General features: G+C 49.1%; 51 protein-coding genes, 1 pseudogene and 1 other annotated feature (1 of these 53 running past the window's edge). Of the genes and pseudogenes, 34 read left to right on the plus strand and 18 right to left on the minus strand.

Annotation, left to right across the window (positions count from 1 at the left end; translation table 11 throughout):
- Positions 1-275 precede the first annotated feature (275 nt).
- Both BZG25_RS16245 and BZG25_RS09135 read right to left on the minus strand, forming a co-directional pair.
- Positions 276-503: a tyrosine-type recombinase/integrase gene (locus BZG25_RS16245; RefSeq protein WP_046073465.1), complete on the minus strand. Its 228-nt coding sequence runs from the start codon at positions 501-503 to the stop codon at positions 276-278.
- A complete protein-coding gene (locus tag BZG25_RS09135; RefSeq protein ID WP_371326854.1) occupies positions 488-1,081 on the minus strand; it encodes a phage integrase N-terminal SAM-like domain-containing protein in 594 nt (197 codons plus the stop codon). The genes BZG25_RS16245 and BZG25_RS09135 overlap by 16 nt, the downstream gene beginning before the upstream one ends.
- A 345-nt stretch (positions 1,082-1,426) precedes the next feature.
- On the opposite strand from BZG25_RS09135, the gene BZG25_RS09140 reads away from it, so the two are divergent.
- From BZG25_RS09140 to BZG25_RS09205, 14 genes and pseudogenes are all read left to right on the plus strand, one after another.
- Positions 1,427-2,059 (plus strand): hypothetical protein, encoded by a 633-nt coding sequence (locus BZG25_RS09140; protein WP_077638927.1) that lies wholly within the window; start codon positions 1,427-1,429, stop codon positions 2,057-2,059.
- Positions 2,060-2,167: 108 nt separating this feature from the next.
- Positions 2,168-3,085: a hypothetical protein gene (locus tag BZG25_RS09145; RefSeq protein WP_077638928.1), complete on the plus strand. Its 918-nt coding sequence runs from the start codon at positions 2,168-2,170 to the stop codon at positions 3,083-3,085.
- Between the two features lie 157 nt (positions 3,086-3,242).
- Complete coding sequence (locus BZG25_RS09150) at positions 3,243-7,772, plus strand: NACHT domain-containing NTPase (protein ID WP_077638929.1); 4,530 nt, start codon at positions 3,243-3,245, stop codon at positions 7,770-7,772.
- A gap of 123 nt (positions 7,773-7,895) precedes the next feature.
- Positions 7,896-8,660 (plus strand): hypothetical protein, encoded by a 765-nt coding sequence (locus tag BZG25_RS09155; RefSeq protein WP_077638930.1) that lies wholly within the window; start codon positions 7,896-7,898, stop codon positions 8,658-8,660.
- Positions 8,661-8,779: 119 nt separating this feature from the next.
- Positions 8,780-9,121: pseudogene (locus tag BZG25_RS09160) on the plus strand (transposase); the annotation flags it as partial.
- Positions 9,122-9,156: 35 nt separating this feature from the next.
- Positions 9,157-9,789 (plus strand): type B chloramphenicol O-acetyltransferase, encoded by a 633-nt coding sequence (catB, locus tag BZG25_RS09165; RefSeq protein ID WP_077638932.1) that lies wholly within the window; start codon positions 9,157-9,159, stop codon positions 9,787-9,789.
- Between the two features lie 93 nt (positions 9,790-9,882).
- Complete coding sequence (locus BZG25_RS09170; protein WP_077638933.1) at positions 9,883-10,230, plus strand: hypothetical protein; 348 nt, start codon at positions 9,883-9,885, stop codon at positions 10,228-10,230.
- A gap of 369 nt (positions 10,231-10,599) precedes the next feature.
- The gene (locus tag BZG25_RS09175) at positions 10,600-11,085 is read left to right on the plus strand and encodes a hypothetical protein (protein ID WP_077638934.1); all 486 of its coding nucleotides are present in this window, start codon (positions 10,600-10,602) and stop codon (positions 11,083-11,085) included.
- 115 nt (positions 11,086-11,200) lie between these two features.
- Positions 11,201-11,539, plus strand: a complete 339-nt coding sequence (locus BZG25_RS09180) for a hypothetical protein (protein ID WP_077638935.1) — start codon at positions 11,201-11,203, stop codon at positions 11,537-11,539.
- A 12-nt stretch (positions 11,540-11,551) separates the two neighbouring features.
- Complete coding sequence (locus BZG25_RS09185) at positions 11,552-12,049, plus strand: ASCH domain-containing protein (RefSeq protein ID WP_077638936.1); 498 nt, start codon at positions 11,552-11,554, stop codon at positions 12,047-12,049.
- On the plus strand, positions 12,046-12,441 hold the full coding sequence (locus BZG25_RS09190; RefSeq protein ID WP_077605974.1) for a GFA family protein: 396 nt from the start codon (positions 12,046-12,048) through the stop codon (positions 12,439-12,441). Before BZG25_RS09185 ends, BZG25_RS09190 begins: the two co-directional genes overlap by 4 nt.
- 79 nt (positions 12,442-12,520) lie before the next feature.
- Positions 12,521-13,003 (plus strand): hypothetical protein, encoded by a 483-nt coding sequence (locus tag BZG25_RS09195; protein WP_077605975.1) that lies wholly within the window; start codon positions 12,521-12,523, stop codon positions 13,001-13,003.
- A 149-nt stretch (positions 13,004-13,152) separates the two neighbouring features.
- A complete protein-coding gene (locus BZG25_RS09200; RefSeq protein WP_069590095.1) occupies positions 13,153-13,413 on the plus strand; it encodes a type II toxin-antitoxin system Phd/YefM family antitoxin in 261 nt (86 codons plus the stop codon).
- On the plus strand, positions 13,400-13,669 hold the full coding sequence (locus BZG25_RS09205) for a Txe/YoeB family addiction module toxin (protein ID WP_198535217.1): 270 nt from the start codon (positions 13,400-13,402) through the stop codon (positions 13,667-13,669). The genes BZG25_RS09200 and BZG25_RS09205 overlap by 14 nt, the downstream gene beginning before the upstream one ends.
- A gap of 79 nt (positions 13,670-13,748) precedes the next feature.
- On the opposite strand, the gene BZG25_RS09210 is transcribed toward BZG25_RS09205, so the two are convergent.
- Positions 13,749-14,513, minus strand: coding sequence for a hypothetical protein (locus BZG25_RS09210; protein ID WP_046073445.1), 765 nt, complete (start codon positions 14,511-14,513; stop codon positions 13,749-13,751).
- Positions 14,514-14,632: 119 nt separating this feature from the next.
- On the minus strand, positions 14,633-16,108 hold the full coding sequence (locus BZG25_RS09215; RefSeq protein WP_077638937.1) for a sensor domain-containing diguanylate cyclase: 1,476 nt from the start codon (positions 16,106-16,108) through the stop codon (positions 14,633-14,635).
- A gap of 217 nt (positions 16,109-16,325) precedes the next feature.
- On the opposite strand from BZG25_RS09215, the gene BZG25_RS09220 reads away from it, so the two are divergent.
- Entirely contained in the window at positions 16,326-16,721 is a 396-nt protein-coding gene (locus tag BZG25_RS09220) for a DUF6232 family protein (RefSeq protein WP_077638938.1), read from the plus strand.
- A gap of 162 nt (positions 16,722-16,883) precedes the next feature.
- Complete coding sequence (locus BZG25_RS09225; protein WP_158010255.1) at positions 16,884-18,191, plus strand: SPFH domain-containing protein; 1,308 nt, start codon at positions 16,884-16,886, stop codon at positions 18,189-18,191.
- Between the two features lie 70 nt (positions 18,192-18,261).
- Here the strand turns inward: BZG25_RS09225 and yciA are convergent, their stop codons facing one another.
- The 3 genes from yciA to BZG25_RS09240 all read right to left on the minus strand — a co-directional run bounded on the left by yciA (position 18,262) and on the right by BZG25_RS09240 (position 20,786).
- Positions 18,262-18,660, minus strand: coding sequence for an acyl-CoA thioester hydrolase YciA (yciA, locus tag BZG25_RS09230; RefSeq protein WP_025674456.1), 399 nt, complete (start codon positions 18,658-18,660; stop codon positions 18,262-18,264).
- Between the two features lie 96 nt (positions 18,661-18,756).
- On the minus strand, positions 18,757-19,299 hold the full coding sequence (locus tag BZG25_RS09235) for a septation protein A (RefSeq protein WP_077605981.1): 543 nt from the start codon (positions 19,297-19,299) through the stop codon (positions 18,757-18,759).
- Positions 19,300-19,442: 143 nt separating this feature from the next.
- Positions 19,443-20,786 (minus strand): sodium-dependent transporter, encoded by a 1,344-nt coding sequence (locus tag BZG25_RS09240; protein WP_077638940.1) that lies wholly within the window; start codon positions 20,784-20,786, stop codon positions 19,443-19,445.
- 517 nt (positions 20,787-21,303) lie between these two features.
- Between BZG25_RS09240 and cls the strand changes: the two genes are divergently transcribed.
- The 4 genes from cls (at position 21,304) to BZG25_RS09260 (ending at position 25,387) form a co-directional block, all read left to right on the plus strand.
- Positions 21,304-22,764: a cardiolipin synthase gene (gene cls / locus BZG25_RS09245; protein WP_077605982.1), complete on the plus strand. Its 1,461-nt coding sequence runs from the start codon at positions 21,304-21,306 to the stop codon at positions 22,762-22,764.
- A 194-nt stretch (positions 22,765-22,958) separates the two neighbouring features.
- The gene (locus BZG25_RS09250) at positions 22,959-23,264 is read left to right on the plus strand and encodes a hypothetical protein (protein ID WP_046073439.1); all 306 of its coding nucleotides are present in this window, start codon (positions 22,959-22,961) and stop codon (positions 23,262-23,264) included.
- Between the two features lie 322 nt (positions 23,265-23,586).
- Entirely contained in the window at positions 23,587-24,120 is a 534-nt protein-coding gene (locus BZG25_RS09255) for a molybdopterin-dependent oxidoreductase (RefSeq protein WP_052707999.1), read from the plus strand.
- Between the two features lie 10 nt (positions 24,121-24,130).
- On the plus strand, positions 24,131-25,387 hold the full coding sequence (locus BZG25_RS09260; protein ID WP_077638941.1) for a GGDEF domain-containing protein: 1,257 nt from the start codon (positions 24,131-24,133) through the stop codon (positions 25,385-25,387).
- Positions 25,388-25,463: 76 nt separating this feature from the next.
- Here the strand turns inward: BZG25_RS09260 and trpA are convergent, their stop codons facing one another.
- The 7 genes from trpA to aroF all read right to left on the minus strand — a co-directional run bounded on the left by trpA (position 25,464) and on the right by aroF (position 33,294).
- Positions 25,464-26,279 carry a tryptophan synthase subunit alpha gene (gene trpA, locus BZG25_RS09265; protein WP_369795685.1) on the minus strand — a complete coding sequence of 272 codons (816 nt, stop codon included), beginning with the start codon at positions 26,277-26,279 and terminating at the stop codon, positions 25,464-25,466.
- Entirely contained in the window at positions 26,279-27,472 is a 1,194-nt protein-coding gene (gene trpB / locus BZG25_RS09270; RefSeq protein WP_077577960.1) for a tryptophan synthase subunit beta, read from the minus strand. Before trpB ends, trpA begins: the two co-directional genes overlap by 1 nt.
- A 126-nt stretch (positions 27,473-27,598) precedes the next feature.
- Positions 27,599-28,987, minus strand: a complete 1,389-nt coding sequence (gene trpCF, locus BZG25_RS09275; protein WP_077638942.1) for a bifunctional indole-3-glycerol-phosphate synthase TrpC/phosphoribosylanthranilate isomerase TrpF — start codon at positions 28,985-28,987, stop codon at positions 27,599-27,601.
- Positions 28,984-29,988, minus strand: coding sequence for an anthranilate phosphoribosyltransferase (trpD, locus tag BZG25_RS09280; protein WP_046073434.1), 1,005 nt, complete (start codon positions 29,986-29,988; stop codon positions 28,984-28,986). Before trpD ends, trpCF begins: the two co-directional genes overlap by 4 nt.
- An 80-nt stretch (positions 29,989-30,068) precedes the next feature.
- Positions 30,069-30,683, minus strand: a complete 615-nt coding sequence (locus tag BZG25_RS09285) for an aminodeoxychorismate/anthranilate synthase component II (RefSeq protein WP_046073433.1) — start codon at positions 30,681-30,683, stop codon at positions 30,069-30,071.
- Positions 30,680-32,284: an anthranilate synthase component 1 gene (locus tag BZG25_RS09290; protein ID WP_077638943.1), complete on the minus strand. Its 1,605-nt coding sequence runs from the start codon at positions 32,282-32,284 to the stop codon at positions 30,680-30,682. The genes BZG25_RS09285 and BZG25_RS09290 overlap by 4 nt, the downstream gene beginning before the upstream one ends.
- Positions 32,281-33,294 carry a 3-deoxy-7-phosphoheptulonate synthase gene (gene aroF / locus BZG25_RS09295; protein WP_077606020.1) on the minus strand — a complete coding sequence of 338 codons (1,014 nt, stop codon included), beginning with the start codon at positions 33,292-33,294 and terminating at the stop codon, positions 32,281-32,283. The genes BZG25_RS09290 and aroF overlap by 4 nt, the downstream gene beginning before the upstream one ends.
- An 83-nt stretch (positions 33,295-33,377) precedes the next feature.
- Positions 33,378-33,472, minus strand: a sequence feature (Trp leader region).
- Between the two features lie 412 nt (positions 33,473-33,884).
- On the opposite strand from aroF, the gene rnm reads away from it, so the two are divergent.
- The 5 genes from rnm to BZG25_RS09320 all read left to right on the plus strand — a co-directional run bounded on the left by rnm (position 33,885) and on the right by BZG25_RS09320 (position 40,103).
- A complete protein-coding gene (gene rnm / locus BZG25_RS09300; RefSeq protein WP_077638944.1) occupies positions 33,885-34,787 on the plus strand; it encodes an RNase RNM in 903 nt (300 codons plus the stop codon).
- 106 nt (positions 34,788-34,893) lie between these two features.
- Complete coding sequence (locus tag BZG25_RS09305) at positions 34,894-35,514, plus strand: L-threonylcarbamoyladenylate synthase (protein WP_046073430.1); 621 nt, start codon at positions 34,894-34,896, stop codon at positions 35,512-35,514.
- Between the two features lie 307 nt (positions 35,515-35,821).
- A complete protein-coding gene (rluB, locus tag BZG25_RS09310) occupies positions 35,822-36,799 on the plus strand; it encodes a 23S rRNA pseudouridine(2605) synthase RluB (protein WP_077638945.1) in 978 nt (325 codons plus the stop codon).
- A 200-nt stretch (positions 36,800-36,999) separates the two neighbouring features.
- Positions 37,000-37,899 (plus strand): AraC family transcriptional regulator, encoded by a 900-nt coding sequence (locus BZG25_RS09315; RefSeq protein WP_077638946.1) that lies wholly within the window; start codon positions 37,000-37,002, stop codon positions 37,897-37,899.
- A gap of 77 nt (positions 37,900-37,976) precedes the next feature.
- A complete protein-coding gene (locus BZG25_RS09320; protein ID WP_241828686.1) occupies positions 37,977-40,103 on the plus strand; it encodes a TonB-dependent siderophore receptor in 2,127 nt (708 codons plus the stop codon).
- Between the two features lie 45 nt (positions 40,104-40,148).
- Here the strand turns inward: BZG25_RS09320 and BZG25_RS09325 are convergent, their stop codons facing one another.
- The gene (locus BZG25_RS09325) at positions 40,149-40,892 is read right to left on the minus strand and encodes a YciK family oxidoreductase (protein ID WP_077638947.1); all 744 of its coding nucleotides are present in this window, start codon (positions 40,890-40,892) and stop codon (positions 40,149-40,151) included.
- 125 nt (positions 40,893-41,017) lie between these two features.
- On the opposite strand from BZG25_RS09325, the gene sohB reads away from it, so the two are divergent.
- The 3 genes from sohB to BZG25_RS09340 all read left to right on the plus strand — a co-directional run bounded on the left by sohB (position 41,018) and on the right by BZG25_RS09340 (position 46,156).
- Positions 41,018-42,070 carry a protease SohB gene (sohB, locus tag BZG25_RS09330; RefSeq protein ID WP_046073426.1) on the plus strand — a complete coding sequence of 351 codons (1,053 nt, stop codon included), beginning with the start codon at positions 41,018-41,020 and terminating at the stop codon, positions 42,068-42,070.
- A 387-nt stretch (positions 42,071-42,457) separates the two neighbouring features.
- The gene (gene topA, locus BZG25_RS09335; RefSeq protein ID WP_077638948.1) at positions 42,458-45,088 is read left to right on the plus strand and encodes a type I DNA topoisomerase; all 2,631 of its coding nucleotides are present in this window, start codon (positions 42,458-42,460) and stop codon (positions 45,086-45,088) included.
- A gap of 144 nt (positions 45,089-45,232) precedes the next feature.
- Positions 45,233-46,156, plus strand: a complete 924-nt coding sequence (locus BZG25_RS09340; protein WP_077638949.1) for a TIGR01212 family radical SAM protein — start codon at positions 45,233-45,235, stop codon at positions 46,154-46,156.
- Here the strand turns inward: BZG25_RS09340 and BZG25_RS09345 are convergent.
- Positions 46,143-49,271, minus strand: a complete 3,129-nt coding sequence (locus BZG25_RS09345; protein WP_077638950.1) for an efflux RND transporter permease subunit — start codon at positions 49,269-49,271, stop codon at positions 46,143-46,145. The two genes, BZG25_RS09340 and BZG25_RS09345, sit on opposite strands and share 14 nt — an antisense overlap.
- Entirely contained in the window at positions 49,264-50,409 is a 1,146-nt protein-coding gene (locus tag BZG25_RS09350; RefSeq protein WP_077638951.1) for an efflux RND transporter periplasmic adaptor subunit, read from the minus strand. Before BZG25_RS09350 ends, BZG25_RS09345 begins: the two co-directional genes overlap by 8 nt.
- 801 nt (positions 50,410-51,210) lie before the next feature.
- Between BZG25_RS09350 and BZG25_RS09355 the strand changes: the two genes are divergently transcribed.
- Positions 51,211-52,224 (plus strand): porin, encoded by a 1,014-nt coding sequence (locus BZG25_RS09355; RefSeq protein ID WP_077577948.1) that lies wholly within the window; start codon positions 51,211-51,213, stop codon positions 52,222-52,224.
- Between the two features lie 76 nt (positions 52,225-52,300).
- A complete protein-coding gene (locus BZG25_RS09360; RefSeq protein ID WP_077638952.1) occupies positions 52,301-53,119 on the plus strand; it encodes a DUF2057 family protein in 819 nt (272 codons plus the stop codon).
- On the opposite strand, the gene BZG25_RS09365 is transcribed toward BZG25_RS09360, so the two are convergent.
- The gene (locus tag BZG25_RS09365) at positions 53,116-54,540 is read right to left on the minus strand and encodes a PLP-dependent aminotransferase family protein (RefSeq protein ID WP_077638953.1); all 1,425 of its coding nucleotides are present in this window, start codon (positions 54,538-54,540) and stop codon (positions 53,116-53,118) included. The genes BZG25_RS09360 and BZG25_RS09365 overlap by 4 nt on opposite strands.
- Positions 54,541-54,690: 150 nt before the next feature.
- Between BZG25_RS09365 and BZG25_RS09370 the strand changes: the two genes are divergently transcribed.
- From BZG25_RS09370 to BZG25_RS09385, 4 genes are all read left to right on the plus strand, one after another.
- A complete protein-coding gene (locus BZG25_RS09370; RefSeq protein ID WP_077638954.1) occupies positions 54,691-56,055 on the plus strand; it encodes a cytochrome ubiquinol oxidase subunit I in 1,365 nt (454 codons plus the stop codon).
- Between the two features lie 9 nt (positions 56,056-56,064).
- Entirely contained in the window at positions 56,065-57,066 is a 1,002-nt protein-coding gene (gene cydB, locus BZG25_RS09375; protein ID WP_077638955.1) for a cytochrome d ubiquinol oxidase subunit II, read from the plus strand.
- Positions 57,067-57,074: 8 nt separating this feature from the next.
- Positions 57,075-57,200 (plus strand): DUF2474 domain-containing protein, encoded by a 126-nt coding sequence (locus BZG25_RS09380; protein WP_198535218.1) that lies wholly within the window; start codon positions 57,075-57,077, stop codon positions 57,198-57,200.
- A gap of 154 nt (positions 57,201-57,354) precedes the next feature.
- On the plus strand, positions 57,355-57,671 hold the 5' portion of the coding sequence (locus BZG25_RS09385) for a DUF805 domain-containing protein (protein ID WP_077638957.1). The gene runs 37 nt beyond the window's last position; the window shows 317 of its 354 coding nt (coding positions 1-317); its start codon is at positions 57,355-57,357; its stop codon lies beyond the right edge, outside the window.

A 57,671-nucleotide genomic window follows, 5' to 3' on the forward strand; every position in this document is an offset into this window, starting at 1 on the left:
TGAGTGGTTGAAAGCACCGGTCTTGAAAACCGGCAAGGGTTAATAGCCCTTCTAGGGTTCAAATCCCTATCTCTCCGCCACATACCGAAAAGCCGCTGCTCAGTCAGCGGCTTTTTTGCGTTTATACTTCCGCAAATTTCTAAACTCTGACCCCGCCAACATTTTAGGCGATTCTGTCTAAACAGCTATTCTGCACTCTGGTACGCTAACCCTCAATATTTCTGCCTCTTACATGGCCTTTTGGACGCCGCTAACCAACAGCGGTAGCGTGGGCGCTAAAGCAAATCCATTGGGCTTGTCGTGCCCGCAAATTGTTGCCCGATCACATGGGTATAGATCTGCGTGGTAGAGAGATCGGTATGGCCCAATAAGGTTTGAATGGTGCGAATATCGTAACCCGCCAAAAGCATCTGTGTGGCAAAGCTATGGCGAAACGTATGACAGGTAACGTGCTTATGGGTGATGCCGGCCTTTTGCACCGCACGGTTTAAGGCTTTACGCACATTGGAATCATGCAGATGATGTCGGCAGCTCTTTCACATAATGTATGTAACTCACCGGTCAATTGATTAGGCAGCAAGGTGGTGCGTGATTTTCCACCTTTGCCATTATGAACAGTGATCGCGTTATGATTAAAATCCCAATCCTTGATGCGTAACCTCAAGCACTCATTGATGCGTAGGCCACTGCCGTACATAAGCCCACAAATCAGCTTATCCCTTGCGCCAAGGTAGGCAAAAATTCTGGCAACTTCTTCTTTACTGAGCACAATTGGAATTCGCGGCGATTTTTTGGACGGACTAAATGCAATCTTACCTAGCGGCTGGTCTAAAAACTGGTTGTATAGAAAGGCCAGTGCATTGAGTGCAACCTTTTGCGTATTCGGTGAAATTTGTTGCGCATTGGCCAAATAAGACAGAAACGTTTTTACGTCCTCATCACTGAGGTCTGTCGGATGTTGCTTATGATGGAAAAGGATAAATCGGCGCACCCAGTATAGGTAACTCTTCTCAGTTTTGATCGCATAGCCTCGCCGCCTGATCTCGTGCTGAAGGCTTGCCATAAACGGGCTTTTGGTCATGATCCTTTCCCTCCATCTAAGACTGTTTATTCATACAGCTTATTGGTAGAGAAAGCCAAATAGTGTGCACGCTTTTTCGAGGCACATTCACATTATCGCCGAAAGAGAAAACTTTAGTTCAATATAATCAGACGGTTATAACTTCGCCTTTGAGGATAGTGTGAATGCATTGTCCGGGATAGGCGGCATGCACACTTTCGCAGACAAGGTGATTGCTTCAAGCTTTAAAAATGTTTTTAATCATAAGTAGTTAGATGAAAAAAGACGTGTGTAACGGTTTTGACAAATCGAGCGCGCGCACTAATACAATGTTAAATTTCAAAGTACGAAAGGAGAGAGTGCCAGATGATAGAAGCGATACTTGGAGGTGTCGTAGCGATTATCTTAAGTATTATTGCTAATGTGCTAACCCCATTCTTCCAAGACTTGTTCAAAACAAAACCTGTTACAGTTCCGGACATTCCAGAGCAACAGATACCGGACCCCGACCCATCCAATGTCGAAGAGTGGAGAGCCCAGAATCGTGCCAAGCTAGAAGCTGTTGTCGGCAAGGTATATTTTTATGGTTTCTCCTACTTTGCCATGTACATGGCATTCTTTATCCCTCTATCATTAAATGGCGGGCTTGTGAATCCTACGGTGAACCTCATTGATTCTAAGTTGGCGATAAACTACGTCATCAATCAAGACAATCTGTCTGCAATTTGCGCCATATTTGGTGTTCTGGCCTACGGCCCTTTCTGGAAGTTGTCGCAGCTCATTGCTAATCTCGTAAGCGCAGCTGTTGTTCGATTTACGTTTGTAAATGAAGTTAAATATCTGGCGTTCACAGTGTTGGCAATGGTCTTTTGGGCATTCTTTATTGCTGGAAATGTTTCTTGGGTTGTAAACGCTGATGTGGGTTGGTTTGATTCAATCAAGTTTTCGTTATTTCTATGGTTTTTGCTGTTCTTTTCCGCATTGCCAAACAAAAGATAAATTTAACAAAGCGCTACTGTCGGACAATTTTTCCGCTGCGCTCCAAAATTGCCGCAGAGCGCGGCGTTATGCATTCAAATGCTTCCGAAATTTTTAGAGGAAAACAAAATGCCCTTATTGCATGAAATTCAGGAGTCCGTCGTTCAAGAAGGAGCCGATTTGGGCTCAATCCTTCTAAAGCTTAGATTCCTGGCTTCTAGATTAGGGAGCAATGTGCTCGAAGAGTGGGTGAGGCATGAATCCGAGGGCTATCCCAATTATGTTGAAGTACCTTCCTATCGGATAGTCGGGGTTAGTTACAAGGGTACATTTTCGGGGCCTTTTGGATCTGGGATACAGAACGCTCCAATTCCTTCGCACCTTATCAAGCAATTCGCCGGAGACCGCTGGGTGAGTTTTGAGGTGAGGGAAAGTATCGCGGGCGTCGATGAGCTGGTAAGAGGTAGTGCGGAAAGTGGATCCCTAGGTATAGATGCTTCTAACCTGATCCTATTACTTCAAGGGAAGGTTTATGAGAATTACGCCTGTAATTCTGTAAGCGGAACAATCTCAAGAACTTCATTAACCGAAATCCAACAAGCGGTGCGAGGGCGTATTCTCGAGCTGACTTTGGAGCTAGAGAAGTCGATTCCTGCGGCTGCAGATGTATCTTTTGGGGCTTCGAAGGCCACTGATACCAACGCGGAGAAGGTCCAACAAATATCACAGCAGATCATTTACGGGAACGTAAATACAGCCGTGGCAGGAGGTCCCGGCTCAACTGTCTCGGTCAACGTCAACGAACGTGACTCAGCCTCGTTTGTAAACCAGCTCGTAGAATCCGGGATCTCAGAAGATGATGCGAAGTCACTCGCTGCAATTCTCGAAGCCGAAGAGCCGGAGGATGAGCTTGAGCCGTTTGGAAATAGAGCAAAAAGCTGGATTGCGTCCAACCTAAAAAAAGCAGCGGACGGCACATGGAAAGCAGGCGTTTCAGTAGCCACAGCTGTCATCACGGAAGCGGCGAAGAAATACTATGGGCTATAGAAAGGCATAACAATCGCATGCAGCGGATCAATTTGCCGCTGACGCAACAAATTTCCCGCTGATGCGGGCGTTATGCGTTGCAAGTCTACTGGGTAATTGAATAAGACCTGGGGTTATAACCAGTCAAAAAATATTTAGTAAATTTAAGAATTTATATATGGAAATTAACTTCTCTCACATTAGAACACATGATGGTAGTAAAAACTCAGGCTTTGAAGAGTTGATTTGCCAAATTGCCCACCTTCAAAAACCAGATGATGGAAAGCGGTTTGTTAAGAAGGATGGCGCTGGAGGTGATGCCGGTGTTGAATGTTACTGGATTCTTGGAGATGACTCGGAGATATGTTGGCAAGCTAAATATTTTTTAGATGGAATGAATTCCTCCCGTTGGCAACAAATAGATGAATCTTTTACTACAGCCTTAGAAAAGCATCCCAAGTTAACACATTATATTGTCTGTTTACCTTTAGATAAAGCTGATAGCAGAAAGAAAGGAAAAGGTGGGAAACAAGTAGTTTCTGTTGAAGATGAGTGGCTAGATCATGTCAAAAAATGGAAAAACCAAGCACAAGTACTAGGTCGAGAAATAGATTTTTCATACTGGGGTAAGCATGAGATTACTAATTTTCTTACGATAGATGACCCCCTTTACTCTGGTAGATCGCTGTACTGGTTTAACGAACCATTTCTCGGGTTAGATGTATTCAAAAACATCGCAAAAAGGTCACAGGTTAGCTTGGGAGACAGGTACACACCACAGTTTCACGTTGATCTTCCCATTGCAAGTAGTTTCGATGGTCTATGTTTAAACTCCTCATGGTGGGAGCTTCTAAGAGAAAGGAGGGCAGAGTTAAAAGATGCTAGTTTAGATGTAATTTCTTTCTTGAATGAAGAAAGCACCACTGAAGGCACATTATTAAATGGCGAAATAGTAAAAAGCTTGGATGAACAGCTTAATGATTTTTTGAATGAACTTGGTAAAGGAGTTGCGCACAAAGATTTCCACAATCGAATCTCAAGTATAAGCTCTTTACTAGAAGGGCTCTCTAAGCTATATGCCGATGTCTATAAAGATGCAATCGACAAAATTGATTGGTCTGAAAAAAAAGAAAACTCTAGAAGTAACCTATATAGATTAGATGGTGCAATAGATGATCTAGCATCTTTCATCAAACAAAAAAAAGCCATTTCATCCCATACGAAAGCTGCGCTTCTTTACGGGGAAGCTGGAATAGGTAAATCACACCTCCTATGTGACTTAAGTTTGCATAGAATTGACATGAATTTACCTACATTATTTTTGTTGGGTGCTCAATATCAAGGTGGGGACCCAAGTAGTTTTATAAAAGAATCATTGGACTTACAAAACTATAGAAATTCCCAAATCCTAGGAGCTATAGACGCAGCAGGGGAAGCATTTGGAGAGAGAGCACTCATTGTCATTGATGCTATCAATGAAGGAAATAACAGAGATGACTGGCATAACCAAATAACAGGATTTTTATCGGATTTATCACGATTTCCAAATATTGCCGTTCTGTTTAGTTGCCGTAGCACTTATCTAAGTTACATTCTTCCCGATAGTGCAGGCGAAAGCTTGTTGCCTCGCATAGGGCATTATGGGTTTAGAGGGCATGAGCATAGGGCTGCGGAGAAATTTCTTTCCCAGCAAGGCATATCAAAACCAAGCGCACCAATATTAGCGCCTGAATTTACAAATCCACTTTTCTTGAAAACATGCTGCCAAGCGCTTAAACAAAATAAGCTAACCTCATTTCCAAAAGGTCTGAACTCTGTTACCTCATTATTTGATTTTTATGTTGATAGCATTGAAAGGATTGTGGCGAGAAAGAAAAGATTCAATCCGCAAGAGAATATCGTTAAATCCATACTTATTGATATAGCTTCAAAATTATTGCCAGATAATCTTGAAGGCCTTCCGAAGCAAGATGTTAGAAAACTGATTAATAATTACGATCCAAACCCAAATCATGGGGATAGCCTTTTCGACATATTGATCGATGAGGGCATTCTTTCTGAGGATGTGTCTTATAAAGCTGAACAGCGTGGAAATCTTATTGTCAGATTTACATATGAACGATTTAGTGATTATTTTATTGCTCAGGAATTAGTAAATCGGGTAAATAATATTGAAGCAGCATTTTTAGATGGGGGTTCTATAGGGCAATTACTCAAAGATAATGGTTACTACCGCTTTTCTGGGATATTCGAAGCTTTAGCCGTCATTATTGCAGAGCGTTTCAATATGGAATTAGAGGATTTGCTGCCTGATGATATTGAAGTTGGGAAGTGGCAGCTTGATGAGACTTTTAAGAATACTGTTTTATGGAGGAGTCCAAGCTCTTTTTCTGAAAGAACTCTGGAGCTTTTAAATAACTTAGAAGGTCATTCCTACAGTCACCCAGCATTGGATATTTTGTTGAAATTGTCAACGGAACCCAATCACCCGTGGAATGCTGAGTTGCTTCATCGAAATCTTATGAATAAAGAGATTGCCGAAAGAGACCACTTTTGGTCTATACGCATAGCGTACGGTGATAGCTCTGAAGAAGATGATGAATATGAATCCATCATTAGAACAATTATTGAGTGGGCACATTCTGGTGAAATTGAGTCTGTCGAAGAAGAAAGAATTAGGCTCTGTGCTATTACCCTTATTTGGTTTTTGACTAGCCCGAATAGAAGAATAAGAGATCGATCTACAAAATCCCTGGTCAGAATTATTTCTTCTTACCCCCATCTCGTTGAAGACTTATTAAACGAGTTCTCGAATCTAGAGGATACGTACTTAAGCGAGAGGCTTTATGCCGTTGCATATGGTGTCATTTGCAATACCGACAAAGAAGATATTATTAAGGGTATAGCGATCACCACATTTGAATTGATATTTAAGGATGGTGAGCCAACCCCGCATATTCTGCTTAGAGATTATGCTCGCGGGATTTTAGAGTATGCCTTGCATATTGGAGTACTTTCTGTAGAAATTCCTCCCGAACAATTCAGACCACCTTATAAGAGTAGCCAAAAACTGGATAATCCATCCAAAAAAGAGATAGAAGGCATAGCTGGAGATGAATTTTCATCAAGAATCAAAAGTTCTTTAATGGGTTTTCCGGGTGACTTTGGAAACTACACCATGGGCTGTGTTCATAATTGGTCTTCAACACCTATAGCCTTACCAAAAATAGAGAATGGTTATGAGATCAAGGAGCGATTTGCTCGCGAACTATTAACTGACGATGTGAAAAAAGAATATTTGGAAAAACTGGAACCAATACCAGTAAGTGACACTTCAGCTTCACCAGAAGAGTTATTAAAGGCTATTAGAAGAATTGAGTATGATTCTGAAGAGTATAAACGCAGCTTTGAAGATAGAAGGAAAGAACAAGAAGAGTTTGATAGCAGAGTAAATGCACAGCTCAATGAAGAGCAACAAGAGTATTATCGCTGGGTTTCTGGAGTAAGTAACGATAGGCCTGCTGCCTTTAGTAGGAAATGGGCTCAAAGATGGGTTTGTAAACGAGCCCATGAGTTTGGATGGACTGAAGAGCTATTTGCTGATTTTGAAAGAATGTGCTCACACGGAAGGGGTGGTGGTCCCAGTGGTGGAGCAATGGAGCGTGTTGGGAAAAAATACCAATGGATGGCCTTCCATGAGTTTTTGGCCAGACTTTCTGATAACTACCATTGGACTAATCGAGGTTATAGCGATGTTCCCGATGATGATATTTATGAAGGGCCTTGGCAAATATACAAACGCGATATTGATCCTACTATCTGGGCAAGACAATCCGGAGAATTCAAAACCTATCACAACAAGCAGTGTACTTGGTGGCAACCTTATAACTTCCCATTCCCAAATGAAAATGATCTGGCAGCCAAGACTAACTTTTTGTGGGATGAAGATGTTTTGCCTGAATTCTCTGAGTTACTGCAAAGGACGATGCCTGCCGACAATTCTAATTGGCTGGTTTTACGCGGTTTTTGGTCTGAAAATAGGAAATATTCAGATGATAATATCGAAAGTCCCTATCTTGATGGGTGGTTCAGAATTAATTCTATCTTAATCCGTAAAGGAGCTTTTGATTCTTTAGCTAAAGGAGTTGAGAGAAAAACACTTTGTGATCCCGATATAGTCAGCGCACCATCAACGCAACACGAGGGCTTTTTAGGCGAATATCCTTGGCATCCAATATATCGCCACCTTTCTGGATGGAGGGAACCAGAAGAGGTCTTTAGGGAACAGATTGCAGTCGAACACCTTATTCCATTTGCTAAATACGAATGGGAGGATGGCGGTAACGATTATTCTCTCAATAGTTCACTTTACTTCCATATGCCAGCAAAGGAGTTGATTGAGGAAATGGACTTGGCTAGACCTCCCGGTCAATGGGGGCGATGGGAGCACAAGGAGCAGTCTGTATTTTTTGATCCAAGCCTAGAAGAATACGGCCCTTCATATGCGTTAATGCGTACTGAGAAATTACAGAAATGGCTTGATGAAAATGATATGGAGATCGTCTGGTTAATAGGCGGAGAGAAGCAGATGTTTTCTTCTGGAGCAAGTCAATTTTTTGGTCGTTTGGTTTATAGCGGCTTGTTTAAGTATAAAGATGGCAAGCCTGTAGGCAGTATATGGTGCAACAGAGAAGAGCCAACAAATTGAGCAATCAAAGTGTCTTTCGGTAGTCGTCTAAATAATCGCGTAACAAGGCGCTGCACTCGGAAAAATTTACGCTTCGCTCCAATTTTCCGGTGAGCGCGGCGTTAGGGCACAAATGGAGAATTCATGAGTGAATCAGTAGAAAATGTATTGCTAGCACCAGTTCAGATAGAGTTTACTGAAAACGTGAAAAAGATACGTCAGAACTTGATGATTACAAGTTTCGTCGCTTTGTTTATTACTTTGGGTGGCGTTAGCATTGATCCTAGTTCAACGATATTCGGTTTAAAGTTTAACGGACTTAATGATGCGTTGTTATATAAAGGTCTGTTGATCCTTATTCTCTATTTTCTTGCTCATTTTGTTTGGTGCGCGTATGAATCACTTCAAGAGTGGGAAGTTAGAGTTACTGGGGCTAAAGAAGCATTTATACGTGCCGACGATATGGACATTGATGAGATGGTAAAACCACCATTTCCGTCAGACCCAAGAAACTCTACGTTTTATTTTTGGTGGTCAACACAAGCAAAAAGAATTGGAAGTCTCAAGGAACGACTAACCGCTATCAATCAACGGATTGAAAGTATGGAGACAGTCATTCACGAGATGCGAGAGAAAGGTGCAAGTTTAAGCCACTCAGATGTCAATATCAGTTCTCAAGTTCAACCTTTAAAAATAGAAATCGATAGTGCTGTTAGCTCAATTACTCGAATGGAAAAAGTTTTAGTGGGGAATCAGTTGATCGTTTCAATGAAAACATTTGACCGACGCTATAAATATTTTCTGAATAGTCAAAATATTCGATGGTTTGTTATTGATTTTTTTGGTCCAATAATGTTGTCTTCCGCTTCATTATTGTGCCTCTCGAATGGCGGAATAATTGTGCCCTGACAAAGCATTTAAGAGTGATTCTGGACTTGATCCGTTTTACTGGACACGCATCGACGATCTGAGGAGGTCAGTATGCCAGCCTATAATACGGGTAAAAAGATAGCGCATATTCACTAGACTTCAAACTGAAAGCGGTTGAATGGAGCTATGAGACGCATCGAACAGTGAAGTCGGTTGCAGAGGCGCTTGATATCCATCCATTCATGCTATCGAAATGGCGTAAAGCGTATCGAGATGGAGAGTTTGGTATGGTCAAGTCCCAAAAGAATAAAGTGAAGCCAGACAAGGCGAAGGATGAGTTATCGGCACTCAAGCGACGGATCGCAGAGCTTGAAGAGAAAAATGGTGCTTGGCGAGATCAGCGCCACAAAAGAATTGAGCCGACATGGTTACCTCCGTTATTAAAAGCCGCACCTCAGTGTGGCAGATTTTCAAGAGGGGAAATCTATGTCATTCGTTAGGCAATGATGTCATTCTGGATTGGATGTGTAATTAAATGAAAAATTATTTTGAGAGCCCGTTCGAGGGAAAACCTCTGATAGAACAAGTTAAGAACCCCAATATTAAGGTAGGCCGCTATAGCTATTATTCAGGGTATTATCATGGACACTCATTTGATGATTGCGCTCGCTTCCTCCTGCCTGATCGTGATGATGTTGATAAATTGATAATTGGAAGCTTTTGCTCTATCGGATCGGGAGCCTCCTTTATCATGGCTGGCAATCAAGGCCACCGATATGATTGGGTGACGTCATTCCCTTTTTTCTATATGAATGAGGAGCCGGCATTTTCGGAATCAGTTGATGCTTTCCAAAAGGCAGGTGATACCGTCATAGGGAGTGACGTGTGGATTGGGTCCGAGGCAATGATTATGCCTGGTGTAAAGGTTGGCCATGGAGCGGTAATTGGTAGTCGGGCTTTGGTTACCAAAGATGTAGAACCATACACAATTGTTGGTGGCAACCCCGCAAAAGCGATAAGGAAGCGCTTTTCAGAACAGGAAATTACAATGCTACTAGATATGAAGTGGTGGGATTGGCCGTTGGAGAAAATTAAAGAAGCAATGCCTCTTTTGTGCTCGTCCGATATTGAAGGCTTGTACCATTTTTCGCAACGCTCAGGTGCCTAACAAACGACTGTTGCCATCCCTTCGGGGCTGGGACAGCCTTTCCACCGCTTCGCTGCCACAAATCAGCCCCAAATCCTGGAGTTATAAGTCTCTATGAAAATCGCGATATTTGTCTTAATCATTCTGCTGGTCGGAACCAATGCGTTTTGGTTTTACCAAGCGCTAGATTCTGGTATCACGGCAGCTTATCGGGATGACTCAATCGATAAGCTCCAGGAAACACAGGCGCACCTTATGGCTGCCATACCCAAGCTGGCAGCTTCTCAGGAAAAGGCGGAAATTGTTGCTGCATTCGAGTCTGTCACAGACCAAGAGACTTATGAAAAAGAAGGCTGTACTTGGGTGGGCTGGGTAGGTCTGAAGTTTGGCGACGACGATAGACTATTGGCGGTTTCGCCATCTTGGTCATATCAGCAGGGAGTCCCTTGCTTTGATAACTAAACTGAGCCGTCTCTGTACTCAGCGTTAATTCCCCAGAGAAAGCAATTAATCCGCAGGGAATTTTTGTTTCTGGTGGAGCACACTCATCACTCGGTGATCAGGTGACTTAACAGGAATAAACCGGCTGTTTGGACGCTGAACAGCGTCACAAATGGCAGCGGCATCGTGTGTATCACTACAGGCTTCAATACCTATGCATATTGTAGGCATACTGGCTAACGCAGCCAATAATGTAGCGTATGAAAAAGAGTTATGGAGAATGACGTTTCCGTGGTCATCCACCGCGTGAAGAGAAAACAGTGTTTGGTGAGATGAACGCCAAATAAAAATTAAGCAGACTCAAAAAATATCATGACTCAAGGAGGAAACATGATAACACCAATCATTATTTTAGTGCTTTTATCTAGCCCGTTGGCCATTGCCTTCATTTATTCAAAATTGAATGGCACGTTTTTGAACGTGAACAAGTATGCATGTTGGGGGCTGGGAGTCGCTTTTATATTCTTTTTTATTGGACACCTTGTTAAAGCTGAGGGCATGGTAGAAATGCTGCCTACATGGGTGCCACTTCGTTTGGAGTTAGTTTATTTCACGGGGTTGATTGAGCTATTAATTGGCATCGCGCTTTTTGTTCCACGGTATCAGCCTCTCGCAGCAAAACTTGCTATTGTTGTGTTTATCGCTTTCTTTCCAGCGAATGTTTATGCCGCAGTCAATGGGATAGGCCTTGGTGGGCATCAATGGGGGCCGAGCTATCTTTTAATACGCGGCCCTCTACAGGTGATACTCGTTGCTTGGGCCTATTTCTTGTGTATAAAAGGTCACCATAAGCCTATTAGACACAGTCAGGCGTAAGGGTCACTCGGTTAACGCGGAGATGATTGTGCCATTAAAAGAAGAAGGCCGCTGAGATAATAGCGTCATCAAAAGTTTTGTTTATCTATACAAGTTGATATTGGAGTTAATCATCATGAATGACCGTTCACGCGCCTTACTTGCCATCTTTGCCTTGATGTTTTCTTGGTCATCGATAGCGCAGTCGCTGCCAGAAGGAGCGATCCAAGAAGGATCGCTGGCTAATCAAAAATTGATCCAAGATGCCATGGCAGGGGTGCTGGTTACGGTGGCATCTCAAGGCTGTGAGAAGCCAGAGGAATTTGTGCCTTATGTGCGAGAAATGCCGTCAGGCGAGGTAGGCACAAGGGTTTGGCGGGAGTTATGGATTGTCGAAGGCTGTGATGACACCTACTCGATAAAACTTCGCTTTCAGGAGGCGGGAGCTGGCGCTGCGAATTGGACGATTGAATAAACAAGGACGCTTATGAATACGGAACAGCAGGACTACTTAAACGCCTACCTTGCCACCTTAAGTGACGCCGAGCGTCAGGCGGTGCCTGAAACGATTGCCGAGTACTTTTGCGCGGATGAATACAATGCCAACGAATGCGCCCGTTTGATTGATCAAGGTATAAAACGCGCATCGTGCAGCTTAAAAGCATGCTACGAGATAGAAAACGAACCTTACCCGCAAGTGGGGCGTTTAACCGTGGTGCTTAACTGGGCGCAGCAGCCGGTTTGTATTATTAAAGTGACTGAGGTGAGCGAGTGCCCGTTTGATCAAGTAACCGCTGAGTTCGCCGCAGCGGAAGGAGAAGGCGATAAGAGTTATGCGTGGTGGCGGCAGGCGCACCTTGCGTTTTTTGAGCAAGAGGGGCAGGCACTCGGCGTACCGTTTACAACTCAATCCCCTTTGGTGTTAGAGCGCTTTGAGAAAGTCTATCCGCTTGATCACCATGAAACTGAGCAGGTAAGCGCATGATAAAACAAGTCGGTCAAACGCCCATCCAACCCGAACACTTAGCTCGCTGTCATTGCGGGGCGGTTGTGTTAGCCCTCGCGTTACCCAATGGGATTGAAAACCCCAGACGCTGCGATTGCTCAATGTGTCGACGCCGAGGCGCCATTGTTGGCTCAGTCAAGCTTGCACAATTGCGTGTCGTTGCTGGCAGAGAGCAACTCAGTGTGTATTCCTTTAATACTCACACTGCTAAGCACTATTTCTGCTCACGCTGTGGCATTTACACCCATCACCAACGTCGCTCCAATCCGAGTGAGTTTGGGTTCAATATTGCCTGCTTAGATGGCGTCAATCCGTTTGAGTTGGAGAATATTCCAGTGATGGATGGAGTTCATCATCCAGCGGATCGCTAGGATGTCGCGGATATCGTTTTGAGGAGTGGCCTCTCTTTAGTTTAGGTCATCAATATAGGATTAAGAGAATTACGTTAATATGAAAACGATAAATACGTGTGTTGTACTTTTTTTCTCTTCGTTGGTGTTATCTTCCGAGGCAGCATCTGAGCTGCCGATCAATAAGAGTAACGTAACGGGGCAGTGGATATGCTCGTTTACTATGCAGGGAGATAAAGTTTATAAGGAAAAGTGGGCATTAAAAGATAACAAGGAATTCGTATTAAACGGGCGTGTTGAATATTTTCTTGGTGAGGAAAGTGCGCGCTTTTCATACAATGCTACGGGTGAGTGGGAGTTAAGCAACGACACGATTAAGCTGGCTTACAATCCTTTTGAATTTCAGAGCAATGATAGCTTTAGCCAAGCCTATCTCTCAGAGATTGAAACCGTATACATTACGCCAGCATGGAATGGCACTCGGCGATTTCAGTACGACGTTGAGGCGTTATCCAAGTCGCGTATGCAAATCGGCGATGACTACGATAGTTGGCAATGTAAAAGAAACAAACGCGTGGGTTAAGCCAGTATTGTCCATCCAACCCGAACACTTGGCCCGCTGTCACTGCGGGACAGTTGTGCTCAGCGAATAGCTACTAGACATGTTCTTTAAGTTGTACATGTCTAGTTTGTTGCTCTATACTTCGGTGGTGTAAGAATAGGAGTGATCCGATGAAAATCATTTCGTTTACTGAAGCGAGAAATGGCCTCAAAACGGTATTAGATGGGGTGGTTGACGACGCTGATACCGCTATCATCACCCGACGTGATGCAGAGGATGCGGTGGTGATGTCGCTTGATTACTACAACAGCCTTATGGAAACCGTCCATCTGTTGCGCTCGCCCGCAAATGCTGAGCACCTAAATCGCTCCATTACTCAGTACAAGATGGGGAAAGCGATGGAGCACGCGTTAGTCGATGACGATGAGTAGTCGCTTACTTTGCTGGACGGATGATGCGTGGCGTGACTACGTATACTGGCAAAGTCAGGATAGAAAAACACTCAAGCGAATCAACAAGCTCATCATCGATGTAAAACGGACGCCATCCGAGGGGATAGGTAAGCCTGAGTCACTAAAAGAAAATCTGACAGGCTTCTGGTCGCGGCGTATTGATGACACCAATCGGCTGGTTTACGCCGTGGATGATACGTCTATTACGATCCTATCTTGCCGATATCACTATTAGTCACCTAGCGCCTGCGGTGCACAATGGCACAATGAAGGCGCGAGGCGTCATGCTCACCACCCTCAATAAAAATCACTCCTTATAACGCCTCTGGATAGTGCGTTTTCAGTAATTCTTCGACCACCGCCAGGTTCTGTCCAAGTTTTCTCAGTGCCAGCAAGCGTGTTTTGCTAAATTTAGCGTCTTTGGGCACCAAGCGCATGATGTAGGCAGCGCGTTTGCCTTGGTAGACATCCTCTGATTTATGGAAAAAAGCGTTACAGAACAGCAGCGCATCACCTGCATCCAACGCAGGCGTCACCTTACCTTTCTCCATGTAGTCATACTCTTGCTGAGTGATTTGAAACGGCGGGTGCTCGGGCACCGACGGGTCGGCAATGCGCACCAGTGAGTGCAATTGATTGGCTTCGCGGATCAGCGATAGGCGCACCGCCCCCTCTTCCATCACGATAGATAACTGCCCTGAGCCGGGTTCTTTCACTGGCGTCAGCGGGATCCATACCGTGAGCATATCTTCCGGCCGCTCCATAAAGCCAATCGAGTCAAAATCGGTATGGAAAGGAAAGCCTTGATCCTCGGGCGTTTTCTCCAAATATAAATCGGCCAAAATGCGATAGTCTGGTAGCAGTGCCTCAATGGTGTCGGCGATGTTGAGATCTGGGTCGCGGAATACCATGGGCCCATAGATCGCTTTTTTGTATATGTCGGCATACCAAGTTTGCCCATTTGGCATGGCGTCGAGTTTGGCAGCGAGAGCCGTTTGTGTCTCTAGGCTCAGTACGCCAGGGACGACTTTGCCGTGATGAGGAGAGAGGTTGTCGAGAAAATCCGGGCGAGCTGGCATAGAAGCTCCTTGAGGGGGATATAAAACCGAGTGTGTTAGCTGTAGTTTAGCAAATCACCGTCTTCACTGAATAACGGCGGTGGCGAGATAAATGTACTGACCGAGAATGCCCTACAAGTTTAAGCGTAACTGACGACCCGGTTGCGTCCAGAGAGTTTGGCGTTGTATAAAGCGTCATCGGCATGCTGGTAGAGGTGCTTAGCATCGAGCTGGGCCGCGTCGAGCTCTGCACAGCCAATTGACACGGACACACGGATAGCGGGGGAGTAGTCGAGGATCGAATGTTGGTCGTAAACGGCCTCGCAGAGCTGAGCGGCATAGTGCTGCGCCGCTTTTTGGTCGGTATTCGCCAACAGACAAGCGAACTCTTCCCCTCCAATGCGATAAATGTTGCTGTGCAGAGGAAGATGCGTTTCGAGTAATGACGCGAAGGCTTCGAGGACGTGATCGCCAACGATATGGCCGTAGTTATCGTTGATGCGTTTAAAATGGTCGATATCAATAATAAGCAGGGATAGAGGCTGATGTCGGTACCGGGCTTGTTCGCCAAAGCGGGCAAGGTCACTGGCAAATTGACGGCGGTTGTATAGTTGTGTCAGCGGGTCAGTCGCAGCCTGGCGCATTAATGCTTGTTCTTCCGCCTTACGCTGACTGATATCCCACATCACCCCAGCGACCACACCTTGAGGCTTATTTTTGGGATCATTATTGGTGGTGATTTCTACCCACGTATATTCACCATTATCACGTTTAACCTGTAGGTCCATTTTTAGCTCGTTGCCAACGGGCGATAAAAAATGGCGCACCCGCGAGAAAAACGCTCGACGATACTGAGGATGAATGCGGCGTAGCCAGTGTCGGCTGGTGTAGGTACGGGAGTCACGAATACTGCTGGCAGCACTGTCACCGATGATCTCTGACGAGCACCAACAGATACCGCGTTGAACATCCACTTGCCAGGTGCTGCAGTGGGTATTGTCTTTAATGATTTCGATTTGCCGTTGTTTAGAAAACAGCTCGTTTTTTAGCACTGTACTGGCGATGAGATGTCCCGTGGCGCGCAGCAAGGTCACATCACTTTCTGACCAGCGTTGTTCACGCTCGCAATCATCAAACCCTAGTGTTCCCCACCATTTATTATCGACAATGATGGGGATGGTTAACATCGATAAAATGCGCTGTTGTGTTAAATAGCGCTTGAGCCAGGATGAGGGTAATTGATCAGTAATGACAGATTGATACTCGCCACGTTGTCGGCTTTCTATCAGCTCGCGGTACTCGGGGTGAGCGAGGCTAGAGCTAAAATGATTGAAGTGGGGGAGACGAATTTGCGCATACTTCTTCTCGTTGGCCCATTCAAAAACATAATCTTGCAAAATATTGGTGGGGCTGATCGCTAATACTTGAAACACCCACACGCGACTCACTTGCGTGACAGCTCCAATTTCAGCGAGCAAGTGATTAATGTTGGCAAGCCTGTCGTCACCACTGACCAGCATGTCTGCGCCGCGTAGCACAGCCGACAGCAGGTCGACATTCAGCTCAGAGAGCTGGTGTCTATCAAGTTCAGGTTGGATCCCGGTTAGGATGGTCATGCCGATAGTCCGTTATCTACAAAGTCACCACTTTGTTGAGCGTAGCAGGCGCGTGTATCAATAGTTAACACAGAACACATTAAATATTCAGTGTTGTGGGTCACGTTTGCATTTAGTCGCACTCGCTCTGTTAGTAAAAATAGACATAATCATCGCCGCAGTGGAATGAGTGCTGCGATCGAGTGAGTGGCACACACACCTTGATATGGAAATAAGTATGAGAAAGTCAGTGGTAATAAAGCAAACCTCAACCCGTTTATGTGTGAATGATGACTGTTACACGATGCACAATATTGTTGATGCCAGCGTTGAAGAACTCACGTGGAAAGATCACCTGCTGAGGATGTTGGGGTTAGGAATACTAAGCGCGAGCTTTTTGTTTTTTATGTTGGTCGGTGAGCTGCCTTACGCGGAGTATTTGCCTGCAGTGGGCTTTGCTGCAGGCGCGTTGTTAGCTTTGCTGACAAGCGCAAAATACGTGCTACGCATTGAATATAACCACCAGGATGACACGGGCGTGCAGTGGCTGACCATCGCCAAAAGCGGAAAGAAAACAGATAAAATGCTTTTTGATGAATGCGTTAAAAAATTAAACTATCGGTTATTACACTAAGTCAGTGAATAAGGCTCAATTGACTGAGGCGCCAAGCGACAGAATAAAACTGTTAACTCGCTCCACAAACAGGACTTTTTTGCCTAAAAAACTGTATTAATGATGATTGGTAGTGAATTTCATATTACTATTCTGCGATTTTTTATGTTTCAAGGTGTAATAATGAAAACAACACATATCATTGGTATGTCCGTAGGCGCGAGTGTGTTGCTCGTGTTGGCGTCAGGATTGAGTGCTTATCACAACCTAGACAATGGTGAGCGCGCTGTCGTTCGCGCGTTCAGTGGTGAAACTCACGTGGAGTTTGAGCCAGGTCCTTTCTTTAATTTGTTCGGCACGGTGACGACCTATCCAGATTTCATGGGGTTAGATTTTACCACCATGCCAGAACATCAAGCTCGCCGGGGCGAAGGTAACCAAAGTCAAATGATCACCATTGGCGCAGAGCCGCTTCCTCTCGATACGGATGTACTAGATTACACTTACGCACCGACCGTGAAATATAACGAAGGCGGTATCGGCTGGGTAAAAGGAAACGTTCAGTTTGCGTTGCCCGGTGATGAAGAGCTAATGATAGCGCTTCATAAAAAATACAAATCGCCACAAAACCTACAAACTTCATTGATGTTGAGAACAACAGAAGAAGCCCTGCAGTTCACTGCTGGCTTGATGAGTTCACAAGAAGCCTATATGACGCACCGAACTCAATTTAGAACTTATGCCAAAGACCAAATTGATAACGGTATTTATGCGACGCACCTCGTAGAAAAAGAGACCATGGGAGCAGATGGTAAGAAAACCATTGAAGAGCTTCCAGAAATTGTGATGGCTGACAACAAGCCAGTGCGCGCGGACTCCTCACCTATTGATGACTATGGCATTAAACTGACGCAGTTTAATATCAAAGACTGGGACTTTGAGCAAAAGACAAAGGATCAAATTGCACTCAAGCGAGATGCGGAAAACGCCGTTATCACCTCGAAGGCACGTACTGCGGAGGCCGAGCAAGCGAGGTTAGAGGCCATCGCGTTGGCGGCTCGTGATAAAGCGCGTGCTAAAGGTAAAGCGGAAGTGGTTAAAGCACGTGAAGTAGTGAATGCGGAGCGTAGGAAGCAACTGGCGATTATCAATGCCCAACAGAATGTTGAAGTGGCTAAACAAATTGAAAAACAGCGAGAGGCTGAATTACGCGCGGCAACGCTGGAAGCGAAAGCGTTGGAAGTGAGCTCTAAAGCTGAAGCAGAGGCTGCAGATCGTAAGATTAAAGCAGGGGGTCAGCTAAGTGCAGAACAGCAAACCCGTATTCAAATTGCTGAGCGATTGGCAAAGGGATTTGCTGATGCACAACGACCTTCTACTGTCGTGTTAAGTGGCTCCTCATCAGGCGATGCAAGCGCGCTGACAGGCTCGAGCATGGATTCATTTTTAGATGCCATGACAGCGGCTAATGCCAAAGCCATGGGGAATTAAAAGTAGATAGGTGCTTATCTCATTCGTAAAAAATAAGGGGGTAGATTACTACCCCTTACCCGCTTGGGGGCTATTTCTTGATTGCGCGAGGGCGGCCGTTTTCATCAATCGCAACATAATTAAAGGTTGCATGACTAACCTTGTTGCGATCGCCAATCTCATCATGACTGACGGGCTTAACCCAGACCTCAAGCTCAATGGTAATCGAGGTATTGCCGATACGTTGGCACGTGCCGTAGCAGCAAACCACATCGCCGACACTGACGGGCGATTTAAATGTAATGTCGTTGACAGAGACAGTGACAACGCGTCCACCAGAAATCTCTTTGGCGAGAATTGCGCCGGCTAAATCGAGCTGGGACATGATCCAACCACCAAAAATGTCCCCATTGGCGTTGGTATCGGCGGGCATTGCTAATGTACGAAGCAGCAGTTGGCCACGTGGGCAGTTGTTTTTATTGTCAGGCATGGTTCTCTTCACATCTTATCGCAAAGGGGCATGCACCCCCCTTTTTTATAGAACAGATAAGAATTGTGACCGCTAACACAGCATTTGGGCAAGTTTTTATTGGTCTGAGTTGCTCTCTTTGGGCATATGGCGATAGATATACACCCCAGTTGCAATCATAAACAGAAAGGTCAGGATTAAAGTGCCGAAGACCTTAAAGTTCACCCAGGTATCAAGCGGCATACTATAAGCAACATAAATGTTCACGCCGGCTAATAGGGAAAAGAACCCAATCCAGGCCCAGTTAATGGTGCGCCACACGCGTTCTGGCAGTGTAATCTCTTTGCTGAGCATATTCTTAATCAAAGGCTTACCCATCGCCTCGGACACCGCCAAGCCAATGGCGAATAAGACATACACAATGGTGACTTTCCACTTGATGAAGTTGTCATCGTGAAAAAATAGCGTCATGCCGCCAAATATGGCGACCAGAACGGCGGTGATGATTTGCATCTTTTCAACGCGTTTATACAACGCCCAAACCAGCACAACTTGCACTAGGGTGGCGATGATCAGTGCACCGGTTGCCATATAAATATCGTAAAATTTGTATAAGGCAAAAAAGATAATTAAAGGGATAAAATCAATCAGTTGTTTCATAACGCCGCCGCGTAACTAGGTGTATTTAAGCTAAGTATGTACGCAGTGTACCCAAATGCGCAGAGAGGGGAAACGACAAGGCGGAGAGAGAAAAGATAACAAGGTAGGCGCCTTGGCAGGGGGTTGCCAAGGCGCGTTGAAGATTAAATCCAATCCCAGCCGAACACCAGTAGCATCAGTATCGGGCAGATAACACGAACATAGCCTGGCCAGATTTTCCAAAACCAGGCTTCACCGAGCTCAGGGCTGCCTTGCACCAGTTCTTTCAAGATTTCATTGCGGTGCCATAGCCAGCCTGCAACCAACGCAAACAGCAGGCCAAGGATAGGCTGTGCGTACTCGGTGGTGACGGTAACCACCAAGCCAAACAGATCGCCAAAGTTGTAAACAATCACCGCCGAGGCAATGGTGATAAGGCCGCCAATCCACCATACCGCTTTCTCTCGTGATTGACGGAATTCCTCAGTAGCACAGGCTACAGGTACTTCAAGCAATGAGATGGCTGAGGTGAGGGCGGCAATGACCATCAGCAAGAAGAAGGCAAAACCGACAAAGATGCCCGCTGTTCCCATGGTGTCGAACATGGCAGGGAGGACACTGAATACCAGTGTGTCACTGCTGAGAAGCGCGCCTGCATCGCTGTAGATAGCCACGCCATTGTGTTGGGCAACAAACATGGCAGGCATGATCAATAGCCCCGCAATAAAGGCGATGCCCGTATCCAGCAGTGCTACTTGTGCAGCGGTTTTAGGAATGTTGGCGGTTTTGGACAAATACGAGCCGTATACCATCATCACGCACACACCCAGAGAGAGTGAGAAAAACGCTTGCCCCATGGCACTCACGACCAGCCCCGGCGAGAGGTGCGACATATCTGGGATCAGGTACATCTTCAGCCCTTCCATCGCGCCAGGCTGAAATAAAATGTAAACCACCATGATCACGAACAGTAAAAAGAGGACGGGCATTAAACGTGAGGACCAGCGTTCGATCCCGTTGGCAATACCATTACGGACCACCAAAATCGTCGGCACCATAAAGCACAGCATTAATGCGAGGTTACGGGTCTCGCTAAATGACTCTAACCATGCTGCCGCATCGGTAAAGCCTATTAATGCAAGTAAGGGGGAGACCATATAGCCCACCAACCAACCGGCCACGATGGTGTAAAAGCTTAAAATGCCAGTCGCGCCGAGTAAGCCGACTAATCCAAGTAACCGACCAATCCATTTTTGTCCACCGGATACGGCTGACAGTGAGCGAACGGGGTTGGCATTGCCATAGCGTCCAATAGTGAGTTCTGCTATCAAAAGGGGATACGCTAGGACAAAGACCATCAGCAAATAAATAAACAGAAAAACGGCGCCGCCGTTTGAGGCTGTTTGCGTGGGGAAACCCCAAATGTTGCCGAGCCCAATCGCAGAGCCGGCTGCCGCCAAGATAAACCCTAATCGGGATGAAAATTGTGCGCGTTGTGTGTTTGCCATACCTACTCGATATCGTATTCGATAATTAATTGATTTTTATGGGCGCATACTCAGTTGCTCCCGTCAGGTGCTCGCTCATGGTGTAAACTAATAATTACACTATGAGACGAGTGGTTCCCTCTACAAAGACTCGTAAGTAAACCAGTTTATGCGTAGAATTTGAAGATCACGCCGTACGTAATGCCATCATATCGCCACATTTTCCCATATTCTCTCTCCGTGTGATTACTTAGTGTGCATCGATAAGGTGAATCCGCTGCCTATAGTGAGTATCACAGTGGCTTTCTCTATCGCAATTATTGATTTAACACATTGTTAACATTGCTGCTTTGGGTCACGTTAAAATGCACCTTAAGGTACGCTTAACATTACACTGGTGTGGTATTTATCACGATTTTTACGCCGCTTGTCTTTTTCTAAAGACAAATCATGGCTTGCACCGAGTGGCAAGCTAGGCAGAATAGAGAAAGCGAGAGAACACGCTTTCGTCAGTTATTATTAAGGTGTGCAATTAGGCATGGAAAAAGTCTACGAGATCGTAACCTTACTGTTGCTGCTGGTCTATTGGTTAACCATTGCTGGGGTGACAATCCGAGTGGTATTCAAGCGCCGCGCGCTGGGTGTATCGATCGCTTGGTTAATGATCATTTATATCCTCCCGATCGTGGGGGTGATTGCCTACCTGCTATTTGGCGAGCTTAACCTTGGTAAGACGCGTGCAATGCGAGCAAAAGCGATGTTTGAGCCATATCGCCAATGGCTGCTCAGTTTGCAGGCGTGCCCTGCACATCGTCCTCAGCATATCAATGAACAATCTCACCATGTCAATCGACTCTGCCATGCCCGAATTGGTGTGCCGGAGCTCACCGGCAACCAGCTGGCGTTGCAAACAGAACCGGCCGATATTCTTAAGTCGATCGCGCTTGATATTCGCCAAGCGCAAAAAAGCGTCGATATGGTGTTTTATATTTGGCATCCCGGCGGCCATGCCGATGAAGTTGCGCAGGCGGCCTGCGATACGGCCAAACGTGGGATCCCCGTGCGTATTATGCTGGACTCTGCCGGCAGTAAAGTTTTTTTCCGCAGCAAATGGCCACATGCAATGCGTGAAGCCGGCGTTGAGCTGATTGAAGCTCTTGCCGTGAATCCATTTCGGATGTTCTTCCGTCGCCTTGATATTCGCCAGCACCGCAAGGTGGCGATCATTGATAACCATATTGCCTATACTGGCTCGATGAACATGGTGGATCCTCGCTTTTTCAAGCAGGACGCGGGGGTCGGGCAATGGGTGGATGTAATGGTGCGGGTCTCGGGCCCTACGGTACCCGTTCTAAGTAGCGTGTTTGCGTGGGATTGGGAGGTGGAAACTGGGCTACGCGACTTGCCGTCATCGCCAGAGTGTTTGCTGATTGAAGATCACCAACATGCCAATCACGCGGTGCAAGCTATCCCGTCTGGACCTGGCTTGCCAGAAGGGATGATTCAACAAGTGCTGACTCTGGCTATCCATCAAGCAGAGAAGAGCATTGTGATCACCACCCCGTACTTGGTGCCAAGTGAAGGTCTGATGGTGAGCTTACAAACGGCCGCGCAGCGTGGGGTGTCAGTCACTCTGATTATTCCCGAGAAAAATGACTCCTTGATGGTGGAGTGGGCGAGCCGCTCGTTTTTTGAGGATTTAATGTCAGCAGGGATAGAAATCTACCGCTTCGGTGGTGGGTTATTACATACCAAATCCGTGTTGGTCGATGAGCAGTACTGCCTCGTGGGTACGGTTAACCTTGATATGCGCAGTTTATGGCTGAATTTTGAGCTCACGCTGACCGTCGACGATCCCGAGTTTTGTGCGAGTATTCATGCGCTACATCGACACTATTTGGCACAATCGACCCGCATTAGTGCGGACGCTTGGCAACAAAGACCGGTCTATCATAAGCCGATTGAGCAGTTCTTTTACATGTTTAGCCCGTTGTTGTAAGGGGTGCTGAGTTGCCGGGCGAATTCATTTACCGTATGCAGTATTATTGAATAAGTATTTGTTTTTGCATGGGGTGATGCAACAAGAATGTAACCATCTATGATCTTAAGCAATACAAAGCTGGATAGTCCTCCATCCCTTATGGCTAAGCACTATAATAGGGAGTGCCCCAAGTCGAGTGATAGGAGGCTAACATGTCTATCCATTCACGTAGTTATACCTTAAACACCACCCCCGCGCGTCAAGCGCATGTGCGGGTGATCCCCAATGGCAATGTGACGGTGCACATCGCCGACGAGGAAAGCCCTCATCTCGCTGAATTTGATGAAGTGACGTTTCAGCGCAAAGGAAAGATCACCCAGTTATTGGCTGAGCATATTGAGCCTGGCAAACACGATAATTGGGCGTTACCTTTGAACCATCGCGATGCCAACGAGCTCGCGACATTGATCGATCAAGCTCAAGAAGAGTTTGAGATATTAATGCGCGACCTGAGCTAACACCCTGACCCACCAGTGCGTTTACTGGTGGGTCTTTTTTATCTTCATGACGTGTGGTCTGACCGTATTGACTCCCCGCTGTCTCAATTATGCGAATTATCAATAAACCCGCTTGTTAGCACTGTTCAATATGCATCCTTTTGAAGCACACTAGTCGCAAGTCCGCCACACACGTGGCGAGATGCTAACAGGTGGCTCATTCTGGGCACGCAATACGCTTGGTCAGGGTGTGTCTGGTACGCAACCTAAACCTGTTTTTGTTGAGTGGTAACGGTTGAGCGACAGCTGGTAAACACAACCGTAGAGACGTAAATGGTGAGCGATGAACATACAATCATGCCCAACCTATATAACGGTATTTTGCGCGTCGACGCGCGTACTCATTCCCTTCGTGGTGGTATTTGTCTCTGTGCTCGCATTAGACAGCGCACAAGCTTCACTTCGTCTTCCTGTGTCTCTGACCCTCACGGTGGGCGATGCGGAGCGTATCACGTTTGATCGCCAACAATTAGATAGATTGCCCCACATCGATATCAGTACACACACGCCTTTTACCGCCGGGTTGCAAACCTTTCGAGGAGTCAAACTATCAACATTGCTTGAAGCCGCCAATGTCTCGCACTATCAAGCATTGACGCTTCATGCAATGAACCGCTATCAGGCACGTTTACCACGGGATGTGGTAACACGCTATCAGCCCATTATTGCGTTTGAGCGCAATGGTAAACCGATGACCATTCGAACATTAGGGCCACTTTGGTTGATTTACCCTTTGGATGATTACCCGCAACTGCAATCCGATCGCTACTACGAGACGATGGTTTGGCAGTTAACAGACATTGAGGTTGAGCCTTGAGGAGGCATGAATGATGAGAAGTAAGCAATTGAAGATCATGCCTGCTAAGCGCGTGATCTTGGTTGGCTGTATCGCCTTAATGGCAGTCGGCGTGGTGTTGACGACGCACAAGATAACCAGTTTATCGGATCGGTTAACCAGCAGCCAAAGCAAACTTGTATGGTACATGCTTAGCTTGTCCAAAGAGTACGATGCACTGATGACGTTGCTGGCACGCTATCAAGGCGGAAAGAGCAGTTTTGATAATGTGGCGGTGCAGCATGAGATCTTGTGGAGCCGCTTTCCTGTCGCGATCAATATGGCTCGCGAACACACCGCATCACAGCCCAATCCTAGGATGTTGCTTAACGCGATATATCGCGATCTTCAGGCGAGCGAAGCTAGCTTCTATGCCTTACGCTTTTCTACACACAATATTGGTGACGTGATGGCGCGCTATCGCCAACAGCGGCAACAGCTGGAAGACTACTTTGCTCAGACACTGTTATTGCCAGGCAATGGTTATCGAGAACACACACGGCTTCTTAATCAACTTGGGCAGCTGACCACTATGATGACATTGGGGATGATGGCGGTTGGTGCGACGGTTCTGCTGCTTATCGCGCATGACGCGAAACGTTACTACAAACTCGCCCGAGAGGATCAACTGACTGGCCTGAATAATCGACATTGGCTGTTTGATGCCTTGAACCACCGCTTTGCGACCTCGACAGAAGGGGTGGCGATTTTAGTGATCGATTTGGATGGTTTTAAGGCGATAAACGATACGCATGGGCATGATGTGGGTGATGTGTTTTTGCGCACACTGGCAAAGCGCTTTGCTGATGAACTCCCTAGTCATGCCGTTATCGCGCGATTAGGTGGCGATGAATTTGCGGCGATAATTCCCTATCAAGAGGCAAATATGCCTGGTGAGATAGCGACGACACTGGTCAATATTGCGCAACGACAATCGGTATTGCTTGGCCACCGGTGCAAAGTGTCAGCCAGTATTGGCCTGGCATTCGGGCAAAATAACATCAGTGGTGAAAGGCTACTGAGGTATGCGGATACGGCGATGTATGCGGCAAAACACGGCGGTAAAAACCAATATCGTGTTTACCATGACGCGATGCAAGCATCTGACCACCGACTGCACAGTCGTGGCGCGCGTCGACCAGCGCTGGAGAGCGACGACAGCAATGAAACACAGACTGATCAGGGTGATGCGTTTAAGGTTTCGGTCGCGACAATCCGCCAAATCAGTAAACCTAATGCGCGTGAATGACGCTATCGCGAGCGTTAATAGGTGGGTGACGTGAAATGGGCAGGCAATCCTGCCCATTGTGGTAACTGGCGCCGTTTTATTGTTGCGTCGCCGCTTTCATTTCATGGACAAACTGCGTGAGCGTATGGAGCATCGTAGGTACATCATGTTGATGGTGCTCGATGATCTTCACCACCGCCGAGCCAGAAATGGCGCCTGCCGCCCCGGCGCTAATTGCCGCTTTGACTTGCTCAGGGGTCGAGATGCCAAAGCCAAGCAGCGGACGCGGTGCTTCATGATGATGCAAGGTGCCGAGTAAGTGCTCAACAGGCGTTCCCGCCTTGGCCTCGGCCCCCGTTACCCCCGCGCGCGACACCAGATAGGTATAGCCACGACCGAGCTCCGCCACCTTAGCTAAGGTTGCATCGTCTGCGTTAGGCGGGGCAATAAAAATCGGGTCAATACCCTGTGCCAAGGCGTGATCACGAAATGGCGCAGATTCAGCAATTGGCACATCTGCCACGAGCACCGAATCGACACCCACTTCCGCGCAGCGGGTATAAAAAGCGTCAACACCACGGGCGTAGACGAGGTTAGCGTACATCAGCAGCCCAATCGGCACGTTAGGGTGTTTTTCGCGTATCGCTGCCAACATTTCAAAGCAGGTATCGGGGGTGGTGCCTGCCGATCTTGCTCTAATGGTTGCATCCTGAATGGTCGGGCCATCGGCCAATGGGTCAGAAAACGGCATGCCGAGCTCAAGCGCGTCGGCACCGCCCTCAACCAAGGCATCGACCACGGCGAGTGATTGTTCTGGATTTGGATCCCCCAAGGTGACAAAAGGAACAAAGGCACCTTGCTGTTTGGCATCCAGATTTGCGAACATCGCTTGATATCGAGTTGATGATGCCATCATGACAGCTCTCCTTTGCCTTCTAAAATGTCATATACAGTAAAGATATCTTTATCACCACGTCCGGATAGATTGACCACCAAAAGCTGCTCTTTTTCAGGATCAGCGGCAATCATTTTTTGGGCTTGAGCCAGTGCATGGGCAGATTCTAGCGCGGGAATAATACCTTCGTTGCGCGCAAGAGCTTGAAACGCTTCTAAGGCTTCATCGTCGGTGACCGCCGGATATTCGGCGCGACCAATGGCGTTAAGGTGCGCATGCTGCGGCCCCACCGACGGGAAGTCCAATCCGGCTGAGACTGAATACGACTCTTCCACTTGGCCATATTCATCTTGCATCAATGGGGATTTCATACCGAAGAAAATACCGGGCTTGCCGTGCTTTAAAGGTGCGCCGTGTTGATCGGTATCGAGTCCTTTGCCCGCTGGCTCAACGCCAATTAAACGCACATCCTTGTCATCGATAAAGTCAGCAAACATGCCAATGGCGTTTGAGCCGCCACCCACACAGGCGATCACTGCATCCGGCAAGCGACCTTCTACCTGCTGAATTTGCGCACGGGTTTCCTCACCAATAATACGCTGAAACTCGCGCACAATGGTCGGGAAGGGGTGCGGGCCCGCCGCAGTGCCGAGCAAATAGTGGGCGGTATCATAGTTGGCTGACCAGTCGCGCATCGCTTCGTTACATGCATCTTTTAACGTCGCAGAGCCCGCATGGACCGGGATCACAGTTGCACCCATCAGCTTCATTCGAAACACATTAGGACTTTGGCGCTCAACGTCTTTGGCCCCCATGTAGATGCGGCATTTCAGCCCCAAGAGCGCACATGCCAGCGCAGTCGCCACACCGTGCTGGCCAGCTCCGGTTTCGGCAATGATCTCTGATTTGCCCATACGCTGGGCAAGCATCGCTTGGCCCAGTACTTGGTTGGTTTTGTGCGCACCACCGTGCAGTAAGTCCTCTCGTTTAAGATACAGCTTGGTGTTAGTCCCTTTGGTAAGGTTACGACAAAGCGTCAACGCGGTGGGTCGTCCGGCATACTCTTGCAGCAGGCGGATAAAATCGTCTTTAAATTTCGGGTCGTCTTGGGCATCAATAAACGCCTGTTCGAGCTGATCAAGCGCAGGCACTAGAATTTGGGGCACATACTGACCACCAAATTCGCCAAAATACGGGTTAAGCTTGCTCATAATTATCCTTTTACGTCTTTAACTGGGGGCCGAGATACGTTGACTGTCTTGGCGACATCTATCCTCTCAGCCAAATCAATCATCTCGGCAAATCAACTATCTCGAAAAATCAACTATCTCGAAAAATCAATAGCGGCGAAGGGCGCGGAACGCCGCTTGTAACTTGTTGGCATCTTTCACCCCGGGCGCATGCTCGACGCCGGAGTTAAAATCCAGCCCAAGGCACCCTTGTTCAGCCGCTTTGGCCGCATTCTCGGGGGTGAGCCCGCCGGCAATCATGACTTTGTCTTTGGCGGTTTTAGGGATCAGGTGCCAATCAAAGGTTTTACCCGTGCCGCCAGATTGTTGGCCGACTCGGCTGTCGATAAGGTGGCGGTCAGCATTCACGCCGTCTAAAGCCGGTGCGACATCAGAGACACCGTGCGCTTTCCAAATTTCACAGTGCTTAGGGAGCTTTTCGCGCAGTGCTTGTAGATATGCTGCGTCTTCGTCACCATGCAGTTGCACCGCGTGAAGGCTGAGCTGTTGTGCGTACTCAGCCACGGTATCTAGCGCATGATTTTGGAACACGCCCACATAGCGCAGCGGCGCGCCTTGCTGTACGCGCTCGGCCACGGCGGATGTCACCGCGCGCGGGGAGTGCTCAACAAAAATAAGTCCGCCGTAGACAGCGCCAGCGTTATAGGCGGCGAGGGCATCGTCGGCGGTGGTAAGCCCACAGACTTTATTTTCCCCCAAGATCACTTTACGTAGCGCAAGGGTCAGATCAGGTTCTGCCATTAATGCACTGCCAATTAAAAAGCCATCCGCGTGGTGGGCAAGATCGCGCACATGACGGTGGCTATGAATGCCACTTTCTGAAATCACGATCGCTTTTTCGCCCACTTGTGGTGCTAAACGTTTGGTGCGATCGCGATCGATGCTTAAATCACGTAAATTCCGGTTGTTAATGCCAATCACCACCGCCCCTAAGGCATTGGCACGCGCGAGCTCGTCTTCGGTGCTCACTTCGGTAAGCACTCCTAGCTTTAGCGACTCGGCTAAATCGGCCAGCTCGCGGTATTCGGCGTCGTCGAGTACCGATAGCATCAATAAGATCGCATCGGCTTGATAATGACGCGCGAGGTAAATCTGATAAGGGTCGATAATAAAATCTTTGCAAAGCACAGGCGCATCGACTTGTGCGCGCACGATCGGCAAGAAGTCAAAACTGCCCTGAAAGTGGTCCTCGTCCGTCAGGACTGAAATGGCCGCGGCAAAGGGTCGGTAGGCACGGGCAATACTGGCCGGATCGAAGTCTTCTCGAATCAACCCTTTTGAAGGCGAGGCTTTTTTGCATTCCAAGATAAACTGTGACCCCGGCGCGGCCAGTGCAGCACGAAAATCGCGATCACTGAGCGTTAGTTGGTCGATAAAGCTATCTAGCGGCTGAGTGCGCTTACGCGCGGCCACCCAGCGTTTTTTGTCATCGACAATGCGGCCTAAAATAGTGTCGTTGAGGGCTGACGTAGTCATACTGCGCTCCTTTGTGCTAACGCTTGCATGATGGTGTAAGGCTTGCCCGACGCCATCACGTCCAAGGCCTGTTGTGTGTTTGCTTTCAAGTCTTCTTGTCCGAATAAGCGTAGCAAGAGTGCCACATTGACAGCCACCGCGGCTTGCTGGGCGTCTGTGCCTTTACCTTGCAAAATCGCGCTGATCATCGCGCGGTTCTGCTCCGGCGTGCCACCGGCAATGCTGTCCAGCGGGTATTCGGGTACACCAAAATCGCTGGGGGTTAGGGTGTAATGCTCAATTTGGGTCGGGGTGATTTCTGCCACCGTTGTGGGGCCGTGGATAGCTACTTCATCCAGACCGTCACCATGAACCACGGCCGCGCGCGTCATGTTGAGGTTTTGCATGGTTTGTGCAATTGGCGCAACTAAGGCTTGGTCGTACACGCCCATCAGCTCAATGCTAGGTTTCGCTGGGTTAATTAACGGCCCAAGCAGATTGAAGATGGTGCGCGTTTTCATCGCTTGGCGCACGGGCATCGCGTGTCGTACGCCGGTGTGGTATTGCGGGGCGAATAAAAAGCAAACGCCCAGATTATCCAAGGCCTCGCGGGCGTGGTCGGCAGGCATCGCCAGATCAATTCCAAAGGCGGCGAGTAAATCCGATGAGCCCGACTTGCTCGATACCCCGCGGTTGCCGTGTTTGGCGACTTTAACGCCACAGGCGGCGGCGACAAAGGCGGCCGTGGTTGAAATATTAATGGTGTTCGCGCCATCGCCTCCCGTGCCGACGATGTCGGCAAACGGATAACTAGGGCGTGGGAAAGGCTCGGCGTTGTCGGTGAGTGCTTTTGCTGCGCCCGCGATTTCTTCAGGCGTTTCCCCTTTAATCTTCAATGCGGTTAACGCAGCCGCTAATCGTGCTGGCTCGAGTTCACCCTTAATGATCGCACTAAACAGCTGCTCGCTTTGCGCTTGGCTGAGTGACTGTTGTTGGTAGAGCGTCTCTAGTAGTTGATCCATCACTGTACTTAACCTCGGTATTTGTCTGTTCGAGCTCCGTGCTTATCTGGCACGTGTTGTTGTTAGCGCTGGTGTTATTGTTAGCACTGATAGTAGCCACTCGCCCAATCGATGGTGTGGGTGAGCAGGGCGGCGCCTTGTGCGGTCAAAATGGACTCTGGATGGAATTGATAACCGACCACGTAGTCGGTATTGCTCACCACCGCCATTACTTTCTGATCGTCGCCATCAAATACGGTGGCGATGACATCCAAGCTGGCAGGCACCTCAGTCGCCACCAGTGAGTGGTAACGGGCCACGGTGAGTGGGGATGCCAATGGGCCAAATACCGCATGCTGTTGGTGATGCATGGCCGAAGCCTTGCCGTGCATGATGGTGCCAGCACCGGCGACTGTGCCGCCGTAGGCTTCGACGATCGCTTGCTGACCTAGGCAAATCCCCAGCATTGGCACTTGGCCGCGCAGTTTTTCAATCAATGCGGGCATACAGCCAGCGTCAGCCGGCGCGCCAGGGCCGGGCGAGAGCACCAGCAGTGGTTGGGGCAGGGTTCGAATGTGGCGAGCAATCGCCTCAGCCTCTAAATGATTGCGGAACACCGTGACCGGGTAACCGAGTGCGCGAAATTGATCCACTAAGTTATAGGTAAAGGAGTCCATGTTATCGAGCAGGACGATGTCCATTGGCGGGGTACTCATGATTGGCCTCCTTGATGGGCGGTTTGAATCGCATGGATTACCGCTTGTGCTTTGCCGCGGGTTTCGTCCGCTTCGGCTTGAGGGTCAGAATCAAACACTACACCCGCGCCGGCTTGCACGGTGGCAACGCCGTTTTCAACGTAGGCAGAGCGGATCACAATACAGGTATCCATCTCACCCGAACCGGTAAAATAGCCCACGGCCCCGCCATAACTGCCGCGACGGCACTGTTCGGTGTCACGGATAAGTTGCATCGCGCGAAGCTTGGGCGCACCGGTGAGCGTGCCCATATTCATACAGGCTTGGTATGCATGCAGCGCGTCTAAATCAGGTTTCAGCTGACCCACCACCCGAGAAACTAAATGCATCACGTGGCTGTAGCGGTCGACTTTGAGCAAGTCGGCGACATGGCGGCTGCCGGGCGTGCTAATTCGCGCCACATCGTTGCGGGCCAAATCGACCAGCATCATGTGCTCGGCGTTTTCTTTTTCATCATTGCGCAGCTCAAGCTCAATGCGGCTATCCAAGTCGTGATCAATGTCGCCTTGGGCGGTTTTCCCGCGTCGGCGCGTACCCGCGATGGGATAAATCTCAACCTGATTAGTCGCTTGAGTATATTTAAGGGCGCTTTCCGGTGAAGCGCCAAACAAGCTAAATTGACTATCGCGCAGATAAAACATATACGGGCTAGGGTTGCCACACTTCAACGCTCGATAAGCATTGAGCGGCGAGGGACAGGCGAGGGTGAAGCGGCGCGATGGCACCACTTGAAACACATCTCCGGCAATGACGTGCTTTTTCAGTGCGTCAACTTGCTGACAAAAATCTGAATCGGAGACAGAAACCGCAATGCTGTGATCGGTGACCACGGGCGCTTCTGGAAGCGGCGCAGGCGATAAGCAGGCTTCTTTGATGCTTTGTAAACGACGCGATAAATCCACATAGTGGGCGCGGGCGTTATCACCCCCAAATAAGGTGCCTTGTAAGCGCGCTTGGCGGTGCTGGTGGTCAATTACCAGTAAGCTTTCCGCGACATAAAACAGGTAGTCGGGGCAGTGCTCGGTGCCGTCCACCGCCGGTAGCGTTTCAGTGCTGGCCACCAAATCATAGGCAAAAAGGCCACCGATAAAGAGCGCATCGTCAGGTTGGTTATCCAACGCGATACTTTGTTTGATAACACGCAGGGCATCAAACACCGACGCTTGGCGCAGACGGGCGTCTTCATCCAATAGCGCACCACTGTCGTTGGGATGGCGGAACGTCAACGTCAGGGCGGGAACGTCTCCATCGTCGGCCTGCGCTACCTTACAGGCGAGGGCCTTAAGCGCTGCGCTCTGGGTGATACTCTCCAGCAAATGGCTGCCATTATGGGTGAGCGCTTGTAAGGTCACGCGCTGCCCGCGGCACTCAATGCGCACGGCGGCATCGACCAGCATCAGGCTTTTAAGGTTACGTTTGGAGTCAATCTCTGCCGACTCCAACAGCATGCTATAAGGCTTATCTTGGCACACGGCGGCATATAACTCAGTCGGGTCGGCGACATAAGGCACCGAGAGTTGGAGTGTATCGAGCTCGCCATGTTGGGGATCATGAGTGTTCACAGCTTTCTCCCTGCCGCTTGCACAAAGGGGGTGAGTTCTTGCATCAGCTGCGCGAACATATCGCCGGTTAATGCTTGGTGGCCGTCTGACAATGCTTCGCTTGGGTTTAAGTGGCTTTCCACAATGATGCCATCTGCGCCTACGGCCGCTGCGGCGCGTGATAGTGGCGTCACCAGCTCTCGCACACCCGTCCCGTGGCTTGGGTCGACCAACACAGGCAAATGGCTGCGCTGCTTCATCAAGGCCACGGCATTCAAATCCAAGGTATTACGTGTGGCGGTTTCGTAAGTGCGAATGCCGCGTTCACATAAAATCACATTGGGGTTACCTGCATCGACAATATATTCCGCCGCCAGCAAACATTCTTCGATAGTGGCGGAAAGCCCACGTTTTAACAAGACAGGTTTGCCGGTTTCGCCTACCGCTTTGAGTAAGCCATAGTTTTGCATGTTACGTGCGCCAATTTGCAGGCAATCAATGTACTCGCACACGGCGTCGACTTGGCTAATTTCCATTACTTCTGAAACGGTTGGCATGCCAGTCAGGTCACTGGCTTTTTTGAGCAGTTTTAGCCCCTCAACCCCCATGCCTTGGAAATCATAAGGGCTGGTGCGAGGTTTAAAGGCGCCGCCCCTTAACACACGTGCGCCGTGCGTTTTAACGCGCTCCGCCACGGACAATAGTTGTTGTTCGGATTCCACCGAGCAGGGGCCTGCCATAACCACGAAGTGTTGACCGCCCACGGGTACATTGCCGATATGCACCACGCTGTCATGCGGCTGTACATCACGGCTCACACGTTTGTACTTGGTTAAAATCGGTTTGACTTCCTCAACCAGCGGATTAGCCTCAAAATGGCATTGTTGCAGCACACGTTCATCACCCAGCGCGCCCAATACAATGCGTTCCACTCCCGGCATATAAAGCGGTTTTAAACCGCATTGCTCGATTTGATTGAGGAGGGCTTTGGCATCCTGCTCGGTGGCTTGGGGCTTAAGTACAATAATCATCAAATATCCTTTTAAACTATGGTTGCCGGTTACCGTGGCTGAATGCGTGGTGGCACGATAACGCGTGATGGCAAAATTGAGAGACAAAAACGCCCGCATCAGTGGCGGGCGTTGTGAATAGGATGGCTGTCTATACAGCGCGTCACACCGCCCGTGAGGAGCCGTGCCACCAAATAAGTGCAACAGAGGTCATGGATGTCGCCAATACACTCACGGCCTGTTCGGCAGTGGGTGCAGTGTGAATCGAATGTGATCTAGACGCGGCGTTGAAATACATGCTGCGAGACTCCGTTGTGACTGTTACCCTTAGCGCCATCGCTCCCCGAGACTGAGAAGTGGTGTGCGTTAACTTGTGTACTAGTAAACTGATATTTTGCTTCTGTGTCAACGGGGAAATCGAAAAGAATGCAGAAAAAGTGCGGACTAAACACACGATAATAAAGAGCAAAGATATTCACCGTGCTCGCGAGCGCTGGTCAACTTGGCGCATTCACATCGACTGAGCCCGCATGGCGCGTACTCAGCTTAGGCTGATACGACTCAAACTGACAATGCCAAGGCGCGAGCACATTAAGGAAACCCGATACACCATGATCATTGATTTACATAGCCATACCACTGCCTCAGACGGCCGCCTATCACCCAAAGATTTGGTGCAGCGCGCGGTCGAGCGTCGCGTGGGCGTGTTGGCGATTACCGACCACGACACCACCGCTGGGCTGGTGGAGGCGCAAGCAGAAATTGACCATCAAAACTTGCCCCTTACGCTGGTCAACGGCATTGAGGTTTCAACCTTGTGGCAGAACTTTGATATCCACATTGTAGGGTTAAATGTCGACCCCGAGCACCCGGCATTGACCGCATTGATTGCGGAACAAGCTGAGCGACGCCAACAACGGGCTGAGCTGATTGCTGAGCGGTTAGAGCGCTCGCACTACACAGGGGCGCTCGCAGGTGCGCGCGAACTGGCTGGCGATGCGCCGCTCACCCGTGCCCATTTCGCGCGCTGGTTGGTGGAGCAAGGTCACGCGAAAACCATGCAAGCCTGTTTTAAGCGCTTTTTAACCCGAGGGAACACCGGCTATGCACCACCGAACTGGTGCTCGATTGCAGAGGCCGTTGAAGCGATCCATGAGGCTGGGGGACAAGCGGTGCTTGCTCATCCGGGGCGATACAAACTCAAAGCCAAGTGGCTGAAACGATTACTGGCTGCGTTTTCTGACGCCAATGGCGATGCTATCGAAGTCGCTCTTCCTCAGCAGTCGCAACAAGAGCGTCGTTTGCTGGCCGATTACGCGCGAGATTATGGTTTGTTGGCCTCGCTGGGGTCGGATTTTCATTATCCTTCGCCGTGGACAGAGCTGGGCCGCAATTTATGGCTACCGAAGGATAGTCAGCCGGTTTGGTGTGACTGGACGTGGTTAGAGGCGGCTGAACAAAAATGGCAATCAGTAAATCAACTAGATAGCGACAAGCCAGACGCGTTACAATAACGAAGTACGTTATATTGATAGCGATAAGGATTATCCGGCGCGCAGACCATTCACGCTGGATTTGCGGTGCGCATCCCCACGGGGTCAAGCTACAGCAGGAGGAACCATGAGTCAGTTTTTTTATGTCCACCCAGAGAACCCGCAAGCGCGGCTGATCAAACAAGCGGTGGAAATTGTCCGAAACGGTGGAGTGATCATTTATCCGACCGATTCGGGCTATGCGCTTGGCTGTCAGCTTGAGAACAAACAAGCGTTAGAGCGTATTTGCCGTATTCGTGACCTCGATAAAGATCATAACTTCACCTTGTTGTGTCGCGATCTGTCTGAGTTATCACTGTACGCACGGGTCGATAACGTTGCATTTCGCTTGATTCGTAACAATACACCTGGCGCGTATACGTTTATTTTCAAAGCGACCAAAGAAGTGCCAAAACGGTTGATGAATCCAAAACGGAAAACCATAGGCATTCGCGTACCGGATAACCAAATCGCCCTGGATTTGCTCGAGGCGCTGGGTGAGCCGCTAATGTCGACCTCACTGATTTTACCGGGTAACGACTTTACCGAATCCGATCCCGAAGCAATTCGCGATCAGTTAGAGCACAGTGTGGATTTGATTATGCACGGTGGCGTATTAGGTGAGCACCCCACCACAGTGGTTGATTTCAGTGAAGGCATGCCTGAGGTTCGCCGTCACGGGAGTGGTGATCCCGCCCCGTTTGATTAATGTCTGACTGCGGGTGAACCAACGCACAGTGTCGCGCGTAATTACCTATGCAATGTTCTTGTTCTGATGTTGCGTCAACCTGTGGTTGACCTTCCATTCCCGCCCAGCCGCCTTGCTGGGCGTTTTTTTGTCCAGGTGTTTTGCGATTGACTCAGCCACAACAGCTGATATGCCGTGAACGCGTGAAACTGTTTCTCTATCTCTACGCTTATTGGTATCATTAACGGCTGGCTAACTCATTATCGTTAGCTCTTATGCCAATCGTGACAGTGATGACGCCTGTGAAGGCGACAGTAAGGTAAAAAACATGAGCGAAAAATTACAGAAGGTGCTAGCGCGTGCTGGCGTAGGTTCACGCCGCGAAATGGAAGGATACATTCAAGCCGGCCGGGTGAGTGTTAATGGTGCCGTCGCCAAACTGGGTGACCGCCTTGATGATCCCAGTGCATTGGTGCGTGTTGATGGTCATGCGGTGCAGCTTAATGCGCCTTCTGAGTCTGTGTGTCGCGTTCTTGCATACAACAAGCCAGAGGGTGAACTGTGTACGCGAAGCGACCCAGAGGGGCGTCGTACGGTATTCGATCGCTTGCCCAAATTGAAAGATGCGCGCTGGGTAGCGGTTGGCCGTTTGGATGCCAATACCTCAGGCTTAATGCTGTTCACTACCGACGGTGAACTAGCGAATCGTTTGATGCACCCAAGCCGCCAAGTGCAACGTGAGTACATGGTGCGTGTGTTTGGTGACGTGAACGAAGATATGGTGAAAAACCTTGTTCACGGCGTAGAACTAGACGATGGCGTGGCGCGCTTTGAAGATGTCGTTTATGCAGGCGGCGAGGGGATGAATCACACTTTCTATGTGGTGATTACCGAAGGGCGCAACCGTGAAGTGCGTCGTTTGTGGGAAACCCAAGGTGTGACCGTAAGCCGTTTGAAGCGTGTGCGTTACGGCGATATCTATCTTGAAAAAGATCTGCCGCGTGGTGGTTGGCGTGAGATGGATCTGAAAGAAGTGAATTATCTGCGCGAAATGGTAGAGATGAAGCCAGAGTCGCAAACGGTTATCACGCCAGATGATAAAAAGCGTAAAAAGTCGCGCCAGAAGATCCGCCGTGCGGTACGCCGCTACGAAGAGCGTATCGATAGCAATGATAAGCCGAAGAAAACACGTCAGGCTCGTCGGGGTAACGCACCTGCGGCAGGACCGAAAGGCGGAAGCCCGAAAAAGGGCAATCAGCGCTCGGGCGCGCCGCGTGGTAAAGGCAAACCAAGAACGCGTAAGTAAGTCTGCGTGATGTTCGCTAAAGCCCGGCCATGTGCCGGGCTTTCTATTTCTGTGTGACGCTCTAACTCGTCGCGCTCACTATAACAGTTGCAGCCTTATTATCCGTCGTATCGGTTGGCCTCTTTCACTTCAGTTATGATAATGATTATTGTTTGTGTTATCTTGGAGTTTATTTACAATTTTGTCGATAAAAGGATGTGATGGCAACGGCATTAGCACCAGAGCAAACAGCACGCTTTGTTCGTATCGAGCGGGTTCTAGACTTTATCCACGCAAACCTTGACCAACCGCTTTCTGTCAGTGAGTTGGCCGCTCACAGCTGCTGGTCTCGCTGGCAATTGCAGCGCGTGTTCTCGGAACAAACGGGCGTGAGTGTGGCGCATTATGTGCGTGAACTAAGACTTAGCTATGCCGCCAAACAGTTGCTCTCTCGGCCCGATAGAGTGATTGATATCGCGCTGTCGTTTGGGTTTACCTCAGAGGCGAATTTTTCCCGCGCATTTCGTCAGCAGTTCGGGGTGAGTCCTCGTACGTATCGCCAGCGGGGGGTGATGGATGGTATTCGAACACCACTGCATATTACGACACTGGCGACTCCCAATCCGTCTTGGCTGTCGGTGCACATTCAAACGCGATCATCGATCACGCTGGTGGGGCAGACGTCGCCTATATTAGGCTTGTTTGCACCTGAGCCCGATTTTACTGACGTGGTGCCTAAGCTGTGGCGTGATGCGCACGAGGCTGGGTTGATTGATGTTGGTCAGCCAAGCATTGGTGCGATTGATGTGGCCAGCGCTGATACACTTCAAACCCCGTTACCCTACCTCGCCGGTCAGCAGCGAGATGCGCCGTCAAGCCTATCTTTAGCCACGTGGACGGTGCCAGAGGCGACCTATGCGGTGATTACGCATTTGGGGCCCGTGAGTGAACTGCCTAAGACCTTGCATACCTTTATCTATCATTGGTTGCCTGCCTCAGGGTACCGATGCACGGATGGTATCGAGCTTGAAGTCTATCCGCCTGGATATCAACCAGAAGCCGATGACGCGGTAATGACGTACTGGATCCCGCTGGATTGTCACCATCATGCACCAAAATGAACAGTATTCACCATGCACACCTTTAAAATGCGAATGATTCCGTTTTACGTTTAATTTGCATTAAGAGGAAAATCATCATGGATATGGGTTGTGCACGCGTGCAGCAGGTTGCCAGATGGCGACTGTCCCCGTTAGCGATGGCGGTCATGGGGAGCTTGATGCTGCCATCAGCTTATGCCGAGTCGCAACACGCTGAGATGGAAACCATACAAGTCTTAGGCGACACCTACCGCAATACGGCCACGAAAACAGTACTGGCACCAGAAGAAACGCCTCAAGCGGTCACTGTCATCGACCGAGAGGCCATCGAACAGCGCCAAGCCAGTTCACTAAGCGAAGTGGTACGTTACACACCGGGTGTAAATACTGAGCTGCGGGGTGGGGCCGTCACGCGACTCGATCTCTTTAATATTCGTGGTTTTATCAACTACCAGAACTTTTTTGATGGTCTCGCGGTACCTTACAACACCTGGAATTTACAGCCACAAATCGATCCGATTGCGATTGAACAAGTGGAAGTGTTCAAAGGGCCGACGTCGGTGTTATACGGGAATATTCCACCGGGTGGGATGGTGAATATGATCGCCAAGACGCCGCAACAAGAGGCGGCGCACCGCGTGACGATGAGCACCGACTCTGATGCGCTGCGTGAAGTGTCTGTTGACAGTACTGGTGCGATTTCTGACTCCCCATTGGCGTACCGGATGGTGGCGCTGGCACGACAAAAAGATGGCCAAGCGGGCGATTCAGAAGAAGAGCGTTATGTCGTCGCCCCATCGCTAGATTGGCGGGTGTCGCCAGATACGTTGGTGAACGTTAATCTTTATTACCAAGCGGATCCGGCGGCGGGCATTTATACCTCATTGCCGGCCAACGGCTCGGTATTGCATAGTGACCAAGGCAGCCTTTCTAGCGATAGCTTTTCCGGTGACAACAACTGGAATACTTATGATCGTGAGTTTCTGATGCTGGGTTACAAGGTGCAGCACCAGCTCTCATCAAATTGGTCGTTGCTGCATTCGGCACGCTACACAGATGCTGATTTGCTGCAAAAAAACATGTATCACCAAAAAAGCGATGACGGCCGCCACTATCCGCGAAACGCTTACCTAACCGATGAGACAATGGCGGCTTGGGTGGTCGATACACAGCTTTCTGGTGATTTGAACTGGGGGTCGGCACAGCACTACACCTTGTTCGGTATTGATTATCAAGATATGTCTTCCGACGTTGACTATGACGATACTTTGGCGAATGTGGTGCCGGATATTGATATTTTCGATCCCGATAATAACCAGGTTAACCCCGACTCACTCAGTTTTGCTTACCAAGAAGACCATGATATTGAAGTGACACAGACTGGCCTCTATGCCCAAGATCAGATCTTGTGGAACCAATGGGTGTTGCTCGCTGGGGCACGTTACGACGAGTACGAGTTAAAAGATGACAAGCAAACCTTAAGTAGTGCCTCAGAGAAAAACATTCGTCACTATAATCTGGCATTCCGTGCCGGTGCGATGTACCAGTTTGACAACGGCATTTCCCCTTATCTGAGTTACTCAGAAAGCTTTGAACCAACCGATATGGATAATCGGGGTAATGTGTTTGACCCTTCCACGGGTAAACAATGGGAAACCGGCCTCAAGTACTTGTCACTAGACGGTAGCACTGGCGTCAACGTGGCGTTGTTCGAGCTTAAAAAGCAAGACGCGCTGGTGAATGATCCCAACGACTCATACGCGAAAATTCAAACCGGTGAAATCCGCTCTCGTGGAATAGAGGTTGAGTTTAATCATGCACTTAGTGTAGAGACGGATGTGGCCTTAACTTATGGCTATATTGATATGGAGATCACGGATGACCCTAACCTAGAGGGCAAGACCCCAGTTTGGGTGCCAGAGCAGACTGCCAGTGCGTGGCTGAATCACCAGGTCAGTGCGGGGACACGCGTGAGTTTAGGCGCACGGTATGTAGGTGAGTCACAGGGTAACGCCACCAATACCTTTACGGTGCCCGACTATACGGTGTTTGATACCGCGATTAGTTACGATCTTTCGCAAGCGTCACCGTCGCTATCAGGCGCAAAACTGTCCCTATCTGCGACCAACTTGTTCGATAAAACCACTTACAGCTGTTTTGATGAATTGAACTGTTGGTATGGGGACGAACGCAACATCAAAGCCAAACTCAGCATCGATTTTTAAATCGGTTTGCTAAAACGAGCGCCCCCAGCCATGGGGGCGCTGTGCTTAGCGCTTAGGTTGTGCATCAATGCATTGGCCGTGCTCGCCAATACCTTCTGGGGCCATCAAATACAGGTAAAGTGGCATAATATCGAGAGGCGTTTTGAGCGTGTCAGGGTCTTCTCCTGGGAAAGCGCTCGCGCGCATACTGGTGCGGGTACCGCCTGGGTTGATGGCGTTGACTCGTACCTTGGTATCAGACATTTCATCCGCCAGCACTTGCATCATGCCTTCGGTCGCGAACTTAGAAATCGCATAGCTGCCCCAATAAGCACGCCCTTGGTGGCCGACAGTCGATGTGGTAAACACCACGCGAGCATCGTCAGACTTTTTCAATAATGGCAGCAGGGCTTGCGTCATGAGCATGGTGGCTTTGACATTCACCTGCATCACATCGTCATGAGATTTTTCATCAATCTGATCGAACGGGCTCAGCACACCGAGCAAGCCAGCATTATGCAGTACGCCGTCTAAGCGCCCGAACTGTTGTTCAATGGTGTCTGCCATATCCAAATAATGCTGACGCGTGGCACCCAGCATATCCAGTGGGATAATCGATGGTTGTGGCGCGTCCAAAGCATCAATTTCATCGTATACTGCTTCAAGTTTTTTCACGGTGCGGCCGAGAAGGATGACGGTGGCGCCTTTCTCTGCATAGCTAAGTGCGGCTTGGCGGCCAATGCCAGCGCCCGCACCGGTCACCAAAATCACACGCCCGTCAAGCGCGTTTGAGCTTACTTGGTAGTCCACGATATAAATCCTTATTTATTGTTAAACGTAGATTATTGTAAGGTTGCGGGTAAGGTGTGACAACCAAGTGCGTGATGTACGGTTAACGGCATTGCCAACATAGCGACAAAAAAGAGGATACAACATTGGATTTCATTGCGGATTATGGGCTTTTTCTGGCAAAAGTCGTCACTTTCTTATTAGCGGCATTTGTATTGGTCGCTTTAGTGCGCGCCGCGAGCGACAAAGGGGGGCAAAAAGGTAGCCTAAAGCTCACTGACTTAACTGAGCGGTTTAAGCATTATCGTCAATCGCTAGAGCAGCACTTGTACAATGAATCGTCGTTAAAAGCGCGAGAGAAAGACGAGAAAAAAGCCAAGAAGAAAGAAGAAAAGGCGCAAAAAGCCGCAGCCAAAAAGCAAAATGAGCCATCGGCTCAACGGGATCCACAATTGTTTGTGATCCACTTTAAAGGCAGCATCGATGCCCGCGAAGTGGAGGCGTTGCGAGAAGAAGTCACGGCGATTTTGTCGGTAGCAACCGAACAGGACGAAGTCTTGGTCAACGTCGAGAGTGGTGGCGGTATGGTGCATGGCTATGGCCTAGCGGCGTCTCAGCTGGCACGCTTCCGTCAAGCAGGCGTGCCCTTAACCGTGGCGGTTGATAAAGTGGCCGCAAGCGGCGGGTATATGATGGCATGCGTCGCGGATAAGTTGATTGCAGCGCCGTTTGCGATCATTGGCTCGATTGGGGTGATTGCCCAGCTGCCCAACTTTAACAAATTGCTTAAGAAGAACGATATTGAATTTGAGCAGCTGACCGCCGGTGAATTTAAGCGCACGCTAACCATGTTTGGTGAAAACACTGACAAAGCGCGCGAGAAGTTCAAAACGGAACTGGAAGAAACCCATGGCCTGTTCAAGGCGTTTATCAGCGAATACCGCCCGTCTCTTAATGTCGATAAGGTTGCCACCGGTGAACACTGGTTTGGTAACCAAGCATTGAGTCTGGGATTGATTGATGAGGTCTGTACCAGCGACGAGTATTTGTTCCAGGCGGCGAATAACGAGCGAAAAGTGCTGTCGGTGTCTTACCATCAGCGTAAAAACATTGCTGAAAAGCTTGCTGGCGCATCCGCGGAGGTGGCAGATCGTGTGCTGCTAAAATGGATTAGTCGTGGTCAGCGTCCGTTGGTTTAACTCACTCCCCGAGTGCTGCCTGTTAGCGTTGGGCGATAAACAACGGAAGGAAAATAGCGGTAACAGGCGCACGATAATGAGCGAAATAGCCATAATAATGTGAGCCAAGCCAAAGATTACCGCATCCATTTAGCTATTTTGCGTGCGGCAATGGTAATGATTAGCGCGTTTTTGCCGGAAACCGGCATGAAGAACAATCGGGATATTACCATCACAATTGCTTAACAATTGTGGAAGGGACGAGCAATCAGCGTGTTTTGCTGCGAATTTAGTTGATATTCGGCTAGACTCGCTCAATATTGTAAACAGATAGCGGCACTCCGGCATGGAAGTGCAACGCAACGAATTTTCGACAGTTTTAGCGCAAAGGGCGTCAATTAGGTCATTATGGGCAAATCTCTCGTCATCGTGGAGTCCCCAGCAAAGGCGAAAACGATCAATAAATATCTCGGCAAAGACTTCGTGGTGAAGTCGAGTGTCGGACATGTTCGTGACTTGCCAACTGGAGCGACGCAAGGCGGTAAAAAGGCCGCACCTGTGTCCACGAAAGGGCTCAGCGCCGAAGAAAAAGCGCGCATTAAAAAAGAAAAAGAACAGAAGGCGCTCATCAACAAGATGGGCGTTGATCCTTACAATGGCTGGCAAGCAAAATACCAAGTGTTGCCCGGTAAGGAAAAAGTCGTCGCCGAGCTTAAGTCACTGGCTGAGAAAGCCGACAACGTTTATCTCGCAACGGATTTGGACCGCGAAGGGGAGGCCATTGCTTGGCACCTGCGCGAACTCATCGGTGGTGATAACGACCGCTTCAAACGCGTGGTCTTTAATGAGATCACCAAAAATGCGATCACACAGGCGTTTGAAGCACCGGGTGATGTCAATATCGACGGTGTCAACGCACAGCAAGCGCGGCGTTTCCTCGACCGTGTGGTGGGCTTTATGGTCTCGCCGTTGCTATGGAAAAAAGTGGCGCGAGGCTTGTCGGCCGGTCGTGTGCAGTCGGTCGCGGTAAAGCTGCTTGTTGAACGTGAGCATCAGATAAAAGCTTTTATTCCCGAAGAGTTTTGGGATGTGCACGCCGACACGCTCACACCGAAAGAGCAGGCGCTGCGACTGCTCGTGGCGCAACAAAATGGCAAAGCCTTTAAGCCGAAAAATAAAGATGAGGCGATGGCGGCGGTGTCGGCTCTCGAGCACGCCAGCTTTGTGGTGCGTGATCGCGAAGATCGCCCCTCAACGAGTAAGCCCTCGGCGCCTTATATCACCTCAACATTGCAGCAGGCGGCAAGCACGCGTCTCGGCTTTGGGGTGAAGAAAACCATGATGTTGGCGCAACGCTTGTATGAAGCCGGCTATATCACTTACATGCGTACCGACTCGACCAACCTCAGCAAAGAAGCGGTCGAAGCGGCTCGTGGCCATATTGCTAGCGAATACGGTGAGAAGTACTTACCAGCGTCGGCGAACGTGTATGGTGCCAAAGCCAATGCCCAAGAAGCGCACGAGGCCATCCGGCCTTCTGATGTGGGTGTCAATGCCAGTGATTTGCAGGGGATGGACCCTGATGCGCATCGTCTGTACGACTTGATTTGGCGCCAGTTTGTGGCCTGTCAAATGGTACCGGCAAAATATGACTCGACGACCTTGACGGTCGATGCGAGCGATTACACCTTGAAAGCAAAAGGACGCACACTGCGCTTTGACGGTTGGACTCGGGTACAGCGGCCTTCAGGTAAAAATGAAGACCAAACCTTGCCAGCGGTTGAGGTGGGTGAATCACTAACACTCGACAAGCTTGATCCGAAACAACACTTTACTAAGCCACCCGCCCGTTATACCGAAGCGGCCTTGGTCAAAGAGTTAGAAAAAGCGGGCATTGGTCGTCCATCGACGTACGCGTCTATTATTTCCACGATACAAGACCGCGGTTATGTGCGAGTTGAAAACCGTCGCTTCTATGCTGAGAAAATGGGCGAGATTGTCACTGATCGTCTCAACCAAAGCTTTGCCGATTTGATGGACTATGACTTTACCGCTCGTATGGAAGCGTCGCTCGATAAAATTGCCGAAGGTGAAGCCGACTGGAAAGCGGTGCTTGATGATTTCTTTGCGGATTTCACCGCAGAGCTTGAACAAGCCGAGCAGGATGAAGACGAAGGTGGAATGAAGCCCAACAACATGGTGATGACAGATATCGACTGTCCAACCTGTGGGCGTAAAATGGGTATTCGCACCGCATCGACTGGCGTGTTCCTCGGTTGTTCGGGCTACGCATTACCCCCGAAAGAGCGGTGTAAAACCACCATCAACTTGATGGACGAAGATGGTATTGTCAATGTGCTCGAAGAGGACGTTGAAACCGCTGATCTTCGGGCGATGAAGCGTTGTCCGATTTGTGAAACGGCAATGGACTCTTACCTCATTGATCAGCATCGCAAGTTGCACGTGTGTGGTAATAATCCGAGCTGCGAAGGCTATGTGGTTGAAAAAGGGGAGTTCAAACCCAAAGGCTACGATGGGCCTGTGGTAGAGTGCGACAAATGTGGTAGCGACATGGTGCTGAAAAATGGCCGTTTCGGTAAATACATGGGTTGCACCAACGAGGAATGTAAGAACACGCGTAAGATCCTCAAAAATGGGGACGTTGCGCCACCGAAAGAAGATCCGGTGCACTTCCCAGAGTTGCCATGTGAAAACTCGGATGCCTATTTCGTGTTACGTGATGGTGCCTCTGGCCTATTTATGGCCGCGAGTAATTTCCCCAAATCCCGCGAGACACGTGCGCCGCTGGTGGAGGAGCTTCATCGCTTCAAAGACCGCATTTCGGACAAGTTCAAATACCTTGCCGATGCGCCGCAGGAAGATCCCGATGGACGTCCTACTGTGGTTCGTTTTGCACGTAAAACCAAAGAGAATTACGTGCGTAGCGAGGAAGATGGCAAGCCAACGGGCTGGTCAGCCTTCTTTGTTGACGGTCAGTGGGAAGTCACTGATAAACGCAAGAAGAAAGCCAAAGCCTAATGGGCGTATCACGCCAATGATTTAAACCCGCCGCCAAGGCGGGTTTGTTGTTTTAGGGCAAGCACGCCTTTGCTTGATCCGCCCCAATATCTCTTCGATAACAGTTGTTAAAATCTCGCCTTTGTCTTTTTCCGCTGAGGCGTTATGGAGCTGCATCAACTCGTTAATACACTAGGCCAAGATTTAAAACACCGTTATGGCGAACGTGTTCATAAGCTCACACTGCATGGCGGTTTTAGCTGTCCCAATCGTGATGGCACGCTCGGGCGGGGCGGTTGCACCTTTTGCAATGTCGCATCCTTTTCTGATGAAACCGCGCAGCACCAAACCGTTAGCGATCAACTGCGCCTGCGCTCGAAAGAGGTAGACCGAGCACGTCGTTATCTGGCGTATTTTCAAGCCTATACCAGTACTTATGGTGAAGTCGCGCGGTTAAAGGCCTTGTACGAGCAAGCATTAGCGCGTGAAAACATGGTCGGGCTGTGTGTCGGTACACGGCCAGATTGTGTGCCCAGCCAGGTATTGACACTGTTGGCGGGTTATCGTCAACAAGGATTTGAAGTGTGGTTAGAGCTTGGTTTACAAACGGGTCATGACAAGACGTTGAAACGCATTAACCGTGGCCATGATGTGGCAGTGTACGAGCGAATCACTCAACAAGCCCGTGCACTGGGCATTAAAGTATGCACGCATTTAATTGTTGGTCTGCCCGGTGAGGGCATCACCGATCATCAAACAACGATTGACCGGGTCGTGAGCACAGGCACCGATGGGATTAAACTGCACCCGCTACATATTGTCGAGGGTAGCACCATGGCGAAAGCGTGGCGTGCAGGGCGTCAAGACGCGATTACGTTAGAAGACTACGTCGACAGCGCCAGCATGATGATCCAGCGAACGCCTCCTGAGGTGGTGTATCATCGCGTGTCTGCGAGTGCACGTCCACCGACGTTACTAGCGCCTTCATGGTGCGAGAACCGCTGGCTAGCGATGACCGCCATTGCTAACCAGCTGGACAAACACGGTGCACAAGGGGCTGCGCTCGGCACCTCTTTTATCGCGCGTTAGGCTCTGATTGTGACGAGGAAAGGCCGGGAGTGAGCCGGCGCAGAAGCTGTCCAATATCTTGCAGCATCAGATATAAACAGGGCACCAGAAACAGCGTTAGCAAGGTGGCAAACATCACCGCAAAGCCAAGTGCGACGGCCATTGGGATCACAAATCTTGCTTGCAGGCTGGTTTCAAACATGATGGGCAACACCCCCGCAAAGGTGGTGATAGACGTCAGTGTGATGGCCCGAAAGCGGGCACAGCCTGCGTCGATCACTGCTTTTTTGATCTCAACCCCCGCGTGACGCGCTCGATTAATATAGTCAGTCATCACCAGCGCATCGTTGACCACCACGCCTGCGGCGGCAATCAAACCAAAGGTCGACATCATACTTAAATCAATATCAAACCAATAATGTCCCCAAATAGCACCCGTTAAGCTAAAAGGGATCACCGACATGATAATCAGTGGTTGCGTATAGCTTTTTAAGGGCACGGCCAATAACGCATAGACCACAATCATCCCGGCAATAAAGAAAAGCTTTTGTTCATCTTGCTGGGCTTGTTGTTCTTCAATCGAACCACTGAGTTCACTAGTGACATCCGGATAATCGGCCAATACCTCTGGTATGACGGATTGTTGAATGGTTTCCACTACTTCATTGGGTTCGACTAACTCTTCATCAATTGCCCCATAGACATAAACCGTTCTAAATCCTGCTTCGCGGCGCAGGCTACTCACACCGGGTTGTTGCTCCAGTTTCACCACATCGCCCAACATGACTTGTTGACCGGTGGGGGTGGTGATCACGGCATAACGCAGTGATGAAAATGCCTCCCGCGTTAATTTGGGGTAACGCACCATGACTTTTATTTCTTCACCGTCACGGATTAGACGTTGGGCTTCCCCGCCATAGAAACTCCCTCCTACCTGTTGAGCAATGGTGGTGAGATCCAGCCCCAGATCATGAGCGACGGGCGTGAGGGAAATGAGCACTTCCTGACTGCCTGAATCGATGGATGAGGACACATCGAAAAGACCCGCTTGCTGGTTAAGGCGCGACATTAAAGCACGTCCGGCCGCATTGAGTGTGTCGATGTTGGGCCCAAAGAGGAGAAAGCCAAACTCATCACCTTGTTCTCCACCATTCACGTCATCTTGAATGGTGAGTTTTTTAACTCCTGGGATATCCGGCATCGCCTCACGCCAGCGCCGCGATAATTCGAAGGTGGTAAAGGGGCGCAATGTATCATCGACTAAAGGGATCACCAGTTGTCCTGAGGTTCGCCCTTCATTAAATACGAGCGTGTCTTGAACCATGGCTTGGCCCGTCTCGGCTTCTGTGGCGTTATCGACGCGGTAGACCATGCCTTCAATGGCTTTGAGTGCGGCAATGGTTTGCTCACTCGAGGCGTTATTGTTCATCTCAAGGCGAATATTGGGAAAATCATGCGGGACTTTGGGCGTCGGCACCATACGCACGTGGCTGGCAACCACCAACGAAATACTGATAGCTAATAAGGCAACAAACAATGCGAAAGCCGACCAGCGCCAACGTACCGCGAAGGTGACGGCGCGGCGGTATGGTCCATTGACGAAGCGATGGAATTGCCGATTAAAACGCTGGCGGAAGCTATTTGATTTGGGCGTGGAAAAGTGGGTGTGCGCCAAGTGAGCGGGCAAAATAAGCTTCGACTCTACCAAGCTAAAGATGAGACACAAGATGACGATTGACGCGATGCCAAAGAAAAAGGCGCGTTCAGGGCCGCTCGACATGATAAAAGGTGCAAAAACGGCAATGGTGGTGAGCACGCCAAACGTGGCAGGGGTGGCAACACGCTGCGCCCCGGCGACAACGTTATTGACGCCGCCACCTTTGTGCTCCACTTCGGTATAAACACTTTCGCCGATAACGATCGCGTCATCGACGACAATCCCCAACACCATAATGAACGCAAACAGTGAAACGATGTTAATGCTGACCCCAATCACTGGCATTAGCATGACCGCGCCAAGAAAGCATACGGGCAAACCGATAAGCACCCAGAGGGCAAGTTTAAAGCGCAAAAACAATGTCAGCAGTAGCGCAACCAATACCGCTCCTTGTAATAAGTTTTTCAGCATCATATCAAGGCGGGCATTAAGGTAGTGTGTCATGTCGACCACCGATTTGAGTGCCAGCCCGGCGGGCAATGCTGCGTTTTTGTCTTGTATGTAGTCTTTGACGGCGTCGGCAACGGTCACCATATTTTCGCTAGCGGTTGCATTCACCGAGAGAAAAATTGCGTTCTGCCCCGAGTACTTAAAGTAACGCTCGCCTTCGGTAAACCCGTCTTTGATGGTGGCAATATCCTGCAGCAATAACCGACTGCCATTGGGGCCGATTTTAATTGGGATCTGGCGAAACTCATCACCGCGATAACGCTGGTTCTCGACGCGAATTGCAATCATGCCGCTGTCGGTACGTACTTCACCGGCAGAGAAGTTCGCGGAATAGCGGGCAATGGCGTCACTCACCTGATTAAGCGTGAGGTTATACTTGCGCAGAATACGGGGAGCTACCTCGATGGCAATCTCGTAGGTAGGGGCACTGAGCTCCACCAAGGTGACGTCCTTGAGTTGGAGGAGTTCGTCTTCAATGTCCTGTGCCGTGCGTTTTAGCTCAGTGAGCGGCTTATTGCCTACCACTGCCATTTGAATGACGGTTTGGCGAAACTCCACTTGCGCGACATTAAGCGGTTCCATCGACGCGGGGAGATTAGAGAGGGCATTGACCTCTTGCTTTACGCGGTCCAGGACGAGATTGAGATCTTCCCCAACATCCACTTCGATTTCTACTTGACCAAATCCGCGCCGCGCGGTTGAAACCACCGATTCGATCCCGGTGACATCTTTAATGGCTTCCTCCACTTTAACTAAGATGCTCTCCTCTACCTCTTGGGGGGAGGCGCCGGGATAGTCAGCGGTAATATGAATATAGTTAATCTCGATGTTAGGGAACATCTGTCGCTGAATGAAAAAGTAACTGGCAACCCCCATGATGAGTACAAACACCATGATCAGGTTTGCAGCAACCGGATTGTGGGCAAAATAGGCAATGAGCCCACGCGTTGGCGTGTCAGCATTATTCATTTTCACCCTCCGGCGATACCTGCGATGCCACGCGAACCGTCATGCCAGGCTCGGGGAATTCAGGCAGCGTGGTAACGACTTGATCATCATCGCTTAAGCCTTGGTCAGCGTAGATATACTGGCCTTCCGTTCTGACCACGCGCAGTGTACGCGGGGTGAGTTTTCCTGCTTGATCGACGACCCAAACTTGGCGATTGTTCATCAAGGATTGCGGAAGCTTAAAGACGTTCTCCAACGTTGCCCCTTTGAAAGTCGCCTCGATATAACTGCCAAAGGGTAGGGCAGGTTTAGCCGATTGGGTGCCGTAAGGATCATCAAGGCGCACTACAACTCGCATCATGCGGGTGCTTTGCTCCACGATGCCTAGATCGCGCACGAGTCGTGCTTGGCGTTGAGTCGGTTCGCTGCCGTTGCGGGTAAGCTGAACCTCGATCCCCGCTAATGGTGTGGGGAGAAAGAGTGTGTCGAAGCCAGCAATAGGCAAATGCACTTCCGCAGCCTCGATGCTATTAAGTACCCCCACCGGGCTTCCTGCGTTAATGTACTGCCCAACCCCGACGTCTCGCGACACGACGAGCGCATCGTAAGGGGCGGTCACTTGGCAGTTTTCTAAGTCGCGTTGTGCGCGCTTTAATGCCGCTTGTGCCGATTTTACGCGGGCTTTTGCACTGAGTACTTGTGGCTTGCGTAAGTAGAGATCGGTGACTTGTGAGGATGGAAGGCTTTTGGCCTGACGTTTTGCCACCGCCGCCTGGGCTTGTTCTTCTATCAAGGACGCTTTTGCACTGGCAAGGTCGGCTTCGGCGCTCAGTACCGCGGCTTGATAGTTATCAGGCTCAATTGAAAACAGCACATCACCACGTTTAACAATGCCGCCAGCAACGAAATTTGGATGCCATGCGACCACTTCACCGGACACTTGGGCAGAAAGCTGTGTGGTCTCTACAGGGGTGACTTCACCGTGTGCCCGTAAAACCACTTGATGTTGAGTTGGGTGAACAACGCGTGTCTCAACAATCGGCGGGGGCGGGGACGCAGCATTTTCTTGAGTAGCTGTCTCTGTTGCCGCGATGGCGGTATAGCCAAGATAGCCAAGACCGAGAATAACAAGAGGTAAAAACCAACGTAGTCCTTTCATTGATGCCGGGATCCTTTTTCGCCATGGCGTGGTGGTGTGTTGCGCTATGGGGGGCGCTTAACGCTTCATTGACTAATTTATCACGCGAATCTGTTGATTGAATGACAGGTCAACCTAACTTTTGATGCGCATCAGTTTTTCTATAACGGCGAGTACGCCTCAATATGCAACAGCGATCGTTGTGCGGTGATGCAAAAAGCCCTCAATCGCGAGACAAGGCTTTGTCGCGGGGAATACCGATGACGTAAACACAGTTGTAGTCGTGGTTATTTTTCATAATAAAATTACATAAATCCTAAATTCTATGCATTATTTTGCCGTTTTTGACGATAATAAAATTTATTTTACGTAAAAAAATACCCTCCTCTATCCATTTTCTTCTCGTTAATTTTGTAAGAAAAATAAGATTGGCGACTTTTGCCGTTTTTGACGTGATTTTCTATCCATTTTTTATGATATTTATTTCACATTATTTGCATGAAAGTACTTGCCTGCGGGGACTGTGACTTTTGGGGTTTTATTTAAGATGTTGTTTTTAAGGGTTTTTGTTTTTTAGTGGATAAGATCTATGTCATAAAACGGTCAAAAACATGCCCTAGTTCATATTATTCTCATTAAAAATTAAGTCGTGATTGATATTTTTCTTTACGTAATTAGTCTGAAGGTGTGGTTACACGAAATGTGTAAGCAGCGGGGGAAAGCTGAAATACGTTTCTCAGCTTTCAAATCGGTTTTGCACTCGATAAAACTTAATAAATCAACGAGGCAAAGCCCGTATCTTGCAGATAGCAGGAGTCTTTCATGAATAAGATTTTTAAGCGTTCGCTTATTAGTGCAGTGGTTGCATTAGGATCAACTGGCGCAATGGCCGCCGACCACGAAGGTGTGGTTGGTGTTTTAACTGACTACAATGTTGACCTTTATGGTGTTGCGGCTATTTCAGCCTTCAACCAAGAAGATGGTAACGGTTACGACTATGAAAATGAGTCTCGCGTCGGGGTTCGAGCCGGTAAGGCGTTTAATGACGACGTTTATATCTTCATGCAAATTGAGTCAGGGTATGTCGGTGAAGATGGAACAGGCGCGACATTGGGTAATCGTGATACTTTCATTGGTATGAAAGGAGACTGGGGCCAAGTGCGTTTTGGTCGTATGTTGACACCAATGTATGAAGTAGTCGATTGGCCCTATTCTAACCCAGGGTTAGGCCGCGTCTTTGACTGGGGGGCGGACACGAAGTCGCATTATGATCGTAAAGGCGATATCGCGCGTTATGACTCTCCCGATTTAAATGGTTTTAGTTTTGACGTGTCAGTGGGACGTGGCGATAAAGATGTCAAAGGCTCAAATCACTTTGGGGCCGCAGCACACTATACGTTAGCGGATGCATTTACCCTCCATGGTGGGTACGAATATAACTCTAATTATGAGGGTGACATTGATACCAAGGCGTATTTAGCTGGGGTTGAAATTCCACTTCCAGGTGGCTTTAAGGTGTCTGCCGCTTACAAATATAATGATGGCGTGTACAACACCGCGGGAGCTAACAAGGGGACTGAGGCAGAGCAAGATCAAATCTCAGTGGTTGGTGAGTACTGGAATGGTCCGTGGGGTTACCGCTTAGGTTATGCTGCAAATGGCGATTCTGACTTAGACAACAATGCCGATGTCGATGATAGTGATTCAGTGATTGCCGGTCAGCTAATGTACTCGAAGAATGGTTTCTTGCCTTATCTTCGTATTGGCCAGCACGATGCGGGCAATCTAGAGGACAAAAAAGCGTTTGCCCGTCTAGGTATCGAATATAACTTTTAACAGTAACACTTTGCCTTTCTATTCTTTTTTGCCGGCCAGGATGGCCGGTTTTTTTAACTTCCTGTAAGGGGGCTGTATGAAAGCAACTTTCCGTCTTGTGACCGCATCGAGTTGTCTACTTATTGTCGGTTGTACTAGCTTTGATTCGTCGAGTCAGTTTGATGATGTTGCGAGTTCAGTGAAAGAGCGTCGCCACTATGTGCAGGTGGTGACGAAATCGATCACGCCAGACATTCAGGTCTTGTCTGGGGCGAATGTCGTTAAAGCAAGTGCGAATTATGTGGCGAATTATCCCGTTGATAAGTCAGCAGGCCCCGACGTGGCTCCTTCCAAATTGATGACTGAAATCTCGTATTTTAAGAATTATCAAGAGTATGAAACCGTCACCATCAATGGTGAGACGCTGCCGCTTGAAAATACTCAAGTAACGTCAGAAACGTGCACGGAGCACTGTGTGACGACGCAATATGTTTCATTTCCGTTCTCCCCAGACATTGCCAACAATTGGTCTGAACCACAGGTTACCTATACCTTCAATAGTGCTGGGGGCGGAAATCGGGTGCAATTGTCGATTCCCAACGCTTACTTTATGGCGGCCAATGATGAGGCGTCGCGTGTTTTAGGGCGACAAAGCCAGTCCGCTGTATCCGCGAGTCAGCCAATCTCAGTGAAAGACACAAAAGAGAAACCAGAAGAAATGGTGGACTACTGGTATCAGCAAGCGACTGACTCTGAACGCAGCGCTTTTGCGGATTGGGCGTTTGCGCATCGTGACGGAAGCGGTGTACTGCCGACCACTCAAAGTCAGGCTTTGCAGATGATGGGTTATTGGTATCAGCAGGCGACCCCTACCTCGCGGAAAGCCATCCTTACTTGGTTACTCAACCAATCTTAGTGCCTTACCAAGGCTTGAATGTGCTGTGCAATCAAATCACATAAGGTGGCCAGCGCATTTTGGTGAGCATGATCGAGTGAGTAAGAGGTATTGAGTCTAAAACAATGGGCAAACTGTGCGTGTGTCGCAAACATGTTCCCTGGTGCGATACTGATATGATGTTTGAGCGCAAGGTGGTATAGGGCAGTAGTATCACTGCCTTTGGGCAAGATTATCCATAAAAAGTATCCGCCTGGGCTGTTAACGACCTCCACAGCTTGGGGCAAGTGATCGACAAGGAACTGACACGTCGCTCGCTTTCGCTCGGCAAGCGTGTGGCGAAGCTGCTTTAAGTGATGTTCATAGTTTCGGTTATGCAGGTAGTGGGCTACAGCAAGTTGAATGGGGACGCTGGTGGTCACCGTGCTCATCAACTGCAGCTTTTGTAGTTTCTGGGCTTGATCGCCAGCGGCTACCCACCCGAGGCGAAAGGCATCGACCAAGGTTTTTGAAAAAGACGAGCAGTGCAAAATATGACCGCTACTATCAAATGCTTTAATGGGCTTCGGTTTGTGTTCGCCATCGTAGAGTTCGCCATAGACATCGTCTTCGATTAAGTACACCTGATAGCGATTGACGAGCTCGGCAAGACGTGTCTTTTTCTCTTCTGACAGCGAATATCCCAACGGATTTTGATGATTGCTCATCAGCCAACAAGCGCGAATTGGATGCGTTTGCAAGGCGCGTTCAAGCGCATCAAGATCAATACCTTCCGTCGGATGAGTTCGGATTGCCATCGCTTTGAGTCCACGATTTTCAAGGGCTTGCAATGCGCCGTAAAACGCGGGGCTTTCGACTGCGACCCAATCGCCAGGTTGCGTGACCGCACGCAAGCTAAGATTTAACGCATCCAATCCGCCAGCTGTGATTACTATCTCATCGGGTGAGATTTGCATGCCCTGCGCTGCATAGCGTTGGGCAATCAGGTGTCTCAGTTGCGCATTACCCGGCGGGAGATTATCGACCACGCTATGAATCGACATAAAGCGCACGGAAGTGGTGAGCGAGCGATTTACTTGATGGCGAGGGGCGAGCAGGGGATCGACATAGGCATGCCCATAGCTTGCCATGCCGGGAGAGCGACTGGCTTGCAGGACATCGAAAATATAGTCATTAATATCGACCGATTCAGCAGGATGGAGGGCTGTATCCGTTCGGTTTTGGCTAAGTGCGGCATGAGGAGCGACACGATAGCCTGAACGGGGCTGTGAAACTATCCACCCTTGGCTTTCTAGCTGTTGATAGGCTTGGAGCACTGTCATCATGCTCAGACCTGAATAGGCGGCCTGTTTTCTCAGCGAGGGAAGCTTTTCTCCCACGTGCCAAATGCCAGCTTGAATCTGCTGTTTAATCTGTTCACTAAGCTTCTGATATTTAGACACCTTTACCCCCTTCAGTCTATTGGGCCGCTCAGACTATAACACGGTAGTCAGCAGGCTGTTATAGGTTAATCTGAACCGCCTGTATATGGGCACATTAATAATGGGCTTCTACCATGCGCGTTGGTCTAATTACTAAAGTGGACTTCACGTATGTTTGGTCTTGATGCCTTTATGTTGGCCCGTATTCAATTCGCGTTTACGGTTTCTTTTCACATTATCTTTCCAGCGATTACGATCGGCCTTGCCTGCTACCTTGCCGTGCTTGAGGGGCTATGGCTTAAAACTCGCGAGCAGGAGTACAAAAGCCTCTATCTTTTCTGGTCGAAAATTTTTGCGGTCAACTTTGGGATGGGCGTGGTGTCTGGGTTGGTGATGGCATACCAATTTGGCACCAACTGGAGTGGCTTTTCCGAGTTTGCGGGCAGTATCACTGGCCCCCTTCTGACTTATGAGGTACTCACCGCTTTCTTTTTAGAAGCCGGCTTTCTCGGCGTCATGCTGTTTGGTTGGCAACGTGTCGGTGATCGCTTGCACTTTTTCGCCACGTCCATGGTCGCGCTGGGGACGGTGATCTCTGCCTTCTGGATTTTGGCCTCCAACAGTTGGATGCACACGCCACAAGGGCATGAAGTGGTTAATGGTCAAGTGGTGCCTGTGGATTGGTTCGCGGTGGTCTTTAATCCCTCTTTCCCTTATCGCTTGGTGCATATGGTGGTCGCGGCGTTTTTATCCAGTGCCTTATTTGTTGGCGCGTCGGCGGCATGGCACCTGCTCAAAGGGCAGCGCAGCCCAGCGGTTAAGCGGATGTTTTCGATGTCGATGTGGATGCTGTTATTCACCGCGCCTGTTCAGGCTTTTATTGGTGATTTGCATGGCTTGAACACCTTGGAGTATCAACCTGCCAAAATAGCAGCGATGGAAGGGCATTGGGATAACAGCCACGGCGAGCCCACGCCGCTTATTTTATTTGGCTTACCGGATATGGAGGCGGAAACCACCCGCTACAAAGTAGAAATTCCCTATTTGGGGAGTCTGATCTTAAAACATAGTTTGACCGAGCAAATCCCAGCGCTCAACGAACTCCCTGCGGAAGACAGACCCAATTCGCCCGTGTTCTTCTGGGCGTTTCGTTTGATGGTGGGCTTAGGGCTATTGATGATCACACTTGGGCTAGTGGCGGCATGGCAGCGTTATAAAGGTCGCCTTTATGAACATCAAGGTTTGCTCCGTTTTGCTTTCTATATGGGACCCGCAGGTTTGGTCGCGATTCTTGCTGGCTGGGTAACCACTGAGGTAGGGCGCCAGCCTTGGGTAGTACATGGCCTTTTACGCACGCAAGATGCGGTGTCTGCCCACGGTGACTTGCACATGAGTATTAGCTTGATCAGTTTCTTTGTGGTGTACGGCTTGGTCTTTGGGTTGGGGTACATCTATATGATCCATCAAATTAAACTAGGGCCGGATCAGCACGATGACACGCCGCATGAACCGTTAACTGTCTCTGGCCGTGTGTAAGGGGGAAACATGGATTTAGCAATGATTTGGTTTGGCATCATCGTGTTTGCCACCTTAATGTATATCGTGATGGACGGATTTGATTTAGGGATCGGTATTCTGATGCCGTTTGTCACTCAACGCGAAGAGCGCGACTTGATGGTTAACAGTGTCGCTCCAGTCTGGGATGGCAATGAAACCTGGTTGGTCCTTGGTGGGGCGGCACTATTTGGTGCTTTTCCTTTGGCGTATGCCGTGATTGTCGATGCGTTAACGGTCCCTCTCACCCTAATGTTGGTAGCGCTTATTTTTCGCGGCGTGGCGTTTGAGTTCCGGTTCAAGGCGTTACCCGGTCATCATGGCTTTTGGGATACCGCTTTTATGGCGGGGTCGATTTTTGCCACCTTTTTCCAAGGGGTGACGGTAGGCGCGGTGATTGAAGGCTTTCCTGTCGAGGGACGCGCTTTTGCCGGCGGTGGACTCGATTGGTTGGCACCGTTTCCTCTCTTTTGCGGGATAGGACTGATCATTGCGTACGGTTTACTGGGGGCCACTTGGCTGATCATGAAAACGGAGCATGCGTTGCAAATGCGTATGTACCACCTGAGTCGTCGACTGGTTTTGTTGATGGCGGTAAGTATCGCGATAGTCAGTGTTTGGACACCACTCGCCTATCCGGGGATTGCCGACCGTTGGTTTAGTTTGCCAAATTTGCTAATGCTCTCTCCGGTTCCTTTATTGACGGTTTTTTGTTTGCTACGCCTTTGGCGTACCCGTCCTGATCACGCTCACCACCGTCCATTTATCATGGCGTTGTGTGTCACTTTGCTCGGATTTATTGGCCTCGGCATCAGCATTTGGCCGCATATCATTCCACCCAAGATCACGATTTGGCAGGCTGCCTCACCACAACAAAGCTTGCAATTTATGCTGGTTGGCGCGGTGTTTATCATTCCAGTTATTTTGATGTACACCTATTGGAGTTACCGTGTCTTTAGTGGCAAAGTGAATCCGGATGAGGCTTATCACTGATGGTTGGCATGACAAAACCTACTTGGCAGCGTTGGCTTTGGTTGATCGCTATCTGGGGAGCCAGTGTGGCAGCACTGGGGGTTGTCTCTTGGCTATTTAAGCTTTTGATGCATGCCGCAGGTTTGCAAAGCTAGCTGCCGTTAACTTTCTATTACGTGGCGAATCAGTGATAAGGGTCCCAAGCTGATGATAAAGCGGTCGGATGTCTTATCACTGAAATAGTACTGACTCGATAGTCCGTTCTATGATACGTGCGAACACTTCTTTCAACTAAAAATAGGGTTACGTATGGAATGGTATTTAAAAGTGCTGCGCAATTATGTCACTTTTTCAGGGCGCGCCCATCGTCGAGAGTATTGGATGTTCTTTCTGGTTAACTTTTGCATCTCCTTGGCGCTAAACATTGTCGCTGAAGCGACGGGGCTGGTGTTGCTGAGCATTGTGTACTCATTGGCGGTACTACTGCCAACCTTAGCCGTTACATCAAGGCGTTTGCATGACACGGGACGTTCTGCATGGTGGCTGCTGATTTCATTCATTCCTGTTATCGGGATGATTGCGCTGCTGGTGCTTTGTGCATTGGAAGGGGATCAAAATAACAATCA

Origin of the sequence: Salinivibrio sp. ML198 (assembly GCF_001996015.1) — a bacterium.
GTDB lineage: Bacteria > Pseudomonadota > Gammaproteobacteria > Enterobacterales > Vibrionaceae > Salinivibrio > Salinivibrio siamensis.

What these genes read in the sequence shown, in the direction of transcription:
- BZG25_RS09135 (WP_371326854.1), bottom strand. Translation starts at nt 1,081, where the DNA reads ATGACCAAAAGCCCGTTTATGGCAAGCCTTCAGCACGAGATCAGGCGG.
- BZG25_RS09140 (WP_077638927.1), top strand. Translation starts at nt 1,427, where the DNA reads ATGATAGAAGCGATACTTGGAGGTGTCGTAGCGATTATCTTAAGTATT.
- BZG25_RS09145 (WP_077638928.1), top strand. Translation starts at nt 2,168, where the DNA reads ATGCCCTTATTGCATGAAATTCAGGAGTCCGTCGTTCAAGAAGGAGCC.
- BZG25_RS09150 (WP_077638929.1), top strand. Translation starts at nt 3,243, where the DNA reads ATGGAAATTAACTTCTCTCACATTAGAACACATGATGGTAGTAAAAAC.
- BZG25_RS09155 (WP_077638930.1), top strand. Translation starts at nt 7,896, where the DNA reads ATGAGTGAATCAGTAGAAAATGTATTGCTAGCACCAGTTCAGATAGAG.
- catB (WP_077638932.1), top strand. Translation starts at nt 9,157, where the DNA reads ATGAAAAATTATTTTGAGAGCCCGTTCGAGGGAAAACCTCTGATAGAA.
- BZG25_RS09170 (WP_077638933.1), top strand. Translation starts at nt 9,883, where the DNA reads ATGAAAATCGCGATATTTGTCTTAATCATTCTGCTGGTCGGAACCAAT.
- BZG25_RS09175 (WP_077638934.1), top strand. Translation starts at nt 10,600, where the DNA reads ATGATAACACCAATCATTATTTTAGTGCTTTTATCTAGCCCGTTGGCC.
- BZG25_RS09180 (WP_077638935.1), top strand. Translation starts at nt 11,201, where the DNA reads ATGAATGACCGTTCACGCGCCTTACTTGCCATCTTTGCCTTGATGTTT.
- BZG25_RS09185 (WP_077638936.1), top strand. Translation starts at nt 11,552, where the DNA reads ATGAATACGGAACAGCAGGACTACTTAAACGCCTACCTTGCCACCTTA.
- BZG25_RS09190 (WP_077605974.1), top strand. Translation starts at nt 12,046, where the DNA reads ATGATAAAACAAGTCGGTCAAACGCCCATCCAACCCGAACACTTAGCT.
- BZG25_RS09195 (WP_077605975.1), top strand. Translation starts at nt 12,521, where the DNA reads ATGAAAACGATAAATACGTGTGTTGTACTTTTTTTCTCTTCGTTGGTG.
- BZG25_RS09200 (WP_069590095.1), top strand. Translation starts at nt 13,153, where the DNA reads ATGAAAATCATTTCGTTTACTGAAGCGAGAAATGGCCTCAAAACGGTA.
- BZG25_RS09205 (WP_198535217.1), top strand. Translation starts at nt 13,400, where the DNA reads ATGACGATGAGTAGTCGCTTACTTTGCTGGACGGATGATGCGTGGCGT.
- BZG25_RS09210 (WP_046073445.1), bottom strand. Translation starts at nt 14,513, where the DNA reads ATGCCAGCTCGCCCGGATTTTCTCGACAACCTCTCTCCTCATCACGGC.
- BZG25_RS09215 (WP_077638937.1), bottom strand. Translation starts at nt 16,108, where the DNA reads ATGACCATCCTAACCGGGATCCAACCTGAACTTGATAGACACCAGCTC.
- BZG25_RS09220 (WP_077638938.1), top strand. Translation starts at nt 16,326, where the DNA reads ATGAGAAAGTCAGTGGTAATAAAGCAAACCTCAACCCGTTTATGTGTG.
- BZG25_RS09225 (WP_158010255.1), top strand. Translation starts at nt 16,884, where the DNA reads ATGAAAACAACACATATCATTGGTATGTCCGTAGGCGCGAGTGTGTTG.
- yciA (WP_025674456.1), bottom strand. Translation starts at nt 18,660, where the DNA reads ATGCCTGACAATAAAAACAACTGCCCACGTGGCCAACTGCTGCTTCGT.
- BZG25_RS09235 (WP_077605981.1), bottom strand. Translation starts at nt 19,299, where the DNA reads ATGAAACAACTGATTGATTTTATCCCTTTAATTATCTTTTTTGCCTTA.
- BZG25_RS09240 (WP_077638940.1), bottom strand. Translation starts at nt 20,786, where the DNA reads ATGGCAAACACACAACGCGCACAATTTTCATCCCGATTAGGGTTTATC.
- cls (WP_077605982.1), top strand. Translation starts at nt 21,304, where the DNA reads ATGGAAAAAGTCTACGAGATCGTAACCTTACTGTTGCTGCTGGTCTAT.
- BZG25_RS09250 (WP_046073439.1), top strand. Translation starts at nt 22,959, where the DNA reads ATGTCTATCCATTCACGTAGTTATACCTTAAACACCACCCCCGCGCGT.
- BZG25_RS09255 (WP_052707999.1), top strand. Translation starts at nt 23,587, where the DNA reads ATGAACATACAATCATGCCCAACCTATATAACGGTATTTTGCGCGTCG.
- BZG25_RS09260 (WP_077638941.1), top strand. Translation starts at nt 24,131, where the DNA reads ATGATGAGAAGTAAGCAATTGAAGATCATGCCTGCTAAGCGCGTGATC.
- trpA (WP_369795685.1), bottom strand. Translation starts at nt 26,279, where the DNA reads ATGGCATCATCAACTCGATATCAAGCGATGTTCGCAAATCTGGATGCC.
- trpB (WP_077577960.1), bottom strand. Translation starts at nt 27,472, where the DNA reads ATGAGCAAGCTTAACCCGTATTTTGGCGAATTTGGTGGTCAGTATGTG.
- trpCF (WP_077638942.1), bottom strand. Translation starts at nt 28,987, where the DNA reads ATGACTACGTCAGCCCTCAACGACACTATTTTAGGCCGCATTGTCGAT.
- trpD (WP_046073434.1), bottom strand. Translation starts at nt 29,988, where the DNA reads ATGGATCAACTACTAGAGACGCTCTACCAACAACAGTCACTCAGCCAA.
- BZG25_RS09285 (WP_046073433.1), bottom strand. Translation starts at nt 30,683, where the DNA reads ATGAGTACCCCGCCAATGGACATCGTCCTGCTCGATAACATGGACTCC.
- aroF (WP_077606020.1), bottom strand. Translation starts at nt 33,294, where the DNA reads ATGATTATTGTACTTAAGCCCCAAGCCACCGAGCAGGATGCCAAAGCC.
- rnm (WP_077638944.1), top strand. Translation starts at nt 33,885, where the DNA reads ATGATCATTGATTTACATAGCCATACCACTGCCTCAGACGGCCGCCTA.
- BZG25_RS09305 (WP_046073430.1), top strand. Translation starts at nt 34,894, where the DNA reads ATGAGTCAGTTTTTTTATGTCCACCCAGAGAACCCGCAAGCGCGGCTG.
- rluB (WP_077638945.1), top strand. Translation starts at nt 35,822, where the DNA reads ATGAGCGAAAAATTACAGAAGGTGCTAGCGCGTGCTGGCGTAGGTTCA.
- BZG25_RS09315 (WP_077638946.1), top strand. Translation starts at nt 37,000, where the DNA reads ATGGCAACGGCATTAGCACCAGAGCAAACAGCACGCTTTGTTCGTATC.
- BZG25_RS09320 (WP_241828686.1), top strand. Translation starts at nt 37,977, where the DNA reads ATGGATATGGGTTGTGCACGCGTGCAGCAGGTTGCCAGATGGCGACTG.
- topA (WP_077638948.1), top strand. Translation starts at nt 42,458, where the DNA reads ATGGGCAAATCTCTCGTCATCGTGGAGTCCCCAGCAAAGGCGAAAACG.
- BZG25_RS09340 (WP_077638949.1), top strand. Translation starts at nt 45,233, where the DNA reads ATGGAGCTGCATCAACTCGTTAATACACTAGGCCAAGATTTAAAACAC.
- BZG25_RS09345 (WP_077638950.1), bottom strand. Translation starts at nt 49,271, where the DNA reads ATGAATAATGCTGACACGCCAACGCGTGGGCTCATTGCCTATTTTGCC.
- BZG25_RS09350 (WP_077638951.1), bottom strand. Translation starts at nt 50,409, where the DNA reads ATGAAAGGACTACGTTGGTTTTTACCTCTTGTTATTCTCGGTCTTGGC.
- BZG25_RS09355 (WP_077577948.1), top strand. Translation starts at nt 51,211, where the DNA reads ATGAATAAGATTTTTAAGCGTTCGCTTATTAGTGCAGTGGTTGCATTA.
- BZG25_RS09360 (WP_077638952.1), top strand. Translation starts at nt 52,301, where the DNA reads ATGAAAGCAACTTTCCGTCTTGTGACCGCATCGAGTTGTCTACTTATT.
- BZG25_RS09370 (WP_077638954.1), top strand. Translation starts at nt 54,691, where the DNA reads ATGTTTGGTCTTGATGCCTTTATGTTGGCCCGTATTCAATTCGCGTTT.
- cydB (WP_077638955.1), top strand. Translation starts at nt 56,065, where the DNA reads ATGGATTTAGCAATGATTTGGTTTGGCATCATCGTGTTTGCCACCTTA.
- BZG25_RS09380 (WP_198535218.1), top strand. Translation starts at nt 57,075, where the DNA reads ATGACAAAACCTACTTGGCAGCGTTGGCTTTGGTTGATCGCTATCTGG.